Source organism: Treponema pallidum subsp. pallidum str. Nichols (assembly GCF_000410535.2).
In the GTDB taxonomy this organism is placed as follows: Bacteria; Spirochaetota; Spirochaetia; order Treponematales; family Treponemataceae; genus Treponema; species Treponema pallidum.
The window spans coordinates 235,001-280,000 of record NC_021490.2 but is presented as its reverse complement, the minus strand read 5'-3'; the positions used below and the strand labels follow the sequence as shown (position 1 = coordinate 280,000).

Here is a 45,000-nt window from a genome sequence, read left to right as displayed (position 1 = left end):
TCACCCTCTCAGGTCGGATACCCATCGACGCCTTGGTAGGCCATTACCCCACCAACAAGCTAATGGGTCGCAGGCTCATCTCTGAGCGAGGCCGCAGCCCCTTTCCTCTCAAAGACCTACGTCCAAAAGAGCGTATTCGGTATTACCCCCTATTTCTAGAGGCTATCCCCATCTCAAAGGCAGATTACCCACGCGTTACTCACCAGTCCGCCACTCTAGAGAAACGAAAATTCGCTTCCTTGCCGTTCGACTTGCATGCTTAAAACGCACCGCCAGCGTTCGTTCTGAGCCAGGATCAAACTCTCCATCATTATTCTAAACCCCGTTTCCAGGGTCCGAAACCTCAACCTGTCCGCCCCACACCCTTCCCTCCCCCTTCCCTCACCCTCTCAAATATCATTCCGCGCGCACCACATACCCGCAGCACACACAACTCAACCACTCTACCCATAACCTATACCCCTTGTCAACCCCCACCACCCGCATAAAATTCTTTAGAACTCGCCTTTGTACCCGCACCACCCCTATTCACATACAAACGCTGCCCCGGCAAAATACTCCCAGGAGGAATCGTGATACATACTCACACGCTCTCGCTGAGCTTCATGCTGTTTTCATTCTTCTTCGGTGCAGGAAACCTCATCCTTCCCCCCTTACTGGGAAAACACGCAGGTACGACACTCGCCACGGCGTTGCTCGGCTTTGCCACTTCCGCAGTCCTCATACCAATCGCAGGGCTCATTACTATCGCACACGCAGGCGGTATTGTCCCTTTGTCAGAAAGGGTAGGAAAACGCTTCGCTCACTTGTATCCGGCTATTACTCTCCTTGTCATCGGACCGGCGCTTTCTATCCCACGGGCAGGAATCGTCCCCTTTGCGCTCGCCATCGCTCCCCTCATCCATCGGGCGAATACCACACTACTTGCGCAGCTTATATATACAACATGCTTCTTCATTGTTTCCTACTGGCTCTGCATGCGCCCACACACCTTAAGCAACACTCTCGGCAAAGTACTTACCCCCGCGCTCCTAGTACTCGTTCTCCTCCTCTTCCTTGCCTCCTTCACTCCGACACTCGGTCCCTACCTCCCTGCACAGGGCGCTTACGCTACCCACATACCCTTCAGCCAGGGATTCTTAGACGGTTACCTCACCACGGATGCACTCGCCTCCCTTATGTTCGGCAATATGATCCTTACCTATTTGCATCGGACCCGCTACACAACCGCCCCTTTCCCTCCCACTCCAGCAAACACCCCCGCAGATATGCGCACCGTCGCCTGGATAGCAGGGGTCATGCTCTTTTTTACCTATGGAGTACTGGCGCATCTCGGCGCACTCAGCGCCCGCCAACTCCCCCATACCGTTAACGGCGCGCACATACTCGCGTCGGTGTCACGCCACCTTTTCGGAAAAGCAGGCATCGCACTACTAGGACTGATCTTTACAATTGCCTGCCTAACTACCTGCGCCGGACTGCTTGTTTGCGTCAGCGAATACTTCCACAAACGCGCACCCCGTGTGTCTTACCTGTGCTGGATACGCCTGTTCACCATATCCAGCTTTGCGCTCGCAAATACAGGACTAGAACGTATACTGGCATACGGAACACCCCTACTCATGATCCTATACCCAATCTCGCTGGTCCTCATTGGCATATCACACCTCGAGCGACTCATACGGATACCACGCGCCGCCTACCGCCTGACAGTATGGAGCGCAGGAACACTCAGCACCTGTGCAGTCGGTACGCCGCTTGTGGCGCACACCCGGATAGGACACGTGTTGAATACACTCATACATACCCTTCCACTCGCACAGGAACAGCTCTGCTGGCTTATCCCCAGCGCGGCAGTTCTTATACTTAGTACTGCGCATGCACGCTTACGTGAAAAAACATGCACGCCTCGCGGTACGCTACCCCTCACGGATAACTGACCACTGGATCTCACCATCTTGTGGAGATGGGGGGAATCGAACCCCCGTCCTAAAGAGCGAGTGCTGCGCGCCTACAGGTTTAGCGGTGCGTACTGCGTTTGTCGGACTCTGCTAGGCCTGCACCGCACGCGCCAGAGTCTTAGCACAGACAAAAGTCCCCCTACGTCCGCCGTGCACAACGTAAGAGCAAGCTCCGTTTGGCGTCGGGCCGATATGTTCGCTCAGAGCAGCGCAAACACAGGCCCGCGATTACGCGGCGAGCGCGTAGTCGAAACTGTCAGAATTGGCAGTTATAAAGGCGCCGAATCAGGAGATCGACACTCCACCTGCAGCGCAACACCCCACATCCCTAGTCGAAACCTAGTCATCCCCCACAGACTGACGTCTGCCCTTTTCTCTACATTCCCCCTCCCTCACCCTGTGCACCCAACCTAGGAGGCACGCTCTTCCATAATCGCCACCCCATTGCTGGTACCAATCCGTGCACAGCCAAGCTCGATAAAACGCTGCGCCTGCGCGCGCGTACGGATGCCGCCTGAGGCTTTTATCTTTGTCTCACCTTTCAGATATTTTTTAAAGCACTGAATATCCCCTTCCGTTCCCCCGCGCGACGCGTAGCCGGTGGATGTTTTGATAAAATCCGCGTGTCCTGCCTCCACACAGGAACACGCAAACGCGATGTGCATCTCATCTAAGAGGGCGGTTTCCACGATCACTTTTACAATGGCCCCGCGCGCGTGACACCGCGCTGCAACCTGCGCAATTTCGCGTTCTACAACCTCTCTTTCTCCCGCGCACACCTTGTCTATACGGACGACCATATCCAACTCTTGCGCCCCATCGTCCAACGCACGCTGCGCCTCAGCGCACTTGACCTCCGTGACGTGCGTACCAAAGGGAAAACCGATCACGCTGCACACCCGCACCGCCGTCCCCCGCACCGCACCTGCTGCTAACGCCACATGGCAAGGATTTACACATACCGACGCGAAGCGATAGTGCTGCGCCTCTTGGCACAGACGCAACACTTCGGCCTCAGACGCAGAGGGCCTTAAGAGCGTGTGGTCAATATATGCATTGAGTTCCATGACACTATCCTCCCTGGGACGGAATGTCAGCCGTACCTAGATGGGGAAGCGGACGCGCCCACGCCTCCGCGGACAATTGGCCGATCCGCTCCTCCCCTGCTCCGTCATATGCTGCAAGCGCAAAAAAATACAAAACGCCGTTCTGCAGTCCCCGCACCGTATATGACAAACGCTTACCCACCCGAATAGGAGATCCCGCCACAAAATACATCCCTGACGTGTCGCCCACATACACCACATACCCCTCTACGTCAAAGTCAACCGAAGGTGTCCACGTGAGTATCACCGACCCGTCAGCCGCCTGCGCAAAAAGACGCCCCGGGGGCAAAGGACGCTCATCTTGCTCATAATCAACGGTTACTGCATGCACCACCGGTGTCTTACGACCTGCACCATCTGGATACAATTGCACAGCCACCTGGAAGTATCGTCCTTCCAATCCGCTGAGCGGCTGGCCTGCCACCACCGGCTGCCACAACGGGTACTCCAACGTCCAGTCCTCTTTCGTTTGTCCTACTCGCACGAAGAACGCCACATCTGCCTGCTCTGGAATATCCACATCTGCATTCACACGCCGGACCACCGCCTGCAGTCCTCCTGCATCCGTGATCTCCGACTCAAAGCGGCCACCTGCCTGGTCAAAACGCGCAAGACGGTTAAAACGGCGCAGCACCTCTCCTGCTTCAGACGGCGGAACAAATTCTTCAGTAATCACCACCTCATCGATCAGACCAGAGTAGCGCTCCCCGATATGTACTGCGGCTGCAGCGCCTAAACGCGCATGCCACACCTGGCCAGTTTCATCCTGCGAATCCGTGAGGTACTCAAGACATTCTGTACGCCCATTCATGCGATACTCAAGCACACCGCGCGTTTCGTCGTACGTGAGCATATGGTGGCTCCACCGCTCTGGCAGCACGTGCGTACGCGAACGGAGACGCAAAGAGACTGCCTGTCCGCGCACGTCATTCCACAACCCCTCCGCGCGCCACTCAAGCCGGTGCTGTAAAATGTGCGCCACAATATGCTGATAAAAAGAACGTCCGCGATCAGAAAGAGAAGAACGCCACCGGAACAACACCGCCCCGTTCTCACTCACCGCAGGATACAGCCAAAACTCAATGGAGAACGAAGACAAGGCCTGCGACCCATAAAAAAGAGCGCCCGGATTTGGCTGTAGCACTACCCCTTCTGCACCATCTCCCCCCGCGGCCCCCCCATATGCAGATGGCACGGAGCGGTGCATCGTGCGAAACAACGCCGCCCCCGCTCCGCGATGCGCACGCTCTTCGCCCACATGCTGCGCAGAGGAGGACTGCACACGATAACGACCGTACAAATCGCTGACCAACGGATCATCAAAACTAAGATACAAGTCACCCCGAACACTGCGGGTACGCGCAGCAGAAGAAAGTTCAAGCGCCGGATGGCCCGCTCGCCCCACACGCGTACGCAGGTTTTTTACCCGTGTAAGCGACTGCCACCCCTGCGCACCCCCGAGCAGCAGCTGCGCTTCCTTTGCATACAGCACACCCGCAGCATTCCCCTCCCCCCTCCACACGCCGCACCATACCCCAACAAGGGCGAATATTGTCGCAAAAAGCGCACCCATCGCCGCCGAGTATCGGCCTTTCCACACGAATAATCAATAATGAGCGCTCACACAGCTCCCACACCGTACAGAACCAGAGCTGCACGCAAAGCCCGCGCAGCGCCTTTGTATGTACGCGCACGGTACACCCCAGGGAAAAAGAGCGTCTCCTCAGCAGACAGCGAAAACGAATGGGCACTCCGCTACAACGGTTCAGCCTAAGGGCAAACCATCACCCTTACCCCGGCGCATGGTCACGTAGCGGTTCAAATCCGTCATATTTTTAACTACTATCCGGCGCTCTTGCCACTCAACCTTCCGCTGATCAGAAAGCCTGCGCAGCGCGTCCTGTACCTCCCTGTCAGAAAGACCAGCCCACCGGGCTATCTCTTCGATGCTGATATCAAAAGAACGCGCGTCGCTGCTGCGATCCACGTGCGGTTGCGTTTCATCCAACATCAAGAAAACATCCCCCACACGCGCAGTACTATCTTGAATCGTTAAAATCATAAAACGCCGCTTCTGGGTGTAAATACGCCGCACAAACGTTTTCAAAAGCCGCATTGCAATAGCAGGATTACCCATCATGAGCACTTCGAAATTCTCCCGATTGAACTCCAGCGCCACAACATCGTCGTACGCAACCGCAGACGCCGAACGCGGTGAGTTGTCGAGAATAGACATCTCTCCAAAAATCTCCCCCGGTTGCAACACATCCAAGTAGCGCTCCTTTCCGTTGATAATTTTAATTAGACGCACCCGCCCGCTCTGCACGAGGTAGAAACTCTCCCCCACATCAAACTCTGCGAAGATAACAGAACCCCGCTGAAACTTTTTGGCAAAGCGCGTAAACGAGGCAAAGGCATCAGCCATGCGACGCCTCCTCACAGGAACGCTGGAGCTCTTTTATGCGCGGAACTAAAGACTCAGGAGCGGTAGAAAGCGCCTTGTCGTAAAAAGAAATCGCCTTATCCGGCCTCCCCATACCCTGATAGCACTGTCCCAGATACATCAGCACCTCCGCAAGACGCGTAGACTTCGGATTGCGGGTAATGCACTCAGTGAACGTCTGAATGCTCCGCACAAACTCCCTCTGCTCAAAAAGACACCGCCCCGCACCCAGATACGCAGCCTCCGCGCCCACTCCCCCGTTCGACGCGCACCCTAACCGGTAATGCTCATAGGCCTCACCCCACTTTCCCTGTTGCTCAAGAAGCTCTGCGGCACGCAGATCCCCCACTTCAGAATCGACAGCTGACTCAGCAAAAGCAGAAGGCACCTCAAAACCCGCATCCGAACCTTGCGCACCCGCCTCCTCAAAGCCGCGCCCGACTGTACCGTCGGCGCTCTCAAGCATCGACGCAATATCGTGCCGATGCTTTCCGTCCGGATACAGTTCCCGGTAACGCTGCGCCACCTGACTTGCAGCAAGGTAATGCTCAGAGGCGTGAAAGGCACGGGCAACGGTGTACAAACCCTCCTCGTTATTTGTCTCCTCCTGAGAGTCAAGGAGCGACTCAAGCTGCCGATGCACGCTCCGCAGTTGGCGAGAGAACACCTTGAGCATCTTCATAACAATGCGAATGTTCGTTTGAGCAAAGGCTTCAAACTCCTGACTCCCAAACGCATACACAATCGAATCCACCAAGGTGATCGCATTCTCTTCACGAGGAAAATTACCGAGCGCAGACTTAACCCCAAAGAACTCACCAGTTTTAATGTACTCAGTCACCTGCGACCCTGTTTCGACATCCGCAAAGGTAAGCGCCACGTGCCCCTTATTCAGGATCATAACACGATCGTCAAGATCGCCTGAAAAATAGATAACCGAATTGGCCTTATACTGAATGGCTTTTGGCACGTCTGCCTCCGTCTTCCACGCGACACCGAGAAAAAGCGTGGCTCCCACGGTACATTTTCGATAGAACGGTCATGCACTTAAGTCTTTTTCCAGAATTCACGTCACGCGCTCCTGCGCGCACACCTGCAGAGATCGTTCGCACGCCTTTTCCAGGAAAGGTGGGTGTGCTACTATCGGTATGTGCAAGTTCACTCTATCTGGAGGCGCTTCTGTGCGCTCGGCCTGCTGGTGCCCTTTCTGCTTCTGCTGTTTTCTTGCACCAACACGGTTGGCTACGGCGTCCTCCAGTGGTCCCTCCCAGATCTGGGACTGAGTACAGGAGACATCCTGCCGGTGTACGTGCGCTCAAACGTCTCCCAAGTGTACATTGTGGAAATCCAGAAGAAAAAGGTAGAGCTGCCTTTCTGGCAGCTAAAATTATGCAGGACAAAGAAAGAGGCGCTTCAGTACGCTGAGCGCCTCCGCGAGTACCGTTACAGCTACGCCACCTCTGTGCTCGACGGTCTGCCCCTGCGAGAAGGGCCTGAGAACACTGCCCCCCAAGTTTATCGCCTCCGCGAGGGACAGGCGGTCAAGCTATTGTGGAAGGGTACAGGGAAGGCCGTCTACCGCGGTGAAAATCGCCTCGAAGGGGATTGGTTCAAGGTCATGACCGAAGACGGTACCACCGGATGGTGTTTTTCTCACGGTCTATCCCTCTTTGATGAGCGCGAGTCGCGTCCTACAGTACGAGAAACGGACGATCTCGCACGTGATCGCGACCTTCAGCACGTACTCAACTCTGCGTGGTATCCTGAATACTACCGCACCATGGTTGAACAGCGCCGCATCGACTTAGAAAAAATGGCAAGCGGCTGGGGTTTATTTGTCGGTGAGAAAAAAGGCCTCGCACGCATTGAATTGCCCGATGCGCACTACGCCTTTCCCTACTCCCGTCTGGTAAAAACCGGATCCAACGGGTACCTCTTTGACGGATCCTCTCTGAGCATCTATGTTCGGGACGCGCACACCCTTGCCGCGCAGTTCACTGACGAAGCTGGGCGCCTGCGCATAGAACGCTTCGTCACCCTGGAGAAAACGCCTGAAGAGATTATCGCAGAAGAGCAGCTGCGGCGCAGTGCGCTTTTGGAACACGTCTGCACACCAGGGCTGCGCCTTCACTCTGAGATATATGGGACGCTGTCTTTTACAGAACGCAACGTCTTCACCTGGACAGGGGCGCGCGCGCTGTCCCCGGCGCTTATCCCCGCAGGGGCAGGGAGCACGGGGCGTGTAGCACTGCGGTGCTTCATAGATCAATCGCTGAAAAGCGAGTATGAAGGGGTGCTGTCCTTCGACTTTGACAGCGCGCAGGAATGGGTGCACTTCCTGTACTTACGCACCCCCGGGGGGCTAAAGCTCGAACACATAGACTCCACCCACCTGAAGGATGCGACAGTGCTCCGCAGGAGCGTAAGCCCAGTGGTACTCTACTTCGCGCCGGAAGGACACGCCGAGCCCCAACCCTAAGAAGCAGTCAGCCGTCGGGAAGGGAGACGGCCGCAGGCCCCTTTTGGGAGGACGAGCGAGCCCTGTGTGCCCGGCTGCCCGCCAGCTGCCACCCCGGCGCGGATTTGAGCAAACTGGCGCGCAGTGACTCCTAGCGCGGCATGTCCCGAGGATCGGTCTTGCCGATTTTTTCCCCGAGTTTGTTCATAAACTCAGCTAGCTTCATCTTACCCTCAGAACGATAGATACGCTCTACCTGGGCGAATGCCTCAAGCCCCTTGCGGACATGATCCGGATCAGCCATAAACTCGTCAAAGTTCGGAATAACCAACTTCATACCTGGCCTAATGCGGTCTGGATGCGTTACCACGCCCTCACTACAGGCCATAATAATGGGGAAATAGTATCCGCGGATGCGCGAGCCGTAAAACTTTTTAGCAATTTGAGAAAGGGTGTCTTCGTTTTTGACCACGTACTCAGCACGCGACACCTCTTGCGGAGCGACTGCCATAGGCTCCTGCGGCTCCTCGGGGACGGGCGTCATGGGCTCTTCTTCCTGCTCCTCCACAGGCGGCGCAACTTCCACGAGCTCCTCCGCCGGAGGCGCAGACTTGCAGGACGTAACACCCGAGATAAACGCAATCCACAGCAACAGGCCCGTACTAAGCTTCCTCATCATCGTCTCCTCCTCCAGACTGCACGCACAATCCGGACAAAATAGCGGCCCATTTTCACACAGAACCCCAATGAAGACAAGATACATGCCACCTCATGGGGAAAATCATACGGCATACTCTTAGCAAGCGCACACACCGTCCTTCCCACCTCTGCCGGGAGCAGCGTGCTCTCTTTAGGTCCATTTCATCGGAAAGGATGGCACTGCAATTCATTAAGGATACGCACACAATCAACCGAAACAGTGACAAACGTGGGTGCGCGTAGCTTTCGTTCCGCCGTTTTTACTCTTCTCACCACTGTCTGTGCGCTGTGCGGCGACCCAGCGCATGCCTATCTTGTGCAATTTAAAGAGCAATTTTACCGTCTGTACCATACACACCTGCACCAGTATCCGGACGAAGTTATTGAAAATATTCATTGGCTTGAGCGCGCTGTACACGCCGACTTCGCCAATCCCCTTTATGCACTTGCGCCTATTCGCGATAAAAAAAGCTGGGAAAAATACCGCGCACTCTTCATGATGCACTTAAACCTCAAGCTGACGGAGCAACATTTGCGTCTTGGCGAAAAATTTGACAAAAGGGAAGCCCTCTTTTTCAACGCACCATGGAGAGAAGAGAATATCGAAAGCCTCGCTACCGCCGAGCGGTGCTACCACACTGCACGGCGATACTGGCACGAAGCGGCGCTCTGGGCCGAGCGCGCAAACGCCGATCAGTTTCGTTTTCTGTTCCTCACCGAGTTGCCTGCTTGGGAAGACGAGCGAGAACGCATCGCGCGCGGCACGCTCAACTATGCGCGTACCATATCGCGCGAGCTCGCACGTCTCGAGGCGGTGCGTGCTCGCTTCATGGAGATGAACGACACCTACTGAGAACGAACTCCACCGGTACCAGGCGACACTGAACACTTACATCGCCTGGACTACACAGAAGCCGGTCAATAGCGGGCGGGTTTGCCCAGAAACTTTACCCCAAGATCAGGAAAATCCGTGAGCACCACGTTTGCGCCCGTCTGTTTGAACAAAATGGAAAACATCTCGTCCATGGTGCGCGCGTAGCTAGGCAGTGTTTCTTTCCGTACCGTGTGCACATGACATTCCAATTTCGCATCTTGGATTGCAGAAACCATCGGACTCAGGCGAACAGCGCCCACCTTCGACCATTCATTCTCTATGAGCATCCTCCAGTCAGGACCCACGCCGTCTGCATATTTTGCTATTTTCTGCATACCACCGGGCTCAAACATCCAATTGTAATTGTAGTTTATCCATTTCCCACGCGAGTCCTTCTCCTGTGTTTCACGTTGATCTGTGTAAGCAACACGCTGAATCAGCTTCACGTTCATTTCGTACTTTGGTAAAAGTTCTCGTTTGATACGCTTCAGCTCGTTAAAATCATACGTTTGCACATACACTAGATCCGATCGACTTTGGTAACCGTATTTTTTCAACAGAGCGAGGGTAAGCGCTGCGATGTCTTTTCCTTCCTGATGATGAAACCACGGCACCTTTATTTCAGAGTAAATTCCAATCTTTTTCCCGGTTGTCTGTTCCAACCCACGGATAAACTGCAACTCCTCTTCAAAAGTGTGCAGCCTAAAACCAGGCTTCCAAAGAGGAAAGCGCTGGCCATACACCGGCGTATGTCGCTTACCGCGCGTATAGAAACTATTGGTTGCACGGAGGAGGGAAAGTTCTTCTACCGTAAAATCTATGACATAGAAATGCCCATCCGCACGCTGCCGGCGTGGAAATTTTTCTGCCACGTCAGTCATATTATCCAGAATATGGCTTTGCGCTACGATAAGCTGATTATCCTTTGAAAGCACGACATCCTGCTGCAGGTAATCTGCTCCTTGTGCAAAAGCAAGAACTTTCGAGGCAAAGGTGTGCTCGGGCACATATCCTGCAGCGCCCCGATACGCAACTATCATACGTTCGGACGCACAGCCTGCAACCAATGCCGCAAACACCCCCCCCCAAAGCGTCACACAATATGTTCCCCGCATAAACTTCTCTCCTCCCCTGTTATAGAATGCACAGATCGTCACCGTGCATAGTAGCACGCCGCATATCTCCACTGAGCGCTGATCCTACCTTCAGTTTTAATCCCATTCACGACATGTCTTGCATACAGGGTAACGGGTACGCCCACACACGCGCTTGAGAATGGGGAAAAAAGTCTTCAAGTAAGAAAAAAAAGAAGCAAGAGCCAATACCACTGGCACCACGTACACCAGGCGGCCAACCGCACGCATGCGCTCATACCAATCCGCGCCAGCCAATTCAAAGGCGTACAATGCTTTCAAAAGAAGCGAAAAAAGGACCGCACCCATATACGAGGCTGTTTTCAGCTTTCCCATTCTCTGGGCACCAACTACGTGACCTTCGCCACACGCAAGCATTCTCAGGAACATCATTCCAAATTCCCGATACAAAATACACAGAAAAAGAAAAACCGGCATGAAGTTGTCTGCCACGAGGCAAAGCATGACAGTTACATTCGCTATCACATCAGCAAAGGGATCGAAAACCTTCCCAAAACTAGAATACTTCCCTGACTTGCGCGCGTAATAACCGTCGAGGAAATCAGTGCACGCAATGAAAAGAAAAAGCAGCACCGACGCGATAGACACCACACGCCCCACATTGGCAGCAGGAAAGTACATAACAACCCAACGTGACATATGATAGAGTGCAAAGAAAGGGAGAACCAACGCCAGTCTCAGCGCAGTATAAAAGTCAGAAAGCCTCATACTCACCTAGGGGAAAGACGTAATGGTACACCACAGGTGTACTCCTAGCCTCGAATTTTGTATCGCCTATTGAACCTGTCAATGCGTCCTGCTGAATCTACCAGTTTCTGTTTACCGGTAAAAAACGGATGGCACGCAGAACAAATCTCTACCCGCAAGTCCTTCACGGTAGAAGCAGTCACGATGACGTTACCACACGCACACACCACCTTCGTCTCCTCGTACCGAGGATGCAGTCCCTTTTTCATCTGAATCGCTCCTTTCCCCATTCTACAGCGCGCCGCGCCCTTAAAAAGGTTACATCCACCCTCTTCCAGAAGGCTCGTACACGCCGGGTGTAACCGACACACGTTCCAGTCTCCTTACTCAGGAGGAGAACGCACCCGTATTCATAGACCTCAAAAATGCCTCGTTGTTCTTTGTTTTACGCATCTTATCAATTAACAATTCCACAATTTCTGCATCGTCCATAGGATTGATTACCTTACGCAACACCCAAATACGCTGCATTTCTTCCTCCGTCAGGAGCAACTCTTCCTTACGCGTACCAGACTTTTTAATACTCACCGCGGGAAATAGGCGCCGATCCGAAAGGCGACGATCGAGATTTATCTCCATATTCCCCGTACCTTTAAACTCCTCAAAAATAACCTCATCCATCCTACTGCCTGTTTCAATAAGCGCAGTGGCAATGATTGTCAGACTTCCTCCTTCCTCCACATTGCGAGCTGCACCAAAGAAGCGTTTCGGTTTGTGCAGAGCATTTGAATCCACTCCCCCCGACAACACTTTACCTGAAGTTGGCATCGTTTGGTTATAGGCACGCGCCAGACGCGTAATCGAGTCAAGCAAAATCACCACGTCCTTCCGGTGCTCTACCAATCGCTTTGCGCGCTCAAGCACTATCTCTGCAATCTGTACATGGCGAGTAGCCTGTTCATCGAACGTAGAAGAAATAACTTCAGCATCAACCGTACGCTCCATGTCGGTTACCTCTTCAGGACGCTCATCGATGAGCAGCACGATAAGATAAACTTCAGGATGATTTTGCGTGATGGCATTTGCAATTTTCTGCATGAGAATCGTCTTTCCCGTACGCGGCGGCGCTACAATCAGCGCACGCTGCCCCTTTCCGATCGGACAGAACAAGTTCATGACACGCGTTGAGATATCTTCCGTTCTTGTTTCTAAATTCAGCTTTTCCCGCGGGTACAAAGGGGTAAGACTGTCGAAAGGGACACGGTCCTGTACCTTTGCTACTTCTTCGAAGTTTACCGTTTCCACGCGGAGCATTGCAAAGAAACGCTCTCCCTCCTTAGGGGAGCGAATCTGCCCATAGATGGTGTCGCCCGTTTTCAGATTAAACAGGCGAATCTGACTTGGAGAGACGTAGATGTCATCGGAACCGGGCAAATAACTGTTCTGAGGTGAACGCAAAAAACCATACCCGTCAGGCAATATCTCCAGCGAGCCAGAAGCAAAGATAACGCCACCATTCTCAGTGTGATTTTTAAGAACGTGAAAGATGATATCTGACTTTTTCATGACAACCACGTCTTCTTGAGAGATACCCCGCTGTACTGCAAAATCACGCAGGGCATGCATCCCCATCTCAGTTAAATCATCAATCAGCAAACGCGCCCTACCCTTAACGTCGGCGGAAGACTCACTTGTTTCCGCATCTTCTGGGCAGAAATTTTGCTTAAAGCGTAGGGCTCTTCGCGGACGTTTTTCCACCTCCAGCGCTTTTGGCGTCACCACTCGTCTCCGTGAGCGAGAGCGGATGACGAGCTTCTTCCTCCCGCCGTAGGCATCGCATTCCCCCACGTCAGCGGCACTATCCTCAGACACAATCTGATTCCCCACGATTCCCTCTTCCAAACCCAACTCTCCTTGTCCGACGACGGTACCAACAGAAACTTTCATAACTTACACACCGAGATTACCGACACCGGTTTGAACAGCACGCAGCACCGTGCACGCTACAACCCTGGAAAGAAAAACCGACGTCCAACGAGTACACGCCCAAGAACACTCTCACCTAAATTGGCTAAAGACTAGAACACCAGGAAAACAGAAGACGACACCCTTAACTTCACGTGGTGTATACAGGAACTGTGCGCCTCTTTTAGGCATTCAGTCAAGACCCAACCATATCTACGCTAACGACGCAGATGCTCCTTCAATTGCTCAGACTGGACAGAAAATAGATCCCGCTTCGAAACATTCCCTTCCCGAGTCATGCAAACAGACCCCTCAAACGTAACTCCATCACAGATTTTAATTCTAGAAGCAGTGACATCCCCAAACACTCGGCTTCCATCCCTCATCTCCACACGATCAACCACCGTCAGATTCCCTCTCACTTCCCCCTCAACAAAAATAGAAACAGCACGCGCGTACTGAACTGCACACACCGCACCCGGCGCAATGGTCAAACAGCCCTGCGCATCGATAGCACCGGAGAACTTTCCCCTGATGTGCAGGTTACCTTTGAATCGCAATACCCCGTCGAACACCGTCTTCGCACCCAGAACAGTCTTGCCATGCCCTTCGCTAACCCGTTTCAACGCCACCCGCCCCTCCTGCATCTCAGCATATGGCGCACACCACCAGCAATCAATATAAAAAGGGACGCCACACAAAAAAAGACTCCCAACGCGTCCCCCCAATACCGGTAGCCTCCGCATGCGCATGTGACAATCGGAACGTCCGCCACCAAAACTCCCGGGGCAAAGGGCTGTAGTTCATCGAGTATACGCCCGTCAGGCGCAATTGCAACCGTCTGGCCAGACGTACTTGCACGCACCAGTGCCCTCCTGTTTTCGATTGCGCGAAACACCGCCATACTCAGGTGCTGATACTGACAGGAAAGACTCTTTGCCCAACTGTCGTTAGAAATATTGACGAGCAAAGAGGCACCACGCGCACAGAACTCACGCGTGATGTACCCAAACGCATCCTCGAAACAAATCGGGACAGAAAACTTTAACCCTCGTGCCTCAAACACAACGAATTCACTCCCCTGGGCCCAAAAGCGCGCATCCTGCTTTTCCAAGAAGTTGTAAAACCAGGGAAATACCCGCTTGTACGGAAAGTACTCCGTAAAGGGAACAAGCTTTATCTTATGGTACCGCTGCGGACTCGGCGGAAGCACGTTCACCCCAGGAATGAAAAGAAGCGCCGCATTGTAATCAACACGTTCCCAATTCCCCTCCTTCGTGCGCTTCTTATATGCGTCGTCACTACCGATAATAAACGGGCAGTTCTTGGCGTTCACGTAGTCCAGCAAATCGCATACTAACTGAAATGACTGCTGTTCGTGCCGGTAGCGATAGTGCCAGTCGATGCGAGGAACAAAAGCCGTCTCCGGCCACACCACCAAATCAACATCTGGATACCGCTCAAGCGCCCAATCAGAAAGATACGTCAGTGTGCTAAAATCCGCCCGATATGACTCGATACCGCCGCGTCGCGGATCACCATTAGGCTGAACGAGCGCAACCTTTGCCCGCGTGTGAGCTGTGCAATCCGGCCACCATCCCGCCTTGGCCGCGCATACACAAAACCCACACAGACCAACCCACACCAGCGCCGAAACCCAGTGGCTATACGCGGCAGACAAAAACGCCCGAGCATTCCTTTCACTTTCCTCAACCCACTGCCCCAGGACAGATGCGAGCCACGCTGAAGGAAAAACCACCAATGCAGAAACAACCCACACACCGAAGACCGATGCAACTTGGATAAGCGGCAGTACACGCCATTGCGAATAACCCATAACCCCGTAAGGGAAACCAAGAAAACCAAGCGTCTTCGCGTACTCATACCCAAGCCACACAAGACACTGCACGAGAAGCGCCCGCCGCTGCCAAAATGCACCACCAGCCTTCAGCGCAAGACACAGCGCCGCAAGAAAAAGCGCAGAGAAGCCGGCAACTACGCACAACGCCACCGGATGAAATACAAAAAGCCAATAAGAAAACGCACCGTAGCTGAACGCGCCGTACGCACCCCCCCAGAACACAACCGCAAAACCCGAGGCCCACCTTACCAAAAGGAAGAGAGGAGCAAGCGCCCCATACGCTAGGAGAGCACACCCTCTGGGAAGCAGAGGGTTAGGGTGAGAGAGCGCGAACAGGGAAACCGCCAGAACAAACAACAAAAACTCGCCCAGACGGGAACGACACCATTCCTCAATCCGCACCAACCTCCCCCGAACGATATCCCCGCACCGCACTCTTTAAACGCTTGCTGGGGCGGAACACTACCACACAATGACTTGGAATAGAGACCACCTCCCCTGTCTTTATGCTCTTCCCGACGGAAGCCTTACGCACGCGAGACTCAAACACCCCAAAATCCCTCAGCTCGACTGTCTCCCCCCGTTCCAATGCAGCGGTTACCACAGAGACAAAGCTATCAACAACCCTCGCGACATGGCGACGGCTCAAATCCACCTCGTCACAAAGTGCATCGACAACGAAAGACCGCGTTCTCCTAACTCTCTTCACGACAAGAAACACACGCGGGCAAACAGCCGCCTCAAACGCGCACCACCTCGGGTGAAGAGAACACACCGTTGTACAGTCTACACATTCGGGACTTCTGGCGAGCCACAGCCTTTCTAGCGAAAACACCTTTCCGGGCAGCGGTGTCAAGTCGCTTCACCAAGCTCCTAAGTAGAGGCAGAGAACTCTCCCTATCCCCGGATGTAACAGCAGCCAAATACCTCCGCGCACAAGTACGCGCCGCAGACCTAGCCATCCTACCACGCATCCTACGCACCTCACTCTGATCATGCCTCTTCCTGGCGGATACACTCCTACCCATCCGACCTCCCCGAACGCCAAAACACCGCTAAAACCCAAGAAAAGAAGAGAGGGAAAAGACACGCCCCGCGCCTAGAACCCCACCGCCCCCTCTCCCTAGGAAGACTACTGCACTACTGCTGCTCTTCCTGCCGCTGAGCACCCCCAGAGGGTGTAAAACCAACCTCTGTAGCAAGCTTCTCTTGCTCTATATAACGCAGCACCTGCTGCTGCCCGAAACGCGCAACCTCAACTCTCTTACGCTCAGCCTCACGCCGCGCCTGGATACCCCACAGGTCCTCGTCCGCAAAATCGCGCACCGTACTCAGCACCGCCTTATCATAGATAATCTTGACGTCCTTGAAATAACCAACATAGTCCCCTCCGGCATGAGCCGCGTCCCTAGTAACCATAAAGCCTTCAAACACGACGTGGGGCGTCGACGCGGGATACACGGGATACAAGCGCACCTCCCGCGACCGAACATCAGAGATATACGAAGGATTGTTCCACACCAACTCCTTCCAGGAGTCGAACAGGAGATACCCCATGAAGTAGCGATGCACCTCACCATCCTGATCCCGCATCATCACGTACAAACCATGAGGATAATTCATCCCGTAAGTGTTCACCGCGATGGACTTAAGAACACCCACATTCTTTACCACTCCGTACCCATCTTCAAAACGCCCCTTTCCAGAAGCCTTCTCCTCCTCTGTGGGGGCCTGTACATTACCCTGATCGTCCACCTGAGCCATCACCTCGTACGCAGGAATTACGAACGCCGGCTTTATCATTGCGTTTGCGTTACTGTCCCACGTGGGGAACAACACGCGCACACCAAGGACACGCTCACCAGCAAAACTCTTCGCTCCCTCACTTACCGGAGCCTCAATAACGCGAGAGGCAGCATGGGCGACAGGATTACGCGCGGAAGAATTCAGCACAACCTCCCACTGTGCAACCGCAAGAGAAGATCTCATCAATGCCTTCTGCTCGTCAGTGTACGAGGTATCCGCCAGAGAAGCATAGTCCAGAACGGTACGCCGATTATGCGTCATACCTCCACTCTTATCCGCCATGATATCAGCGTTCAGCTTTGCGAAGTCGATGAGCACTGACTCATCAGCAACCGCGCACACCCCCGAGAGCAGCGCCACCGCGCTCAACACAACCGCTTTCTTCATTCAAACGCTCCTTTCGCACAATAAGATAACCACTCTTCGAGTATACGCTCACCGCCTATTTTGTCAACACCCCTGCATCTACCCATCACTTTCAAACCCCGCGCGTCCCCCGACATAAAAACACACCCGCTTTACCGGCGCACAGTTCAACACAACCGATCGCTCAAAAAGCTCATACGCACGGTGCAGACTACACGTCCGATACTTCGGTGACAGCACCCCTACAGGCAAATCTATATACAACGTATCGCCACGAGAAAAACAACTCAGCGGTCTCACCGCTGGATCCACCAACCGTGCGTAACCATGATGCTGCGGCCCTAACAACAATTCGCGCACTACCTCGCGCACAGCACCCCCTTGCGTGTGCCCACGCACATAGCGCGGCTCACACACCACTGCCCCATCACGCATCCGCTCAAAGAAAAGCACATACCGAATACACCGCTCCCCCGCCAATTGCTGCACCGCAAGTGCCACACCAATTATTAGCAAGAGAGTCCAACACACCGCCCTCACTACACCGTACAATGCTGCCCCATCCCCTATCATAAGGGTCCGGTAAATCCCCCCGAACCTTCAAAATACGTGATAAAAGAAACAAGCCCATTGTAGATTCCCTGCGCGCACCTTTTCAAGTAGTCCGCATCGTTGAGCAACCGCGCCTCTACCGGATTACTCACAAAGCCTAATTCCACCAAAACACTTGGCATCTTCGCGTTCCGTACTACAAACCAGGCCTCCTCTTTTACTCCACGATTTTTACTTTGTGCACCGACGCTTGCTTGCATTCCGTCAGCGATACTGCGCGCAATCATAATACTTTCCATTGTGAATTCCTCTTCGAGCATCGAGTTCAAGATCGGGAGCACCTCTTTGGACGCCGCATTTTTATCAAGAATTGACCTGCGATATTCAGGCGGCAAGTACCACACCTCAAACCCAGAAGCCTTTGTATTCCATGAAAAATTCGCATGCACCGACACGTACAGGATCGCTTCGTACTTCCCTAGCTTTACCCCATTTGCCATCGCCACACGCTCCTCAAGCGTAAGATATGAATCCCCTTTCCGCGTCATAATGATTTTACGATCCGGATAGCGCGCCGTAAGTAAGTCATAGATATTTTGAGATGCACGCAACGCAATGTCTTTTTCTTTCACCACCACCGTTTTACCCTGCTCACGGTACGAGCCCTTCGTCCCCCAATCCTTTCCTCCATGTCCTGGGTCTATGAGCACCGCACCCACACGATGCTCAGGTTGATGTGAAGAATACCCAAATACTTTCCTTAGCCGCTCTGCAAACCCTCCACTTACATACACCACCGCGTCCTTTACCACCGGCGGATCAATCATCAGCACCTCACTACCATCCAATAGTGCAAGCACTTGCCCAACCCGACATTGTACTCGTCGCTCACCTTTGGAAAATAAAATTGTTTGCGAAAGCGGATTCCAACTAACCGACACATTCAACGTACGCGCAAGCTTCATCGCAGACACAAACGCTTCATCAGCAGAAAGACACAGTGCAAAAAAGAAAACACCACCTATCAAACACGAACGCAAAAACTTCATAATGCCCCTCGCTCGAGATACCCTGTCAAAGTACCAATGCACACCTGTCCCCTCTCCCTACTCACAATAAGCACATACGTCCACGCACCACACTACCATACCCTTTGCGCATGCAATCTCTCACCAGATGACAACCGGTGCACTTTACTGAGAACGACACGCAAAGTACGCAAAAGCTCACGCGGTAGATATTCCAACCGCTCCCCTAACAATAGTCCTAACTCCTCAGTGCTATTCCATACATCATGGAAAAGCGCGGTTTCTTCCGGACTCATCAATCCAATTTGGAACCCAAAAATCATCACTCCACGCCGACGCAGTTCCTCTATCGTTCGTCGACTCTCATGAGGGTATGAGGAGCATCCGTCAGTAATTACCAACACAACCTTAACAAAAGATGTATCAGACGACACACGTGCACGCCTGCGTTCCACGTCTGCAAGAATGTGTTTTAACACCTCTGCATCATTCGTCCCTCCGAATCGTCCATCTAAGTTCACCGATGCTTTGATAAGCTGCGCGCTATTGAAGTCTTTCGATTTACTCTTTCCAAATGACTTCACTTTTATAAAACTGCTCCCAAAGTAATACACCTCAGAATGAATAGTTGTTCTCTCACGCCTACCTGCTGCGAGCATGTCTGAGTACTCTCCAAAATCTTTCAACGAAAGCATACTTACCGCAAGCGCTTCCCTTGCACTCGCAATCTTTTCTTTATTCATAGAACCCGAGTTATCAACAACGAATGAAACTTCTATCTGTGCCGGACGTAGCGTACACGCACGCACTTCATACACACGATCATACACGCGCAGCTTGTACCTCTGATCCCTACCCCGAAATTCTTGAAAATCAGGGAAAACTGAAACAAAATCGCCTACGTTTAACCTCCCCTTCGGGCACTTCCCCTCGTAACAGTCTATCCACTGGACTGACTTTCCAATAAGTGATTTCCAAAACGAGCGCATATCGATACGCAAACGATGCGTTGTACGCAGCAACCGCGCAAACTCTTTGCGTTCCTTCGGAGAAATAGAGAAGCGCTCGTCAAACTGAGTGGTACAAGACTCAAAAACATCTTCTCTTTTTTTCAGCTCTTGCTGCCCGTCCCTTGAGTGCACAGCGTGCAAATTACTTTTAGTGTATTCGAAGGCACGCTCGTTTCTGAAAGGATCATAACTTCTGTCCGTTATATTCTTTAACTCGAATGTGATATTTGCCACACTCAGATGCCAAAGCCGCACAAAATGCTCTAAGAGAAACACAGAGACAATACGGTCCCGGTGCTTGGTTGGGACTACCTCGCCAGAAAGGGGGAAAAATTCTGAGTGAATAAAATTACTCATCTCAGTACCAAGCACTAAAGTGCGTAGCACCTCCTGTACTACAGGATCCCGTGCGATGCATGCGCGATTGCAACCCTTTGGCATATCATGGAACAGCACGCGCTCTGCAAGCGCATATGCAAACTGCAAGTGCAATGCCGTTTCCGTATGTTCCCAATACACACCCCGTTCTTTTTGATACAGAGAAGCCAGCAGCGCACTTCCTTCTGGAGTTGTGTAGTACGGAGCTCTGTTCCGCACATAGTGGAAGGCATACACCGCATCGAAAAGGTAAAACAGTGATGCCACTTCTGTGTGGCAGTAATGCTGAACAAAGGCGCGAACACGTATTTCATCTCTCGCTTCGCGAGAAAAAACTGCCTCATACATAAGACGTCGCATCCCCTGTGCAGCGTCTTCAAAAAAAGACACACGGTTGCAGTAATACGCGTAATCCGCCTTTAATTCTCGATAGTAAACAAGCTCCCGGAAAAGGTTCCACAATATTTCTTTTCCGTCAAAGTCGTCCTTTAAAAACCACTGCAGTGGAACCCCTACCATCCCCTCCTGCGGAACAAACACAAACCGATCAGCTTGTAAAATAGGTACACAACGAAAATGCGCATCCCCCGCAAAGGTGGCGATATTCCGTGCTTCAGCGGAAAAAAAACGCGCAAAATTCTCTTGCGCACGCTTCGCATCACATTCATTCATTGTCATGCAACGGCGGCGCGACGATCTTACTCAGTCTCTCTTTAAACATAGAAGGTTCACAAAATTCGTGCACCGTCAAAAGCCTGCACGTACCATTTTCTGCCGCAATAAACACGTTGAATACCGACGGGTGTTCACTCTGCAATAAGAATGCAGAAACGACCGCTCCTGTTGTGTTTCCAAATGAGCGAGAATACTGCGCCGTGCCCGTAGCATCGAATGACAGCAAACGCGCCTCCCCACCCCGGCCGAAAACAAGCACCATGCGTGAAGAGAGCGCCAACGCGCATAACACTACACTTTTGAAACCTGTAATCCATTCGCCATACGCATAGTCCCCCGCAGCCATGCCATGCTCGTGCCGAAGCACGCGACTTTCCCCGTCATCGCCAAAGACTACCACTCGATCCTCAGAAAGCACGACCGCTTCAGTGTATGGATTTTCAAATCCATATATCGCGTCAGAATACTCTTCATTGTGTAAAAGGCGTGTACCGCTAAAACCACTAAACACCACAAGCTGCGCAGTATTAAGAGCCCGTACTACCCGTATTCCCCCACCTAAACCAAGAATCGGCCCACGATACTCATATCCGTGTGCACTCTTTTCTAAAATGAAGAGAGCACCTGTCTCATCACCTACCACCACTCGGTGAGCATTTACTTTTTCCACACACAGCACACGCTCATACACGCCTTCAACACGCGCAACTACCTCAAACGAAACCCTTCTTCTCTCTGCCTTCTTCGATCGTTCCTGAATAGAAAGCACGATCGTTTCACCACCTTCGGTAACGACAACTACTTCTCCATCACCCATAGAGATAAGCGCACAAATACGCCAATCCGTTTTCACGCTCTTATGCGTGGATTCCGCAACAAGCCATTGATCGTGCACCCGGTATAAAAGCCGTATATCATCTGTGCCACCTGCGATAAGGACAGAATCTTCCGCCAAAGGAATCGCTGCGGTGATGCTTTTTCCAAATTCAAAAAACACGTCACTGTACGTGCACTCATCTCCACAGATATCGGGAAAGCAGTGCCGAAACTCGGGAAGCAGCTCCTGAATCAATGCGTCACTTGTCTGTTCTGCACGTGCAAGATCATCCCACAGTGCGCGCGGAGTTCCTCCCTCACTGCGCAATCGCGCGTGCTCAGACACCAGTTGGTCACACGAACACTGCAGATGGGCAATCCGATCCGCACACTCACGTGCGTATGATTTCTCCTGCAAAAGTCTGAATGCTGCACACACGCGTACCAACTCGTGTATCCGATCGTGCAGAACCAACATCGCACCGGCATCTACCACATCCGGCACTGTATTCTGTGTATGCATGGCGTACGTAGGTCCGTGTCCAAAGAGCAATACCACCACCTCAGCGAGAGTTTTTACCCCATCCGGCAGACGCGTGTATTCGTAAGGACGGGTACGGATCTCTTCGTAAGAAGTAAAACCTGCCCCAATCCCCTTGGGCCGCACACTCCACCCGTCCTTTTCTTGAAAAAAACCAAATCGGACTGCTTGCGATAAAATATAATTTTGATCGTCTGCATTCAAAACACCACCGATAAAGCCGTCCCACAGCGCCTGATCCACATCCTTCTCTTCGCCCCGATTCCACTCATCAAGCACACGGATCACATTACGAATGGAAAGCACCGCTTCACGCAGCTCAGGCTCCACATCCCCAAGACCGTCATGCGTCTCACTTCCCCCCGTGCTATCTTTCCATTTGCCGGAAAATACCTGCTGCGTCACCTTTGCCAATTGCGCAAGTTTAAACAGCTTGTCCAATGAACCATCAATATCCGGCAGGCAAAGTGATCCTCCAGAAGAGGCAAGACGCGCGAGAATGATGCGAAAAAGTTCATTTTTCTCAGGATGCGCCTGATTCGTATAAAGACCTTCTGTGGACTGCGGAGGGTAATCATATTCGAACGTGTTAAAGCGCGAAGCAAACGCGGGGTTGAGCGCCCCAGTGCCCTCGTAATGAACAAGTCCACTGCTGATGTTCCCCGTGGCAATTACGCCAAACCCTGCAGCTATTTTTACCGGGCCTACCCCGGGGATATAGGCGAAATCCCCTACCCGTTTTTGCAAAATATCATTGAGTGCGATGAGATGCTGCATGGGAATTGCGTTGATTTCATCGATAACAAGAGGTCGTCCCTCTTTTACTGCGCGCAGCACCTCACGCTCAATCTTTTGTACCTCAGTGCCAAAATTGCCATACTTTGCAAGATAGATATCCAGCATTGGATCAAATGCGTAACCACGCTCAGTAAAGGCATGCACATCCTGGTAACAGTGTTCGGGTGTTTTTCCCTCCAGACTGTTTTTTAACACAAGCGTCTTTTCAAGAAACAGATCCTCTGTGTCGATGTGCTTTGACCCCGAAATAAATAGGGGTTTGATGCGCTGCAAAAGCCGCTCGTCACCGAGACGTAGCGCCTGTTCATAATATGCCGCGCGCTGAGAAAAAAGGCGTTGAAACTGCGTACGCGCTTCCTGGGAGTTTTGTAAGGCATCTGACACGCCACGCTCGCTGCCCCGAATCTCCGCACACGAGCCACCGGTTGCAGCAGTGCACCACTCATTAAGCGCACAACGGACATCTTCAGTGATTAATTTATGAAGCGCAAAACGCTCCGCGGCGAGCACGGCGAGCTCAGTCTTTCCCGTGCCGAGATGCCCGCGGAGTAGCACCGCATCCCCGCGGGCAAGGCTTGTCGCTATCCTCTCAAGTGCAGCACTAACAGAGGGGGTTTGCGCAAACACCCCCGAGCTGACGCGTTCAACTTCCCCAAGCCATTGAGCAGCATGGAGAACGAAAAAGGATTCAGGTGTTTCCAACGCGAGCGCTGCTCGTTGCTCCTCCAGATCCCGTATGGCATCTGAGTGCACTCTGGTAAAAACCGTACTCCGCCTATGGATACCGAAGTGGGCACAGGCGACTGCACACTCCCAGTCGCGCAAAAAGCGCTCATACACAATACGCGCGTCAATATCTGCCAAACGTGCCCGATACCGTGCAAGTTCCGTATTATGGAAGTGCGTAAATGCCTGTAACAACAGGCAATCTGCACTGCACAGCGCGGCGCGCCCATCGCCGAGCACTTCCTCTTGCTGAAGGCTATGCGCAGCGCGGGGATCTATCTCCCTAGACGCACGCAAGAACGAATCACGAACGTCAACAGGGCACTTGAGCTCTGCGCGAACCACCCCCGAGCGCTCTTCCCTTGCGGAAAATTCACGAAAGAGGGCACACGCGCGCGCAAAATTATGTGGATCCGAGAGTAGCCCCCCCACCGTATGGACCCTCCGTTTATGCTGATAAGGCGCACAAGAGCACGCCACCCAAAACCGACGTCCAGATGAATCAAGAGAAAGGACGAGGGCAAAAACACCCCCTGCCAAGGGCAGACACCGCCCCTGCAACAAACGCCCCAGGAAGAGACGCGTATCTACCAGCGATAGTGCGAAAAAGCCTTATTGGCCTCTGCCATGCGGTGCGTATCCTCTTTACGTTTAAAGGCAGTTCCCGTGCTGTGGTACGCATCAAGGATCTCTGCTGCAAGTCGCTCCGACATGCCACGCCCGCTGCGCCTGCGTGCTGCACCGATAATCCAGCGCATACCTAAAGCCTCACGCCTCGTTTCCCGAATTTCCATCGGCACCTGATAGGTAGAACCACCAACCCGCCGCGATTTAACCTCCACTGCAGGCTTTACGTTCTCTAACGCTTTTGTGAACACCGGAAGAGGCTCCTCACCAGTCCTTTGCTGAATACGTTCAAGACAATCGTACATAATACCCACCGCAGTTGCCTTCTTACCCGCCAGCATCATTCGACAAATAAACTTCGCCAACACCACACTGTTATACCGCGCGTCAGGCGGCGGTACCCGACGCGACACCCGTCGCTTCCGCCCCATACCAACTCCTCTCCCCAGCCCCTACGCGCGAGGGCGCTTAGCCCCGTACTTTGAACGACCGCGCTTACGATCCACCACGCCAAGAGTGTCCTTGGCCCCCCGGATAATATGATAACGTACTCCAGGTAAATCTTTCACACGTCCACCGCGAATCAGCACAATCGAGTGCTCCTGCAAATTATGCCCAATCCCGGGAATGTACGCCGTCACTTCAACCCCGCTACTTAGACGCACACGCGCCACCTTACGCAGAGCAGAATTCGGCTTTTTTGGCGTAACTGTCATCACACGCGTACACACTCCGCGCTTCTGCGGACAAGCCTGCAACGCAGGGCTCTTCGTACGAGAAAAAACCGCCTTACGCCCTATCCTCGTCAATTGATTAATTGTCGGCATTCTTTTCGCTCACTTCCCCAAAAAAATCCTCAACACCGTAAACCTTGCCGCACACAGCACACGCGGCTAGGATACTCAGAATAGCCAAACCAGGTCAATCCATCACGCTTCGCCTTCAGGTTCCCCTTCCATACCCGCAACTGCCTGGGCAAGCGCCTCCTCTTCAAGTTTTCTACGCCTGATAACTTCCTCCATCTGCACATCAAGATCCCGCTTGTTCTTGTCAAACAGCTTCACCTGACGATAACGCCGCATCCCCGTACCTGCGGGAATTAAGTGCCCTATAATGACGTTCTCCTTCAACCCACACAAGTCATCAACAGAGCCTGCAATCGCCGCATTGGTGAGCACCTTGTTCGTTTCTTGGAAAGATGCCGCAGATATGAAAGAGTCTATGTTCAACGCCGCCTTCGTTATACCCTGGAACATTGGGCGCGCAACCGCAGGCTGCCCCCCTTCCGCTTCAACCCGACGGTTCTCTTCGTGAAAACGGTACTTATCCACCTGTTGCCCGTAGATAAAACGCGTGTCCCCAACCGAGACAACCTCTGTCTTTCGTAGCATTTGCCGCACCACTAAACCAATGTGCTGGTCATTGATTGAAACACCCTGCACACGATACACGTCACGGATCTCATTCATCAAATAGTTTTGCAAAGCATTTTCACCCAGAATTGCCAGGATATCATGGGGATCAAAGCAACCATCACACAAGCGTTCGCCTGCCTCAACCGTATCTCCATCACGTACTAAAAGCTGACGCGACATGGACACGAGGTGCTTATATTCCTTCCCGTAATGGTCACGCACCACGACAATACGCTTACCCTTAAACAGTCCTTTGAACGACACAACCCCAGAAATCTGTGCCAAGACAGCCGCATTCTTAGGGCGCCGCGCTTCAAATAATTCAGAAACACGCGGCAGCCCCCCCGTAATATCCGATGTCTTTTGAATTGCTTTTGCCAGTTTTACAATGACCGTACCCGCCTTCACCTGCGCGCCTTCTTCAACCATCAAGCGCGCTTCCTCTGGCAAGTAGTACGAACCCAGCGCATTCCCCGACTCATCAGAGATGAATACCCGCGGTTGAAGCTGTATTCCTGTTTTCAACGTCGTAATCCTGCGCTCCACCATCCCCGTTTCAGTATTTACCTCTTCGATGAGCGTAGAGCCCAAAATAATATCTTCGTACCGCACAAAGCCATCCTGCTCTGCCAAAATAGGTTCAGTGAACGGATCAAACGTAGCCACGGTCTTTCCGGGCGGCACATACTCGTCTGCCTTGATTACTACATTAGAACCATTGCGAATTTCCGTCTTTTGCTCAGGCCCTACCAGGTACACGGTTCGATCGATTATACGCGCAAAACCACTCACCGAAGCGTACACCGTCTGCCCATCGGTGGTGTGGTAGAGAACCTCATCCTTTAGCACCCGCGCGCGGTCACGCACCTGCACGCTGTCACCCTCTTGAAGCTGATACTCTGCCAGAGTTTTGTGAAAAAAGAGCGTCCCCCGACGCGTGAACAGCTGAGAGCCATCCTCCATTTTCACATGCACCCCCTCAATACTCTTTACCAGTATGGGATACTTAAACGTGATGCGGTTCTCTTCCGTAGTACTGCTTGCCGTACCCCCAACATGGAACGTGCGCATTGTCAGCTGCGTACCCGGCTGACCAATGGACTGAGCGGCTACAATCCCAACCGCCTCCCCAATTTCTACAATTTTGTTGCGTGCAAGATTCCGCCCGTAGCAGCACACACACACTCCTCGCTTAGATTCGCACGTGAGCACGGTGCGCAACTTCACTGACTCCACGCCCGCTTCTTCCACCTTTTCTGCACGCTCATCGTCGATGTATTCGTTCACATCGAGCAGCAGTTCATGGGTGATGGGGTGTTCTACACGTTCAAGTGTATACTTTCCTACGATGCGCTCAGCAAGCGATTCAATAATCTCATCGCCGGACTTCACCGCGCGATATTCAATGCCATTGATGGTACCACAGTCCTCCTCGTTCACCACCACATCTTGCGCGATATCAACCAGACGACGTGTCAAATACCCCGCATCAGCGGTCTTTAGCGCAGTGTCTGCGAGCCCTTTGCGTGCACCGTTGGTAGAAATAAAAAACTCAATGACATTGAGTCCCTCTTTAAAATTAGAACGAATAGGCAATTCGATGATATCCCCACTCGGCTTTGCCATTAAGCCACGCATTCCCGCCAGTTGGCGGATTTGATTGCGACTCCCGCGCGCACCTGAGGTAGCCATCATGTAAATGGTATTAAATCCATCCTTGTCGCGCTCAAGTGTTTCCATCATGAGCGAAGTGAGCTCCTCACTTGTTTTAGACCACACCTCAACGACGCGATTATAACGCTCCTCTTGCGTGATGTGCCCCCCGCGGTATTGACTCGCAATCGCTAGCACTTCCTTGTTCGCCTTTTCGAGCATCTGCACCTTCTGCTCAGGCACGATGATGTCGTCCATACTGAGCGTTGCACCAAAGAAGGTCGCGTAGGTATAACCGATAGTTTTCAGTGCATCGAGCATCTGCACCGCAAGCCAAGAATCCTGACGCTTGAACACCCGCTCAATTAATTTCCTGATGCGTTTGTCATCAAGCGTTTCGTTGACAAAAGGAATCTCTGCGGGAACTTCCTCATTCAACACAAGTCTTCCTGCGGTAGTGACCACAAGCTGACCATCACATTTGTGATATCGCACTTGAATCTGATCCTGCCAGCCGATTACCCCCTTTTCCGCAGCCATCATTACCTCCTCCACCGAGGAAAAACGGCGAGGACGAGCACCCTCCGGCAGAGAGCGTTCCTTTGTCAGATAATACAAACCCAGAACCATGTCCTGAGATGGATACACAATCGTGCGCCCATTTGCAGGGTCAAGCAAATTGCGATTCGACAACATGAGCGTCCAACACTCCATCTGTGCCGCCTGCGTCAGCGGCACATGCACCGCCATTTGATCCCCATCAAAATCAGCATTAAAAGGTTTACACACAAGCGGATGAAGACGAATCGCCTTCCCCTCCACCAACACCGGCTCAAAAGCCTGAATGCCCAATCGATGCAATGTCGGCGCCCGATTAAGCATAACTGGATGCTCTTTTACCACTTCATCCAACACCGAAAATACCTTCGGCGACTCTTGTTCCACGAGCATCTTTGCCTTTTTGATGTTCGAGACAATTTCTTTCTCAACCAGCTTTTTCATAATAAAGGGCTTAAACAGCTCAAGCGCCATTTTTGTAGGCAACCCGCACTGCCACAACTTAAGTTCAGGCCCCACTACGATAACCGAACGCCCGGAATAGTCGACCCGCTTGCCCAAAAGATTCTGGCGAAAACGCCCTTGCTTCCCCTTGAGCATGTCAGAAATAGACTTAAGCGGCCGGTTTGACGCACCTTTAATCGCGGGCTTGCGCTTAGAATTATCAAAAAGCGCGTCCACTGCCTCTTGCAACATGCGCTTTTCGTTCCGAATGATGATATCCGGCGCCTTCAGTTCCATGAGCCGAATCAAACGGCTATTGCGGTGGATCACACGCCGATACAGGTCATTGAGATCTGAGGTAGCAAAACGCCCTCCGTCGAGCTGCACCATAGGACGCAAATCAGGCGGGATCACCGGGATAACGCTCAAAATCATCCATTCCGGCTTATTTCCCGACACCCGAAAGTTTTCTACGATCTCTATGCGACGCAGCAAGCGTTTGTCGCTTTTCGCACCCTTCTCCATCATCTTCTCACGCAACTGTGCAACAAGCGCGTCAAGGTCAAGGTTTTGCAAAAGGGTACGGATAGCCTCCGCTCCCATTCCCGCCGTAAAGCCGCCACCGTAGCGCTCCTGCGCGTCATTGTACTCAGTTTCAGTGAGCAACTGATTCTTTTTTAAATCGGTGTCGCCCGGCTCTATAACTATGTACTTCTCATAGTACAAAACAGAACGCAGTGCGATCACCTGTAGATCGAGTAACAAACCCATTCTACTTGGTACACAACGGTAGTACCAAATATGAGAAACAGGCGTTGCAAGCTCAATATGCCCCATGCGCTCCCTGCGAACCTTGAAATGCGTTACCTCCACCCCGCACCGATCGCAGATAACACCCCGGTACCGAATTGACTTAAACTTTCCACAAAAGCATTCCCATTCCTTTGTAGTACCAAAAATGCGTTCACAAAAAAGCCCTTCACGTTCAGGACGCAACGTGCGGTAATTAATTGTCTCAGGCTTTTTCACCTCTCCATAGGACCATGCCCGAATGGTATCAGGGGAGGCAAGCTTTATCTGTAAACTGTCAAAATCCCGGATATCCTTCATTCCCTGCACCCCTTAAAATTTAGAGCCAATCTTATTCGTCATTTCTTCATCGCGCTCAGTGAGCGGAATCTGCTTGCCCTTCGCATCGTAAATCGTAAAGTCGAGCGCAAGTCCCCGCAGCTCCTGCACCAACACGTTAAAAGATTCAGGAATACCGGTAGGAGACGAAGCCTCCCCTTTTACAATTGCCTCATAAATTTTAGAACGCCCGTGCATATCATCCGATTTAATCGTTAGCAACTCCTGCAGGGTATTCGCCGCGCCGTAGGCTTCAAGCGCCCACACCTCCATTTCCCCGAGACGCTGCCCTCCAAACTGCGCTTTACCCCCTAAGGGTTGCTGCGTCACAAGCGAATATGGACCTGTAGAGCGGGCGTGCATTTTGTCATCCACTAGATGCGCAAGCTTCATAAAGTAAATAACCCCCACAAATACAGGGTTTTGAAAATAATCCCCCGTGCGTCCGTCACGCAGCATCACTTTTGAATTAGTCGGAAAACCTGCCTGCATCAACTTTTCCCCAATCTGCTCGTTGCTTGGAGATTGAAAGACAGGAGACTCATACCATTCGTCAAGCCGCAACCCCGCAAGTCCCAATTCAGATTCAAGAATCTGTCCTATGTTCATACGAGAAGGTACACCGAGCGGGTTCAAACAGACATCAAGCGGGGTACCATCATCCAGATACGGCATGTCTTCTTCAGGAAGGATGCGCGCAACGATACCCTTGTTACCGTGGCGACCGGCCATTTTATCCCCTTCACGCAGCTTACGCTTGGTAGCGATAAGAACCTTCACCACCTCTGACACCCCGGGGTTTAAATCATCTCCCTCCGAACGCCTGAGTCGCTGCACGTCAATGACTGTACCCTCAACTCCATGCGGCACACGTAGAGAAGAATCACGCACTTCCTTCGCCTTCTCCCCAAAAATAGAATTCAGCAGCCTAAACTCTGGCGTCGTCTCAGACTCGCTTTTTGGCGTAATCTTTCCGATAAGCACGTCTCCCGCACGCACCTTTGACCCAATACGAATGATCCCCTCTGCATCCAAATTATCCAGATTCTTCTCAGACTTATTCGGGATATCATTCGTCATTCGTTCAGAACCCAGCTTGGTTTCACGCACCTCAGTAGAAAATTCTTTGATGTGAACCGAGGTGAACATATCCTCCTTTACCACCCGGTGAGAAATCAAAATGGCATCCTCGTAGTTGTAACCGTTCCACGGCACAAAACCAACTAGAATGTTTCTGCCAAGCGCAAGCTCCCCTCGATACGTTGCAGGACCGTCTGCAAGCGCATCTCCTACCTGTACCCGATCTCCCACGTGCACTATTGGCCGCTGGTGGTAACAGGTATCCTGATTTGTCCGCTGATACTTAAGTAACGGATACACGACCTCCTGCTCTTCCCCAGACGCCGCGGCGGAACAAACCACTATCTTCTCTGAGGAAACGTAGGCAACCGTTCCGTCTTGCTTTGCCTTCACCAGCACTCCAGAGTCATATGCACACTTCTCTTCCATGCCTGTACCCACGCGCGGGGGTTCAGGAAAAATAAGCGGCACTCCCTGCCGTTGCATGTTCGACCCCATTAACGCACGGTTAGCATCATCATGCTCAAGAAACGGTATGAGAGAAGCAGAAACAGAAATTATCTGCTTGGGGGAAACATCCATATACTGGATATCCTTAGGACTACGCGTACTGTAATCCCCCCGGTGCCGACAAGAGACATGATCTACACGGATGACCCCGTCCGGTCCTACCGCCGTAGAATCCTGCCCAATGTAGTAGCGATCCTCGTCCATAGCATCCAGGTACTCAATCTCTTTCGTAACAACTCCGTCACGCACCCGTACATACGGCACCTCCAAGAACCCATACCCGTTAACGCGTGCGTAATTGGCCATAGAAACAATTAAACCGATATTTGGTCCTTCGGGGGTCTCAATGGGACACATCCGACCGTAGTGCGTGTAGTGCACATCGCGTACCTCAAACCCAGCACGCTCCCTTGAAAGTCCACCAGGACCAAGTGCGTTCAAACGCCGCTTGTGTGTCAACTCCGCCAGCGGATTGACCTGATCCATGAACTGAGAAAGCTGACTTGCACCAAAGAACTCCTTAATCGCAGCCATGATAGGTTTTATGGAAATGAGATCCTGCGGCTTGATCGTTTCCGTTTCCTTAGAACTCATACGCTCCTTCGCAATACGTTCCATGCGCAAAAAGGCCGTTTTTAACGTATTGGTCATTAATTCCCCCACCGAACGAATACGACGGTTGCCCAGGTGATCGATATCATCTTCCTGTGCATCACCGCTATACATTCTGATGAGAAATTTCATGGTATTTACGATATCATCGAGGGTGAGCGTGCACTCAGTAGTCGGCGAGTCAGAGCGAAATTTCTTGTTCAGCTTGTAGCGCCCCACCCGCCCTAAATCATAGCGACGTGGGGAGAAAAACATTGTCTGCAAATCTTTTTCCGCCGCGTCCATGGTCATAGGATCGCTTGGTCTTAGCGCTGAGTATACAATACACAGTGCCTCTTCACGCGAAAGCTCGTCCTGTGCACCCGACTTAGAGAACTTCATTTCCTCTCGTTCAAGACAATTGATAACGACCGCAGAACGCAACGAACCTTCCGCTTCAAGGTTAATAATGTAGACCTCACATATGCCGTTTTGCAGCAGATCATCGATGACATGGGGATGGATTTTCTCTCCTGCTTTGTACAACACCCGGGTTTCACCCTGCTCATTTTCCACCGTCACCGATCGTGCTAGGATCTTACCTGTGAGCAGCTCGTACTCCGCACGATCCTGACAAACAGGCGTCTTTTCTATGGCGTAAAAGGCCTCGATGATCTGCTCACGCGTTTCGTAGTGCAACGCACGCAAAAACACGGTGCCTAGGATACGTCTCTTTTTATCAAGCTTTGCATAGATGAGATCTTTTTTCTGATCAATTTCAAATTCAAGCCAGCTTCCCCGGTACGGAATAATGCGGCTGGAGAATACCTCCCGTCCTTCCTTGTCCTTCTCATGAGAAAAGACAACACCAGGGGAACGATGGATCTGGGATACCACCACACGCTCCGCACCGTTGATGATAAAGGTGCCGCGTTCAGTCATCTTGGGGATATCTCCCATATAAATGTCTTTGCGCCTAATCTCCCCCGTATTATTGAAACGTAAATCAACAAGCGCCTTCAGCGGAATGGCGTACGTCAAACCCTTTTGTTTACACTCCGCCTCGGAGAACTTGATGTTTTTCTCATCAAGGGAGTATGATTGGTACTCGAGCGTCATGTCCCCCGTAGAGCTCTCGATAGGAAAGGTAGTCTTGAACACGTCTTCGAGGCCGAGCTCCTCTCTAGTACCGGAGATAAGGGTGTCGGCGCCGGACGGTGTATTCCGGGCCCCATGCAGAAAGGTGTCGTAAGATCGAAGCTGGATTTCGATGAGATCCGGGATGTCCATAAAATTCCTGACATCCCTTCCCACGTACACTCTGTGTGTTTTGCAAACTCGTGCTGACATGCACTCCCCCCTCAAGCTGCACCGAACCGACACGGTGCTCCCTATACCACACGCTCTACCGTAATACTCCCCACACAGGGGAGACGCCGTCCCCTCCACTCAAGTGAGGAGAACGCGACCCAACCCGCATGCCAAAATGCCGAGAACAAGTATGAAAAGAAATAGAAGCCCACGCTCTACTCAAAAGCGCGACGCCCTCCCACACGAAAGGGTGTCAGAGGCACACAACGACGCGCCGGACGCATGCAAAAAAAACCAGACACTAGGAAATCTCAATGAGCGCACCCGCTGCGGTCATTGACTCTTTTATCTTTGCCGCCTCTTCCTTGGATACATTTTCTTTCAAAGTCTTTGGCGCACCCTCCACCAGATCCTTCGCCTCTTTTAAGCCAAGCCCTGAGATAACGTTGCGCACCTCTTTAATAACCGCGATTTTTTTGCCTGGTTCTGCAAGTCCTTTAAGCACAACAGTAAACTCTGTCTGCTCCTCAGCGGCTACAGAACCTGCCCCGCCACCTTCCGCTACCGGCGCTACCGGCACAGCCGCGGTAACTCCAAACTCCTCCTCCACCGCCTTGATAAGCTCAGAAAGCTCCAGGATGGTCTTGCCCCGAATCGCCTCAATAATCTGTTCATTACTCAACGCCGCCATATTATCTTCTCCTTGTATGCGAAATAACCCCTATAAACGGACAGGAAGACAGCACCCCAGAAGCCTGACCGCCTAACACATACCCCGTAACTAAGTTACAACAACCGCCTAGGACGAATCACCTCCCGACACCACGGAAACTTCTACACCCTCATCCCTTTTGTCCATCACAGCCTGTAATACGCGTACGAACTTCACCGTCGTTGCATTCAGCGCGGACAAGAACATGGAAACGAGCTCTTTCTTTCCAGGAAGCTTCGAATACGCTTCTACCTTCGAAGCGTCAAACACCTCCCCATCAAGAATTGCACCCTTCACCACTAAGGCAGGCACTTCCTTTGCAAAATCGAACAGCACACGCGCGACGCCATTCGCATGCTCCGTGTCCACTAGGGCGATGGCCGTGGGCCCCACCAGATACTCTCCCACCGTCATGTTTAGGGACGTAAAGGCGATATTCGCAAAATTGTTACGCACCACCCGATACACGCACGAGAATTCGCGCAGCGCGCGGCGCAACGCGGTCAGCTGCTCAACCGTAAGCCCTCGATACTCCGTAAAGATATAAGAAGAAGCCTCACCCAAATCACGCGTAAGGCTCTCGACAGCAGCCACCTTTGCCGGCTGCAGCCTTCGTGCGCGTACTGCCATACTACTCCTCTGACTTATGGACAACCCAAATCCCAGGCCCCATACTGGAGCTGAGCGAAATCGAACGGACAAAACCAGCTTTTACGTCAACGGGCTTCTTGCGATCCATCTCCGACAGAAACACGTCAACATTCTCTACAATCTGCGCAGAGTCCATCGTCGTTTTCCCTACTGCTAGATGGACCACACCTGTCTTATCCGCGCGAAACTCGACACGCCCCTTTTTCAACTCACAGACAGCAGCCCCCAAGTCCGCACTGACCGTGCCAGTCCTCGGGTTAGGCATCAGCCCTCTGCGACCTAACACCATACCAAGACGACCGACGTCCTTCATCATGTCAGGACTAGCAACGACCACGTCGAAGTCAAACCAGCCTCCTTTTACCTTCTCAAGATATTCAGCACCGCCTGCATAGGCAGCACCTGCAGCAAGCGCTTCCGAAACACGATCCTCTTTACAAAAAACGAGCACACGAACCTCGGCCCGAAAACGGTGGGGGAGCACAACCGTATCCCTCACCGTCTGATTCTTCTTAAGCCTCAGACTAACGTGCACCTCCACCGTCTCGTCAAAGGAAGCATACCTCACTTCCTTAAGCAAACCTACCGCACGGTCAAGACTGAACCGCTCGGCGCGATCATAACGCGCAACGGCAGCGCGATACTTCTTCCCCCTCTTCATAATGAACGCTCTACCTCCACCCCCATGCTGCGTGCCGTACCCGCGATGATACGCTTCGCAGCATCGAGAGTTAAAGCGCTCATATCAGGTAATTTCACTTGAGCAATCTCCGTTAACTGCGCCAGCGACAAGCGCGCAACCTTCTGCTTAACAGAATTCGTCGATCCTTTTTCGATCCCACACGCCTTCCTAATAAGAACAGCCGCAGGCGGCGTTTTCAGCACAAACGAAAAACTCTTGTCAGAATAGACGGTGACAACCACTGGCACCACCAACCCAGGCTCCATGGATTTAGTACGGTCATTAAACTGCTGCACAAACTGCGGGGCACTAACCCCGTGCGGCCCAAGCGCAGGCCCAACCGGCGGCGCGGGCGTCGCCTTGCCTGCAGGACACTGCAGCTTTATCTGAGTAACCACTTTCTTCTTCGCTGCCATACTGGCCTCTCCTTATGACGTAAAAAACAACAAAACACCCGAAACCAACGCGTAAGCGGCAGGCAATCATGCGCATTGCAACACTCTCCACCCTGGAAGAAGAAAATCAGAGCGCCTCCACCTGGACTAGCTCCAACTCCACAGGAGTAGCGCGGCCAAAGATGGTGACTGCCACACGCACCTTGTTGCGTTCACTCATCACCTCCTCCACCTCACCCGAGAAAGTAGCAAACGGCCCCTCAACGATCCTCACCTGTTGTCCAACCAAAAAAGTCTGAGCGATACGAGGAGTCCTATCCCCCTTAATTTCCCCCGCCTTCTGCAAAATACGCCGAGCTTCATCCGCAGAAACCGCCTGAGGCTTCGCATTGCCCGAAGAACCCAAAAAACCGGAAACACCAGGAATCCTGCGCACCTCGTTACACACTATCCTCCAGTCAACCTCGGGCAAATCCATTTCCACCAACAAGTAACCAGGGAAAAACTTACGCCTAACCACCCTCTTCTTACCATCTTTCACCTCGGTAAGCAGTTCCTCAGGGATTTTTATATCAAAGATAACGTTCGTTGGAATCCTCGCATGCTCCACGAGCATACGGACAGCCCGCTCCACCCTTGCCTCGCGACCCGAGAATGTGTGCAGAATATACCACTCTTTCGCCATTCTATCCCCTCAGAAGAAGAAACTCAGCAACGCCACGAACAGAGCATCGATAAGCCCGAGGAAAAGCGCCATGACAACGGTAGAGACGAGCACTACCTTAACCGCGGTATGTACCTGAGTGCGCGCAGGCCACACCACCCTCCTGAACTCGGCAACGCACTCCCTACGAAACTTTGCGAACTTCAACATGAAACACCTTTTCGAAAGCACTCAGGCCAGGAAGGACTCGAACCTTCAACATTCGGTTTTGGAGACCGACGCTCTGCCATTAGAGCTACTGACCCACAAATCCCCGGAAAACACCAGAAAACCCCGTGCGTAACAGATATGACGACAGCCTACTTTATCTTCGCCTCTCTATGCAGCACACGTCTACGCTCAAAAGGACAATACTTCCTGAGCTCGAGCTTTTCCTGAACGTTACGTCGGTTTCTTGAAGTGGTGTAATTACGCCGCTTGCATCCAGTGCACTGAAGCGCAATAAGCTCCACCGCCGTCCTCTTTGCCATACCACCCCTCCTCACATCCACAGACGGAAGCTTCCGAGCGGGATTGAACCGCTGACCTCAACCTTACCATGGTTGCGCTCTGCCAACTGAGCTACAGAAGCAACACAGACAGGACTCCCCGAGCCGCCCGGAGGGCCGGCCCGCATTGTATAACGCCTCACCTCACACATCAAGCACGAAACACCTCCCTAAACAGGCAGCCAACCAGCCTGCCCCAGAAAGAAAGGCGCGTCACCTAACCGAGAGACACGTGTGCGCTCGCGTCAAGGGCGAGAATCGTCTTACATTCGGAACAACGAAAACGCCCCTGCTTAGTCGCCTTTAACTTCTTAGAGCAGATCGGGCAAGAAAACACCTTCGGAAAGGTGTCCACCTTCAGCGGTGAGACCTTGTTCCTAAAAAGGCTAACTGCATCCGCAATAGAATCGCGAATGTTAAAAAACTGAGAAAAACCAAGTAACTGGAAAACCTCATACACCCTCGGCTGAATATCGAGGAGAACAATATCGCCACCTTTAGGCTTGACCGTTTTTAGAAACGCCGTAAAAGAACCAATTCCAGTGGAGGAGACATAATTCAAAGAGGCGCAGTTAAATACAATACGCGTGTAGCCTGCATCGATAACCTTCGCAATCCTCTTTTGAAAAAAGGAAGAATTGTAAGTATCGATGTACCCGTTGAGGAAAACAACGACGCCACCTTCAAGGTCATCGATCTTTTGCAGATTCATCTTAAGACTTTCGTCTTTCTCGTCATCGAATCCCGGAACAACAGTACCCATAGGCCATCCCCACTAGCGGTTTCGCACACTCTAGCACAAATAGCCCGATATAACAATAGGCGCCGGTATCTTCCCTACAGACAGTACAGCAGCAGGGGACCGCTCCCCTCCCCTCGCGCCTGCAAAAACACAACGAGTGCAGTACACACCCTAGAGAAAAACTATTGAAATTCACACGACACTCTTTCTGTTACCGGCAGAACTCAAAACCACACACCGCCTACCAGAATGCCCTGCTACAGGCAATCATAGCGCAACGGCATCAAGAGCACGCAGGAAGTGTACAGGCATACGTGCACGCAACACCAGCGGTTTACATGCACATGGCAACACAAGACTGTGTGCGAATAACTGGAGCCTTTTTACTCCCCACGCACGAGCACACGCCTTGTTACGCGCGAAATCACCGTATTTGTCATCCCCAATTATAGGACATCCTAGCGCAGCCAGATGAATACGAATCTGATGGGTCCGACCACTGTGCAACGTGAGTTCAAGATATGTATGCGTATCAGTCGCACGCAACACACGGTATGCAGTATGCGCGGCACGCACAACCTGACGCCGCCTTGCTGCCGTACCGGTACGGATAGGAACGCGAATATCACCACACTCTCGGGGAGGTCGCCCAAAACAAAGTGCGCGATAGCGCTTAATCACACGCATGCTGCCTAAAATCCCCTGGTACAGAGCAGCTGCCCGTGCATGTTTTGCAAACAGCAGCACGCCCGCGGTGTCCTTGTCCAAACGATGCAGAGGAAACAGACGCACCCCAAGCTGTTTCTGTAATACGTCAACTACGCACACCCGCACCCGCGCACCCGGCTGTACTGCAAGTCCTGCCGGCTTATCAACGGCCACCACCGCTGCGTCCTGAAAAATAATCGGCAGTGCCACATCCTCTCTCCTTTCCGTCCCGCACCTATACCAGGCACCGCATACTACCGGTCAACCAAACACGCAAACAGCAGGATAACACGGAGTACATCTACTCGCCCTACAGTACATTTACAGGATCTACGTCAGATTCTACGTACACCCCCGCCGGAGCTCGAAATTCATCTAAAAAGCTGCGCGCCACCTGCTGCACCACTGGGAATGATGGGGCACGCAGCAGTATTTGCATCCGATAGCTGCCTGCCACCTGCGCCACCACACACGCTGCAGGTCCCAGTACATCCGCACCCAGAGGCATCTGCGCCGTCAAAAGCGCATGTGCCGCATACGCGGCGTCTTTAGCCTTGCGCCGCGTCTTGCTGCGAAAAACAAACCGAATAAGGCGCACAAAGGGCGGAAAACACAGCGCCTCCCGCTGCGCAAGTTCTTGCGCATAAAAGGACTCACAATCCCCGTGCTGCGCACACACCACCGCAGGATGCGCAGGATTGCGTGTTTGGATGATGACCAGGCCGTTATCTACATAGCGACCTGCACGTCCGGCCACTTGCATCATCAAGGCAAAACTCCGCTCGGCGGCGCGAAAGTCTGGCGTGTGCAGTCCAGTATCTGCGCAGGCAATACCCACTAAACGCAGCGTAGGGAAATTAAATCCCTTTGCTATCATTTGCGTACCCAACAGTACATCGATTTTCCCCGCGCGAAACTGCTCCATCGTCTGCTGCACGTGCCCTGAGCGCAGCGCATCGGTGTCCACCCGTGCAATACGGTATTCAGGAAATAGCGCTTGTACTGCTTCCTCAATATACTCTGTGCCCACCCCGCCGTATCGGGTATCAAATGAATGACAGCACGGACAACTTTCAGGCGGCGCCTCTTGCCTGCCACAGTAATGACATTGCATTGCCCCCACACGTTTGTGCCACGTCAAGGGAACTGCACACTGCGTGCAACACAGCGTGTATCCACAGCTGCGACACTGAAACGAATAGGAAAATCCTCGACGATTCAAAAAGAGCATCGATTGATATCCTGCCTCCTTCGTCTTGCGTATTTCATCCACCAGACGGGTAGAGAGCAACAGGGCCTCTTTTGACACGTCCACCACCTCAACACGCGGCGGAGCCCCCCCCGCAACACGCGCAGTCAATGGTAAACGACGCACCGCCCCCCGCAGCATCGCGTACCAGGCCTCCACAGACGGTGTTGCAGACCCCATGACAAACGGACAGTTCGCGTCCGCACAGCGATACATCGCTACCTGCCGCGCATGATAGCGCGGCACATGCGCAGACTTATACGAACTGTCATGTTCTTCATCCATTATCACAAGGCCCAGCCGCTTCAACGGAGCAAAAATTGCACTCCGAGCTCCAATCACTACACAGTGACGCATGCACTGTATGCGCCGCCACTCACCTAGGCGCTGACTGCCACTGAGCGCTGAGTGCAACACCGCCGCCTGACTGCCAAAGCGCACATATACCTCCTGGAGCACCTGGTGAGTGAGCGCTATCTCAGGAACAAGATAGATAACCGACTTGCCACGCGCAAGGACTGCCTCGGCTGCGCGCAAGAACACTTCCGTCTTCCCCGACCCTGTCACCCCGTGCACATAAAAACTGCGCGCACCGGTGCTCGCGGTAATCGCATCAATCGCCTTGCGCTGTTCGCCCGAAAGCGCATAGGTGTCAGTGCGCCGAACACCCGCACAAGAAGCAAAAGAAGACAATGTCCGTTCTCGTTTCCGAGACGGAACCACCGCACACAGCGCCTGACCTAAGGCACACAGGTAGAAATGCGCCATCCAACGCGCACACGCAAGATGCGTTTGGTCAAAAAGCGCTTCCCTGTCAATGACGCGGATGATCTCCTTGAACGTGCCAACTGCACCACCGCAATCAGCAGGCGAAGAATGTGATTCACTTATCACAAATCCAATGAGTGTACGCGCCCCAAAGGGAGCAAGAACCCGTCTACCCACGAGTGCCTCACCCGCGTGGGCAGCACACGCACGGTACGTAAAGCTTTTATCCAGTGGAACGTCAAAAACAAGCTCAAGCCACGGCGCCATGATTTTATATTGGCATGTGTGCGTCCTGCTTCAACTGCAGCAACCGTGCACGAAACGTTTTGAGATCCTCCCACGCCGGACGTTTCAGCGCTTCATCCCGTAACAACGCACTCGGATGGTACGTAGCCAGAAGGGGAATCCCCTGATAGGTAAAAAAGCGCCCGCGCAACTTGCCAATACCATCGGTTGTTTGGAGCATGTGCTGTGCGGCGCAGCGGCCGAGCACCAAAATAGCACACGGGCGATGCAGCGTAAGATGCGCATGGAGGAACCGTGCACAACAGGCAGTCTCGTGGGGTGTTGGTGTGCGGTTCCTTGGCGGCCGGCACTTAACCACATTGGTGATATAACAATTTTGCTGACGCGAAAGTCCAATCGCCGCAAGCATTGCGTCCAGCAATTTACCTGACCGTCCTACGAACGGACGACCGCTTCGATCTTCTTCCGCTCCAGGGGCCTCCCCAACGACGAGCACGTCTGCGTCTGCAACACCCTCTCCCACCACCGCATGTGTACGCCGTTGATACAATTCACACGCACGGCATGCAAAAATTTCCTCGCGCAAGGTTTCGTCCGTGTATACAGACCCGTCACTGCTTCTCACACACGCATCGGCAGTGCTCTGCGCACGCTTTCCTGCATGATTACGCGGTGAACACGCAGCATTCGGTAAAATTACCGAATCATTCCTAGGACGGGGCCCAATACCCTCGGTGCGAAACAAATCCAGACAATCGCGCACCACACGCACGAAGCGTGCGATACTCTCTCTGTCCCCAGCGTGCATAGGACTGAGCCTACCATAAACTGCGTACATGACGGTACCCGATCCTTGCATCTGTCAATAGACACTACACGAGCTCTGCCCGCGCACAGTGGGAACGAACCGACGCGTACGCACCTGGCAGCCGTTCGGGTAAGTCTGTTAAAAACTATACCTGTGGCACCACCCAAGATATTGAAAGATTCCTCCTTCCGTGTCACACTGCGCATCGACCCTTCGGAGGAGTACTGTACCATGCACCGTAGTAAGTCTTTGGCTTTTGTTGCGCTTTTTGCCGCACTCATTAGCTCGAGTGCGCTCGTTAGCATTCCTCTCAAGCCTGTTCCGCTTGTACTGCAGAATGCAGCGGCCGTTCTCACCGGTTTATTGTTGGGACCGCGAGACGGTGCACTCGCCGTTCTCAGCTTCCTCGGGGCAGGACTCCTTGGTCTGCCGGTTTTTTCAGGAGGTCGGGGCGGATACACCGCGCTTTTTGCCCCTACGGGAGGATTCCTCCTTGGATACATACTCGCTGCTACGCTCGCTGGCGCAATCGCGCAGCACCACCGCCTGTCTTGCACTCCACCACGCGGTGGTGGACGCGCACTCCTTCTTTGGATCAGACTTACCGTCGCAACGCTCGTTGGTTTTCTTTCGATTTACTCCATCGGTCTGCCGGTTCTCGGTTACGTGCTTGGCCTCAGGACCGGGGAGCTCATGCTAGGAGTCTTCCTTCCCTTTTTTCTTGCCGACACCCTGAAAATCGCCCTTGTTGTCCTACTCGCCCATCATCTTGCCCCTACAGTTCGCCGCCATTTGTACCGTCATGGTTGATGCCATAGTATTCGCGTGTCGCGGGTGTGTACGCGCCACAGGGCACGGTGAATCTTCTGTGGACGCATGAGCGCAGATGTCGCGGCAGACACGGCTGTGGAGTCGTGCGCAGGACCGCTGCTTGAACTGGTCAATGTAAGTAAGTCTTTTGAGCGCGACTGTGAAGTATTACACTCCGTTTCGTTTAGGGTGTTTCCTGGGGACTGTGTCGTCCTCGCAGGTGCAAATGGCTCGGGTAAAACTGTGCTCATGAACATCCTTGCAGGACTTGAACCGCCGTCCTCCGGCCGTGTGTATATGGCACGCGGGACTACTGTCGGTCTGGCGTTTCAAAATGCAGACACCCAGATCCTAGGCGAAACGGTATTTGAGGACTGCGCCTTCGGTCCTCTGCAGTGGGGATATTCCCGCGCAGAAATTGACGCACGTACCAACAGCGCACTTGCAGCCGTGTCACTGCTTGACCGGCGTGACCATTACGCCCGAGCGCTTTCAGGTGGAGAAAAAAGACGCCTAACCGTTGCCGGCGTACTCGCCTTGGATGCAAAGGTAGTCATTCTTGACGAGCCGTTTGCAAACTTAGATTACCCCAGCGTTCGTCAGGTTGTGCAGCTCATCATAAGCCTCAAACACGCAGGTAAAACGCTTGTTATCATCACCCATGAGGTTGAAAAAATACTCGCTGCTGCGACGCGTCTATGCATCCTTTCTAAGGGGGTCATTTCCTACGATGGCACGCCACAGGACGCACTCGACAGTAAAATTTTCTCTTGCTACGGACTAAGAGATCCTTTGCACTGTCCACTCACTCTTTCAGATCTCCTTTGGACCTAGGTAGCGACATGCATGCAGTACTTCCACCTGCTAGGAGGAGTCAAGGAAATGTATGTTTTTCTCTCTTTATGAACGCCGGCAATCGCTGCTTCACCGTGCTCCTCCCGTAGCGAAAGTCGCAAGCTTCGCTCTCCTTCTCCTGTGCTGTAATGCACAGAGTTGGTGTATGCACGCGTCGCTTACACTTGTGCTGCTCGCATTAACGCTCATTGTCACACGTTCTCTGAAATGCGTGGCTGCACACATACGTGTAGTTAGTATCTACCTCGCTTTTTTCTTTTCTCTGAAGATCCTGCACACATTTTTCAGCACCGGTGTTGTTAGCGCTACACAAATCAACCAGCACATACATGCAGGATACCACATAGGCATCCGCCTATTTTTATTGCTGTGCGCATCTTCACTTTTTTACGCGTGCACATCCCGTTTGGAACTTTTCTCCCTGTGTCTCCGTATGGGAAAGGTGCTACATGTGCGCAGCACAGCGTACACAACACCCTGTGCAGTTTACGTTATGATGCTCGTATTGTACTTCGGACACGATATCTTTCGTGAGTGGACGGAGCTCCGCTTCGTGTGGAGAGCACGGACGCGCGCGAACACCTCTTTTTACAACTGGGTAGACGCGACCCTCCATTTTTCAAAAACACTATTGACTCGGTTGCTAGAACGCGCGCAACACCCCTCCCTAAGAAGGGCGGACTTTAAGGTTTCGGATAATATTTTGTCAAGCGAGTGATGGGCAAAGGGGAGCCTGGCTACTACCTACTTTCCCGCGAAGGAGCAGTATCATCGGCGTAGGAGAGCTTGACTTCCGTGTTCGGGATGGGAACGGGTATGACCTCTCCACCATGGCAACCAGGCGAAATATTTTACGCAAAGGGGTAGGGTGAAGGAGAAGGATGAATAATATGGTCAAGCCTCACGACTTATTAGTACTGGTCGGCTTAATACCTTACGGTACGTAGACCTCCAGCCTATCGACCTTGTAGTGTGCAAGGAGTCTTCAGGAAGGTCAACCTTCAGGGATATGTAATCTTGAGGCGGGCTTCCCACTTAGATGCCTTCAGCGGTTATCCCTTCCGAACATAGCTACCCAGCACGTACCCTTGGCAGGATAACTGGTACACCAGAGGTTCGTCCACTTCGGTCCTCTCGTACTAAAAGCAGCTCCTCTCACATATCCAACGCCCATAGCAGATAGGGACCGAACTGTCTCGCGACGTTCTGAACCCAGCTCACGTACCGCTTTAATTGGCGAACAGCCAAACCCTTGGGACCTGCTTCAGCCCCAGGATGCGATGAGCCGACATCGAGGTGCCAAACTTTCCCGTCGATGTGAACTCTTGGGGAAAATCAGCCTGTTATCCCCGGAGTACCTTTTATCCGTTAAGTGACGGCGCTTCCACACGCTACCGCCAGATCACTAAGACCTACTTTCGTATCTGCTCGACCTGTCGGTCTCGCAGTTAAGCCTCCTTGTGCCTTTACACTCGCGCACCGATTTCCAACCGGTGTGAGGAGACCTTCGCGCACCTCCGTTACCTTTTAGGAGGCGACCGCCCCAGTCAAACCGCCCACCTACCACGGTCCCTTTGCCGGATCCACGGCCAAAGGTTAGAAACCTGACGTACCAAGGGTGGTATTTCACTGTTGACTCCGCCTAACCTGACGGCCAAGCTTCTCTGTCTCCCACCTATACTACACATGGTAAACCAAGTTCCAATAGTAAGCTACGGTGAAGGTTCACGGGGTCTTTCCGTCTAACTATGGGTAACCGGCTTCTTTACCGGTACATAAATTTCACCGAGTCTCGCGTCGAGACAGTGTCCAGAGTCGTTACACCATTCGTGCGGGTCGGAACTTACCCGACAAGGAATTTCGCTACCTTAGGACCGTTATAGTTACGGCCGCCGTTTACTGGGGCTTCAATTCAAAGCGTTGTGTTACCACGAACCTCTC

At 52.6% G+C, this 45,000-nt stretch carries 39 protein-coding genes, 2 tRNA genes, 3 rRNA genes and 1 other RNA gene (2 of these 45 only partly in view); 6 read left to right on the top strand and 39 right to left on the bottom strand.

What is annotated here, in order from left to right:
- Positions 1–311 (bottom strand): 16S ribosomal RNA (locus tag TPANIC_RS01340) (it extends 1,238 nt beyond the left edge of the window).
- A 261-nt stretch (positions 312–572) separates the two neighbouring features.
- Here TPANIC_RS01340 and brnQ point away from each other — a divergent pair.
- Entirely contained in the window at positions 573–1,940 is a 1,368-nt protein-coding gene (gene brnQ / locus TPANIC_RS01335) for a branched-chain amino acid transport system II carrier protein (RefSeq protein ID WP_010881714.1), read from the top strand.
- A gap of 18 nt (positions 1,941–1,958) precedes the next feature.
- Here brnQ and ssrA read toward each other — a convergent pair.
- From ssrA to TPANIC_RS01315, 5 genes are all read right to left on the bottom strand, one after another.
- Positions 1,959–2,312: a transfer-messenger RNA gene (gene ssrA / locus TPANIC_RS05235) on the bottom strand.
- Positions 2,313–2,371: 59 nt separating this feature from the next.
- Complete coding sequence (gene deoC, locus TPANIC_RS01330; RefSeq protein ID WP_010881713.1) at positions 2,372–3,028, bottom strand: deoxyribose-phosphate aldolase; 657 nt, start codon at positions 3,026–3,028, stop codon at positions 2,372–2,374.
- Positions 3,029–3,032: 4 nt separating this feature from the next.
- On the bottom strand, positions 3,033–4,559 hold the full coding sequence (locus tag TPANIC_RS01325) for a LamG-like jellyroll fold domain-containing protein (RefSeq protein ID WP_237250218.1): 1,527 nt from the start codon (positions 4,557–4,559) through the stop codon (positions 3,033–3,035).
- Between the two features lie 273 nt (positions 4,560–4,832).
- Positions 4,833–5,492 (bottom strand): Crp/Fnr family transcriptional regulator, encoded by a 660-nt coding sequence (locus TPANIC_RS01320; RefSeq protein WP_014342784.1) that lies wholly within the window; start codon positions 5,490–5,492, stop codon positions 4,833–4,835.
- Positions 5,485–6,528: a cyclic nucleotide-binding domain-containing protein gene (locus TPANIC_RS01315; protein WP_010881710.1), complete on the bottom strand. Its 1,044-nt coding sequence runs from the start codon at positions 6,526–6,528 to the stop codon at positions 5,485–5,487. The genes TPANIC_RS01320 and TPANIC_RS01315 overlap by 8 nt, the downstream gene beginning before the upstream one ends.
- Before the next feature lie 114 nt (positions 6,529–6,642).
- Here TPANIC_RS01315 and TPANIC_RS01310 point away from each other — a divergent pair, with 114 nt between their 5' ends.
- The gene (locus TPANIC_RS01310; RefSeq protein WP_010881709.1) at positions 6,643–7,989 is read left to right on the top strand and encodes an SH3 domain-containing protein; all 1,347 of its coding nucleotides are present in this window, start codon (positions 6,643–6,645) and stop codon (positions 7,987–7,989) included.
- A gap of 130 nt (positions 7,990–8,119) precedes the next feature.
- Here TPANIC_RS01310 and TPANIC_RS01305 read toward each other — a convergent pair whose 3' ends face one another.
- Complete coding sequence (locus TPANIC_RS01305) at positions 8,120–8,647, bottom strand: LysM peptidoglycan-binding domain-containing protein (protein ID WP_235214079.1); 528 nt, start codon at positions 8,645–8,647, stop codon at positions 8,120–8,122.
- Positions 8,648–8,809: 162 nt separating this feature from the next.
- Between TPANIC_RS01305 and TPANIC_RS01300 the strand changes: the two genes are divergently transcribed.
- On the top strand, positions 8,810–9,520 hold the full coding sequence (locus tag TPANIC_RS01300) for a hypothetical protein (RefSeq protein ID WP_010881707.1): 711 nt from the start codon (positions 8,810–8,812) through the stop codon (positions 9,518–9,520).
- A 65-nt stretch (positions 9,521–9,585) separates the two neighbouring features.
- On the opposite strand, the gene glpQ is transcribed toward TPANIC_RS01300, so the two are convergent.
- The 30 genes from glpQ to TPANIC_RS01155 all read right to left on the bottom strand — a co-directional run bounded on the left by glpQ (position 9,586) and on the right by TPANIC_RS01155 (position 41,424).
- Positions 9,586–10,638, bottom strand: a complete 1,053-nt coding sequence (glpQ, locus tag TPANIC_RS01295) for a glycerophosphodiester phosphodiesterase (protein WP_235214078.1) — start codon at positions 10,636–10,638, stop codon at positions 9,586–9,588.
- A gap of 114 nt (positions 10,639–10,752) precedes the next feature.
- Complete coding sequence (pgsA, locus tag TPANIC_RS01290; RefSeq protein ID WP_010881705.1) at positions 10,753–11,403, bottom strand: CDP-diacylglycerol--glycerol-3-phosphate 3-phosphatidyltransferase; 651 nt, start codon at positions 11,401–11,403, stop codon at positions 10,753–10,755.
- Between the two features lie 44 nt (positions 11,404–11,447).
- Positions 11,448–11,651 (bottom strand): 50S ribosomal protein L31, encoded by a 204-nt coding sequence (rpmE, locus tag TPANIC_RS01285; RefSeq protein WP_010881704.1) that lies wholly within the window; start codon positions 11,649–11,651, stop codon positions 11,448–11,450.
- 118 nt (positions 11,652–11,769) lie between these two features.
- Positions 11,770–13,329, bottom strand: a complete 1,560-nt coding sequence (gene rho / locus TPANIC_RS01280; protein WP_010881703.1) for a transcription termination factor Rho — start codon at positions 13,327–13,329, stop codon at positions 11,770–11,772.
- 236 nt (positions 13,330–13,565) lie between these two features.
- Positions 13,566–13,979 (bottom strand): bactofilin family protein, encoded by a 414-nt coding sequence (locus TPANIC_RS01275; RefSeq protein WP_010881702.1) that lies wholly within the window; start codon positions 13,977–13,979, stop codon positions 13,566–13,568.
- Entirely contained in the window at positions 13,970–15,610 is a 1,641-nt protein-coding gene (gene lnt, locus TPANIC_RS01270) for an apolipoprotein N-acyltransferase (RefSeq protein WP_010881701.1), read from the bottom strand. The genes TPANIC_RS01275 and lnt overlap by 10 nt, the downstream gene beginning before the upstream one ends.
- The gene (locus TPANIC_RS01265) at positions 15,600–15,917 is read right to left on the bottom strand and encodes an HU family DNA-binding protein (protein ID WP_010881700.1); all 318 of its coding nucleotides are present in this window, start codon (positions 15,915–15,917) and stop codon (positions 15,600–15,602) included. The genes lnt and TPANIC_RS01265 overlap by 11 nt, the downstream gene beginning before the upstream one ends.
- 31 nt (positions 15,918–15,948) lie before the next feature.
- Positions 15,949–16,236, bottom strand: a complete 288-nt coding sequence (gene rpsT, locus TPANIC_RS05230) for a 30S ribosomal protein S20 (RefSeq protein ID WP_010881699.1) — start codon at positions 16,234–16,236, stop codon at positions 15,949–15,951.
- A gap of 112 nt (positions 16,237–16,348) precedes the next feature.
- Positions 16,349–17,401, bottom strand: coding sequence for a flagellar filament outer layer protein FlaA (locus tag TPANIC_RS01260; protein WP_010881697.1), 1,053 nt, complete (start codon positions 17,399–17,401; stop codon positions 16,349–16,351).
- Positions 17,402–17,479: 78 nt separating this feature from the next.
- Positions 17,480–17,953, bottom strand: a complete 474-nt coding sequence (locus TPANIC_RS01255; RefSeq protein ID WP_014342783.1) for a GerMN domain-containing protein — start codon at positions 17,951–17,953, stop codon at positions 17,480–17,482.
- Positions 17,950–19,023: an N-acetylmuramoyl-L-alanine amidase gene (locus TPANIC_RS01250; RefSeq protein WP_010881695.1), complete on the bottom strand. Its 1,074-nt coding sequence runs from the start codon at positions 19,021–19,023 to the stop codon at positions 17,950–17,952. Before TPANIC_RS01250 ends, TPANIC_RS01255 begins: the two co-directional genes overlap by 4 nt.
- Before the next feature lie 50 nt (positions 19,024–19,073).
- Positions 19,074–20,867 (bottom strand): vWA domain-containing protein, encoded by a 1,794-nt coding sequence (locus tag TPANIC_RS01245; protein WP_010881694.1) that lies wholly within the window; start codon positions 20,865–20,867, stop codon positions 19,074–19,076.
- 145 nt (positions 20,868–21,012) lie between these two features.
- Positions 21,013–24,249 carry a P-loop NTPase family protein gene (locus tag TPANIC_RS01240; protein WP_235214077.1) on the bottom strand — a complete coding sequence of 1,079 codons (3,237 nt, stop codon included), beginning with the start codon at positions 24,247–24,249 and terminating at the stop codon, positions 21,013–21,015.
- A 242-nt stretch (positions 24,250–24,491) separates the two neighbouring features.
- On the bottom strand, positions 24,492–24,962 hold the full coding sequence (gene rpsG / locus TPANIC_RS01235; protein WP_010881692.1) for a 30S ribosomal protein S7: 471 nt from the start codon (positions 24,960–24,962) through the stop codon (positions 24,492–24,494).
- A 21-nt stretch (positions 24,963–24,983) separates the two neighbouring features.
- On the bottom strand, positions 24,984–25,358 hold the full coding sequence (rpsL, locus tag TPANIC_RS01230) for a 30S ribosomal protein S12 (RefSeq protein ID WP_010881691.1): 375 nt from the start codon (positions 25,356–25,358) through the stop codon (positions 24,984–24,986).
- Between the two features lie 102 nt (positions 25,359–25,460).
- Complete coding sequence (rpoC, locus tag TPANIC_RS01225) at positions 25,461–29,711, bottom strand: DNA-directed RNA polymerase subunit beta' (protein ID WP_010881690.1); 4,251 nt, start codon at positions 29,709–29,711, stop codon at positions 25,461–25,463.
- Between the two features lie 12 nt (positions 29,712–29,723).
- Positions 29,724–33,260 carry a DNA-directed RNA polymerase subunit beta gene (rpoB, locus tag TPANIC_RS01220; RefSeq protein WP_010881689.1) on the bottom strand — a complete coding sequence of 1,179 codons (3,537 nt, stop codon included), beginning with the start codon at positions 33,258–33,260 and terminating at the stop codon, positions 29,724–29,726.
- 262 nt (positions 33,261–33,522) lie between these two features.
- Positions 33,523–33,912 carry a 50S ribosomal protein L7/L12 gene (gene rplL / locus TPANIC_RS01215; protein WP_010881688.1) on the bottom strand — a complete coding sequence of 130 codons (390 nt, stop codon included), beginning with the start codon at positions 33,910–33,912 and terminating at the stop codon, positions 33,523–33,525.
- 108 nt (positions 33,913–34,020) lie between these two features.
- Complete coding sequence (gene rplJ, locus TPANIC_RS01210) at positions 34,021–34,563, bottom strand: 50S ribosomal protein L10 (protein WP_010881687.1); 543 nt, start codon at positions 34,561–34,563, stop codon at positions 34,021–34,023.
- 1 nt (position 34,564) lies between these two features.
- A complete protein-coding gene (rplA, locus tag TPANIC_RS01205) occupies positions 34,565–35,245 on the bottom strand; it encodes a 50S ribosomal protein L1 (protein ID WP_010881686.1) in 681 nt (226 codons plus the stop codon).
- Complete coding sequence (gene rplK, locus TPANIC_RS01200; RefSeq protein ID WP_010881685.1) at positions 35,242–35,682, bottom strand: 50S ribosomal protein L11; 441 nt, start codon at positions 35,680–35,682, stop codon at positions 35,242–35,244. The genes rplA and rplK overlap by 4 nt, the downstream gene beginning before the upstream one ends.
- A gap of 106 nt (positions 35,683–35,788) precedes the next feature.
- Positions 35,789–36,346 (bottom strand): transcription termination/antitermination protein NusG, encoded by a 558-nt coding sequence (gene nusG, locus TPANIC_RS01195; RefSeq protein WP_010881684.1) that lies wholly within the window; start codon positions 36,344–36,346, stop codon positions 35,789–35,791.
- A gap of 9 nt (positions 36,347–36,355) precedes the next feature.
- Positions 36,356–36,535 carry a preprotein translocase subunit SecE gene (gene secE, locus TPANIC_RS01190; protein ID WP_010881683.1) on the bottom strand — a complete coding sequence of 60 codons (180 nt, stop codon included), beginning with the start codon at positions 36,533–36,535 and terminating at the stop codon, positions 36,356–36,358.
- 22 nt (positions 36,536–36,557) lie between these two features.
- Positions 36,558–36,630 (bottom strand) — tRNA-Trp (locus tag TPANIC_RS01185).
- 54 nt (positions 36,631–36,684) lie between these two features.
- The gene (gene rpmG, locus TPANIC_RS01180; RefSeq protein ID WP_010881682.1) at positions 36,685–36,855 is read right to left on the bottom strand and encodes a 50S ribosomal protein L33; all 171 of its coding nucleotides are present in this window, start codon (positions 36,853–36,855) and stop codon (positions 36,685–36,687) included.
- 28 nt (positions 36,856–36,883) lie between these two features.
- Positions 36,884–36,956 (bottom strand) — tRNA-Thr (locus tag TPANIC_RS01175).
- Positions 36,957–37,090: 134 nt separating this feature from the next.
- Positions 37,091–37,636, bottom strand: a complete 546-nt coding sequence (locus tag TPANIC_RS01170; protein WP_010881681.1) for an STAS domain-containing protein — start codon at positions 37,634–37,636, stop codon at positions 37,091–37,093.
- A 246-nt stretch (positions 37,637–37,882) separates the two neighbouring features.
- Positions 37,883–38,533, bottom strand: a complete 651-nt coding sequence (locus TPANIC_RS01165) for an RluA family pseudouridine synthase (RefSeq protein ID WP_010881679.1) — start codon at positions 38,531–38,533, stop codon at positions 37,883–37,885.
- A 100-nt stretch (positions 38,534–38,633) separates the two neighbouring features.
- A complete protein-coding gene (gene priA, locus TPANIC_RS01160) occupies positions 38,634–40,607 on the bottom strand; it encodes a replication restart helicase PriA (RefSeq protein ID WP_010881678.1) in 1,974 nt (657 codons plus the stop codon).
- Positions 40,608–40,611: 4 nt separating this feature from the next.
- Positions 40,612–41,424: a uracil-DNA glycosylase gene (locus TPANIC_RS01155; protein WP_014342334.1), complete on the bottom strand. Its 813-nt coding sequence runs from the start codon at positions 41,422–41,424 to the stop codon at positions 40,612–40,614.
- On the opposite strand from TPANIC_RS01155, the gene TPANIC_RS01150 reads away from it, so the two are divergent.
- The 3 genes from TPANIC_RS01150 to TPANIC_RS01140 all read left to right on the top strand — a co-directional run bounded on the left by TPANIC_RS01150 (position 41,389) and on the right by TPANIC_RS01140 (position 43,777).
- Entirely contained in the window at positions 41,389–42,204 is an 816-nt protein-coding gene (locus TPANIC_RS01150) for a biotin transporter BioY (protein ID WP_010881676.1), read from the top strand. The genes TPANIC_RS01155 and TPANIC_RS01150 overlap by 36 nt on opposite strands.
- A gap of 66 nt (positions 42,205–42,270) precedes the next feature.
- A complete protein-coding gene (locus TPANIC_RS01145; RefSeq protein ID WP_010881675.1) occupies positions 42,271–43,038 on the top strand; it encodes an energy-coupling factor ABC transporter ATP-binding protein in 768 nt (255 codons plus the stop codon).
- Between the two features lie 52 nt (positions 43,039–43,090).
- Positions 43,091–43,777 carry a CbiQ family ECF transporter T component gene (locus tag TPANIC_RS01140; RefSeq protein WP_010881674.1) on the top strand — a complete coding sequence of 229 codons (687 nt, stop codon included), beginning with the start codon at positions 43,091–43,093 and terminating at the stop codon, positions 43,775–43,777.
- A gap of 13 nt (positions 43,778–43,790) precedes the next feature.
- Here TPANIC_RS01140 and rrf read toward each other — a convergent pair.
- Together rrf and TPANIC_RS01130 are read right to left on the bottom strand one after the other, a co-directional pair.
- Positions 43,791–43,901: ribosomal RNA gene (rrf, locus tag TPANIC_RS01135) — 5S ribosomal RNA — on the bottom strand.
- Between the two features lie 48 nt (positions 43,902–43,949).
- Positions 43,950–45,000, bottom strand: a 23S ribosomal RNA gene (locus TPANIC_RS01130); it runs 1,902 nt beyond the window's last position.

Bases quoted from the DNA above. Each gene is read 5' to 3' on its own strand.
- deoC (WP_010881713.1), bottom strand. From the start codon at position 3,028: ATGGAACTCAATGCATATATTGACCACACGCTCTTAAGGCCCTCTGCG.
- TPANIC_RS01320 (WP_014342784.1), bottom strand. From the start codon at position 5,492: ATGGCTGATGCCTTTGCCTCGTTTACGCGCTTTGCCAAAAAGTTTCAG.
- TPANIC_RS01305 (WP_235214079.1), bottom strand. From the start codon at position 8,647: ATGATGAGGAAGCTTAGTACGGGCCTGTTGCTGTGGATTGCGTTTATC.
- pgsA (WP_010881705.1), bottom strand. From the start codon at position 11,403: ATGAGGCTTTCTGACTTTTATACTGCGCTGAGACTGGCGTTGGTTCTC.
- rpmE (WP_010881704.1), bottom strand. From the start codon at position 11,651: ATGAAAAAGGGACTGCATCCTCGGTACGAGGAGACGAAGGTGGTGTGT.
- rho (WP_010881703.1), bottom strand. From the start codon at position 13,329: ATGAAAGTTTCTGTTGGTACCGTCGTCGGACAAGGAGAGTTGGGTTTG.
- rpsT (WP_010881699.1), bottom strand. From the start codon at position 16,236: ATGGGTAGGAGTGTATCCGCCAGGAAGAGGCATGATCAGAGTGAGGTG.
- TPANIC_RS01260 (WP_010881697.1), bottom strand. From the start codon at position 17,401: ATGAAGAAAGCGGTTGTGTTGAGCGCGGTGGCGCTGCTCTCGGGGGTG.
- TPANIC_RS01255 (WP_014342783.1), bottom strand. From the start codon at position 17,953: ATGATAGGGGATGGGGCAGCATTGTACGGTGTAGTGAGGGCGGTGTGT.
- TPANIC_RS01245 (WP_010881694.1), bottom strand. From the start codon at position 20,867: ATGGTAGGGGTTCCACTGCAGTGGTTTTTAAAGGACGACTTTGACGGA.
- rpsG (WP_010881692.1), bottom strand. From the start codon at position 24,962: ATGGGGCGGAAGCGACGGGTGTCGCGTCGGGTACCGCCGCCTGACGCG.
- rpsL (WP_010881691.1), bottom strand. From the start codon at position 25,358: ATGCCGACAATTAATCAATTGACGAGGATAGGGCGTAAGGCGGTTTTT.
- rpoC (WP_010881690.1), bottom strand. From the start codon at position 29,711: ATGAAGGATATCCGGGATTTTGACAGTTTACAGATAAAGCTTGCCTCC.
- rpoB (WP_010881689.1), bottom strand. From the start codon at position 33,260: ATGTCAGCACGAGTTTGCAAAACACACAGAGTGTACGTGGGAAGGGAT.
- rplL (WP_010881688.1), bottom strand. From the start codon at position 33,912: ATGGCGGCGTTGAGTAATGAACAGATTATTGAGGCGATTCGGGGCAAG.
- rplJ (WP_010881687.1), bottom strand. From the start codon at position 34,563: ATGGCAGTACGCGCACGAAGGCTGCAGCCGGCAAAGGTGGCTGCTGTC.
- rplA (WP_010881686.1), bottom strand. From the start codon at position 35,245: ATGAAGAGGGGGAAGAAGTATCGCGCTGCCGTTGCGCGTTATGATCGC.
- rplK (WP_010881685.1), bottom strand. From the start codon at position 35,682: ATGGCAGCGAAGAAGAAAGTGGTTACTCAGATAAAGCTGCAGTGTCCT.
- nusG (WP_010881684.1), bottom strand. From the start codon at position 36,346: ATGGCGAAAGAGTGGTATATTCTGCACACATTCTCGGGTCGCGAGGCA.
- secE (WP_010881683.1), bottom strand. From the start codon at position 36,535: ATGTTGAAGTTCGCAAAGTTTCGTAGGGAGTGCGTTGCCGAGTTCAGG.
- rpmG (WP_010881682.1), bottom strand. From the start codon at position 36,855: ATGGCAAAGAGGACGGCGGTGGAGCTTATTGCGCTTCAGTGCACTGGA.
- TPANIC_RS01170 (WP_010881681.1), bottom strand. From the start codon at position 37,636: ATGGGTACTGTTGTTCCGGGATTCGATGACGAGAAAGACGAAAGTCTT.
- priA (WP_010881678.1), bottom strand. From the start codon at position 40,607: ATGGCGCCGTGGCTTGAGCTTGTTTTTGACGTTCCACTGGATAAAAGC.
- TPANIC_RS01155 (WP_014342334.1), bottom strand. From the start codon at position 41,424: ATGTACGCAGTTTATGGTAGGCTCAGTCCTATGCACGCTGGGGACAGA.
- TPANIC_RS01145 (WP_010881675.1), top strand. From the start codon at position 42,271: ATGAGCGCAGATGTCGCGGCAGACACGGCTGTGGAGTCGTGCGCAGGA.
- TPANIC_RS01140 (WP_010881674.1), top strand. From the start codon at position 43,091: ATGTTTTTCTCTCTTTATGAACGCCGGCAATCGCTGCTTCACCGTGCT.